50 protein-coding genes (2 of these 50 running past the window's edge) are annotated in these 56,892 nt (G+C 70.6%); 21 read left to right on the top strand and 29 right to left on the bottom strand.

What is annotated here, in order from left to right:
* The 6 genes in view from SRB17_RS06220 to SRB17_RS06195 are tightly spaced (at most 58 nt apart) and all read right to left on the bottom strand, a layout consistent with a single transcriptional unit that may run on beyond the window.
* On the bottom strand, positions 1 to 457 hold the start of the coding sequence (locus SRB17_RS06220) for a cysteine desulfurase (RefSeq protein WP_323375064.1). Its footprint begins 800 nt before the window's first position; only the first 457 of its 1,257 coding nucleotides appear in the window; its start codon is at positions 455 to 457; its stop codon lies off the left edge, out of view.
* Positions 454 to 1,218 (bottom strand): Fe-S cluster assembly ATPase SufC, encoded by a 765-nt coding sequence (sufC, locus tag SRB17_RS06215; protein WP_153535177.1) that lies wholly within the window; start codon positions 1,216 to 1,218, stop codon positions 454 to 456. The genes SRB17_RS06220 and sufC overlap by 4 nt, the downstream gene beginning before the upstream one ends.
* Positions 1,219 to 1,225: 7 nt before the next feature.
* Positions 1,226 to 1,543, bottom strand: coding sequence for a bifunctional 3-phenylpropionate/cinnamic acid dioxygenase ferredoxin subunit (locus SRB17_RS06210; RefSeq protein WP_153535175.1), 318 nt, complete (start codon positions 1,541 to 1,543; stop codon positions 1,226 to 1,228).
* Positions 1,540 to 2,724 carry a Fe-S cluster assembly protein SufD gene (sufD, locus tag SRB17_RS06205; protein WP_153535173.1) on the bottom strand — a complete coding sequence of 395 codons (1,185 nt, stop codon included), beginning with the start codon at positions 2,722 to 2,724 and terminating at the stop codon, positions 1,540 to 1,542. The genes SRB17_RS06210 and sufD overlap by 4 nt, the downstream gene beginning before the upstream one ends.
* A 58-nt stretch (positions 2,725 to 2,782) precedes the next feature.
* The gene (sufB, locus tag SRB17_RS06200; RefSeq protein WP_069781546.1) at positions 2,783 to 4,204 is read right to left on the bottom strand and encodes a Fe-S cluster assembly protein SufB; all 1,422 of its coding nucleotides are present in this window, start codon (positions 4,202 to 4,204) and stop codon (positions 2,783 to 2,785) included.
* Complete coding sequence (locus tag SRB17_RS06195; RefSeq protein ID WP_323375063.1) at positions 4,201 to 4,944, bottom strand: metalloregulator ArsR/SmtB family transcription factor; 744 nt, start codon at positions 4,942 to 4,944, stop codon at positions 4,201 to 4,203. The genes sufB and SRB17_RS06195 overlap by 4 nt, the downstream gene beginning before the upstream one ends.
* 183 nt (positions 4,945 to 5,127) lie before the next feature.
* Here SRB17_RS06195 and SRB17_RS06190 point away from each other — a divergent pair, with 183 nt between their 5' ends.
* The 4 genes from SRB17_RS06190 to SRB17_RS06175 are packed head-to-tail and all read left to right on the top strand — an operon-like array spanning position 5,128 to position 8,782.
* Positions 5,128 to 5,922, top strand: a complete 795-nt coding sequence (locus SRB17_RS06190) for an aminoglycoside N(3)-acetyltransferase (RefSeq protein ID WP_153535168.1) — start codon at positions 5,128 to 5,130, stop codon at positions 5,920 to 5,922.
* Positions 5,923 to 5,975: 53 nt separating this feature from the next.
* Positions 5,976 to 6,953 carry an ABC transporter ATP-binding protein gene (locus SRB17_RS06185; RefSeq protein ID WP_228395834.1) on the top strand — a complete coding sequence of 326 codons (978 nt, stop codon included), beginning with the start codon at positions 5,976 to 5,978 and terminating at the stop codon, positions 6,951 to 6,953.
* Positions 6,954 to 7,006: 53 nt separating this feature from the next.
* Entirely contained in the window at positions 7,007 to 7,723 is a 717-nt protein-coding gene (locus SRB17_RS06180) for an ABC transporter permease (RefSeq protein WP_153535921.1), read from the top strand.
* Between the two features lie 48 nt (positions 7,724 to 7,771).
* Positions 7,772 to 8,782 (top strand): COX15/CtaA family protein, encoded by a 1,011-nt coding sequence (locus tag SRB17_RS06175; RefSeq protein WP_153535919.1) that lies wholly within the window; start codon positions 7,772 to 7,774, stop codon positions 8,780 to 8,782.
* A 14-nt stretch (positions 8,783 to 8,796) separates the two neighbouring features.
* Here SRB17_RS06175 and SRB17_RS06170 read toward each other — a convergent pair whose 3' ends face one another.
* From SRB17_RS06170 to SRB17_RS06160, 3 genes are all read right to left on the bottom strand, one after another.
* Positions 8,797 to 9,924: an amidohydrolase family protein gene (locus SRB17_RS06170; RefSeq protein WP_153535166.1), complete on the bottom strand. Its 1,128-nt coding sequence runs from the start codon at positions 9,922 to 9,924 to the stop codon at positions 8,797 to 8,799.
* A gap of 214 nt (positions 9,925 to 10,138) precedes the next feature.
* Positions 10,139 to 10,459: a hypothetical protein gene (locus SRB17_RS06165; protein ID WP_153535164.1), complete on the bottom strand. Its 321-nt coding sequence runs from the start codon at positions 10,457 to 10,459 to the stop codon at positions 10,139 to 10,141.
* Between the two features lie 93 nt (positions 10,460 to 10,552).
* Positions 10,553 to 11,509, bottom strand: coding sequence for a heme o synthase (locus tag SRB17_RS06160; protein WP_323375062.1), 957 nt, complete (start codon positions 11,507 to 11,509; stop codon positions 10,553 to 10,555).
* 377 nt (positions 11,510 to 11,886) lie between these two features.
* On the opposite strand from SRB17_RS06160, the gene tkt reads away from it, so the two are divergent.
* The 7 genes from tkt (at position 11,887) to SRB17_RS06125 (ending at position 19,567) form a co-directional block, all read left to right on the top strand.
* The gene (gene tkt / locus SRB17_RS06155) at positions 11,887 to 13,989 is read left to right on the top strand and encodes a transketolase (RefSeq protein ID WP_323375061.1); all 2,103 of its coding nucleotides are present in this window, start codon (positions 11,887 to 11,889) and stop codon (positions 13,987 to 13,989) included.
* A gap of 33 nt (positions 13,990 to 14,022) precedes the next feature.
* Positions 14,023 to 15,141: a transaldolase gene (gene tal, locus SRB17_RS06150; protein WP_153535163.1), complete on the top strand. Its 1,119-nt coding sequence runs from the start codon at positions 14,023 to 14,025 to the stop codon at positions 15,139 to 15,141.
* A gap of 1 nt (position 15,142) precedes the next feature.
* The gene (gene zwf / locus SRB17_RS06145; protein ID WP_153535161.1) at positions 15,143 to 16,681 is read left to right on the top strand and encodes a glucose-6-phosphate dehydrogenase; all 1,539 of its coding nucleotides are present in this window, start codon (positions 15,143 to 15,145) and stop codon (positions 16,679 to 16,681) included.
* Positions 16,678 to 17,739, top strand: a complete 1,062-nt coding sequence (opcA, locus tag SRB17_RS06140; protein WP_153535159.1) for a glucose-6-phosphate dehydrogenase assembly protein OpcA — start codon at positions 16,678 to 16,680, stop codon at positions 17,737 to 17,739. Before zwf ends, opcA begins: the two co-directional genes overlap by 4 nt.
* A complete protein-coding gene (gene pgl / locus SRB17_RS06135; RefSeq protein ID WP_323375060.1) occupies positions 17,736 to 18,518 on the top strand; it encodes a 6-phosphogluconolactonase in 783 nt (260 codons plus the stop codon). Before opcA ends, pgl begins: the two co-directional genes overlap by 4 nt.
* Before the next feature lie 126 nt (positions 18,519 to 18,644).
* On the top strand, positions 18,645 to 19,139 hold the full coding sequence (locus tag SRB17_RS06130; RefSeq protein WP_153535157.1) for a lamin tail domain-containing protein: 495 nt from the start codon (positions 18,645 to 18,647) through the stop codon (positions 19,137 to 19,139).
* Positions 19,139 to 19,567, top strand: a complete 429-nt coding sequence (locus SRB17_RS06125) for a hypothetical protein (RefSeq protein ID WP_153535155.1) — start codon at positions 19,139 to 19,141, stop codon at positions 19,565 to 19,567. The genes SRB17_RS06130 and SRB17_RS06125 overlap by 1 nt, the downstream gene beginning before the upstream one ends.
* Before the next feature lie 15 nt (positions 19,568 to 19,582).
* Here the strand turns inward: SRB17_RS06125 and SRB17_RS06120 are convergent, their stop codons facing one another.
* The 5 genes from SRB17_RS06120 to SRB17_RS06100 all read right to left on the bottom strand — a co-directional run bounded on the left by SRB17_RS06120 (position 19,583) and on the right by SRB17_RS06100 (position 26,197).
* Positions 19,583 to 20,422: a carbohydrate ABC transporter permease gene (locus SRB17_RS06120; protein WP_055707831.1), complete on the bottom strand. Its 840-nt coding sequence runs from the start codon at positions 20,420 to 20,422 to the stop codon at positions 19,583 to 19,585.
* A gap of 10 nt (positions 20,423 to 20,432) precedes the next feature.
* Positions 20,433 to 21,785 (bottom strand): ABC transporter permease subunit, encoded by a 1,353-nt coding sequence (locus tag SRB17_RS06115; protein WP_153535153.1) that lies wholly within the window; start codon positions 21,783 to 21,785, stop codon positions 20,433 to 20,435.
* 11 nt (positions 21,786 to 21,796) lie between these two features.
* Complete coding sequence (locus SRB17_RS06110) at positions 21,797 to 23,128, bottom strand: ABC transporter substrate-binding protein (RefSeq protein WP_153535911.1); 1,332 nt, start codon at positions 23,126 to 23,128, stop codon at positions 21,797 to 21,799.
* 28 nt (positions 23,129 to 23,156) lie between these two features.
* Positions 23,157 to 24,767 (bottom strand): glycoside hydrolase family 13 protein, encoded by a 1,611-nt coding sequence (locus SRB17_RS06105; RefSeq protein WP_194293910.1) that lies wholly within the window; start codon positions 24,765 to 24,767, stop codon positions 23,157 to 23,159.
* A 158-nt stretch (positions 24,768 to 24,925) separates the two neighbouring features.
* A complete protein-coding gene (locus SRB17_RS06100) occupies positions 24,926 to 26,197 on the bottom strand; it encodes an ABC transporter substrate-binding protein (RefSeq protein ID WP_153535151.1) in 1,272 nt (423 codons plus the stop codon).
* A gap of 130 nt (positions 26,198 to 26,327) precedes the next feature.
* On the opposite strand from SRB17_RS06100, the gene SRB17_RS06095 reads away from it, so the two are divergent.
* The 3 genes from SRB17_RS06095 to SRB17_RS06085 are packed head-to-tail and all read left to right on the top strand — an operon-like array spanning position 26,328 to position 29,997.
* Positions 26,328 to 26,834: a PadR family transcriptional regulator gene (locus tag SRB17_RS06095; RefSeq protein WP_323375059.1), complete on the top strand. Its 507-nt coding sequence runs from the start codon at positions 26,328 to 26,330 to the stop codon at positions 26,832 to 26,834.
* Positions 26,831 to 27,583 (top strand): ABC transporter ATP-binding protein, encoded by a 753-nt coding sequence (locus tag SRB17_RS06090; RefSeq protein WP_153535147.1) that lies wholly within the window; start codon positions 26,831 to 26,833, stop codon positions 27,581 to 27,583. The genes SRB17_RS06095 and SRB17_RS06090 overlap by 4 nt, the downstream gene beginning before the upstream one ends.
* Positions 27,583 to 29,997: an FtsX-like permease family protein gene (locus SRB17_RS06085; protein WP_153535145.1), complete on the top strand. Its 2,415-nt coding sequence runs from the start codon at positions 27,583 to 27,585 to the stop codon at positions 29,995 to 29,997. The genes SRB17_RS06090 and SRB17_RS06085 overlap by 1 nt, the downstream gene beginning before the upstream one ends.
* Positions 29,998 to 30,059: 62 nt before the next feature.
* Here the strand turns inward: SRB17_RS06085 and pgi are convergent, their stop codons facing one another.
* The 13 genes from pgi to SRB17_RS06020 all read right to left on the bottom strand — a co-directional run bounded on the left by pgi (position 30,060) and on the right by SRB17_RS06020 (position 46,383).
* Positions 30,060 to 31,748, bottom strand: a complete 1,689-nt coding sequence (gene pgi, locus SRB17_RS06080; RefSeq protein WP_153535143.1) for a glucose-6-phosphate isomerase — start codon at positions 31,746 to 31,748, stop codon at positions 30,060 to 30,062.
* 52 nt (positions 31,749 to 31,800) lie between these two features.
* Complete coding sequence (locus SRB17_RS06075) at positions 31,801 to 33,069, bottom strand: MFS transporter (protein ID WP_416237026.1); 1,269 nt, start codon at positions 33,067 to 33,069, stop codon at positions 31,801 to 31,803.
* A 122-nt stretch (positions 33,070 to 33,191) separates the two neighbouring features.
* Positions 33,192 to 33,527: an RNA polymerase-binding protein RbpA gene (locus tag SRB17_RS06070; RefSeq protein ID WP_003957010.1), complete on the bottom strand. Its 336-nt coding sequence runs from the start codon at positions 33,525 to 33,527 to the stop codon at positions 33,192 to 33,194.
* Between the two features lie 231 nt (positions 33,528 to 33,758).
* Positions 33,759 to 33,995 (bottom strand): preprotein translocase subunit SecG, encoded by a 237-nt coding sequence (secG, locus tag SRB17_RS06065; RefSeq protein WP_323375058.1) that lies wholly within the window; start codon positions 33,993 to 33,995, stop codon positions 33,759 to 33,761.
* Positions 33,996 to 34,103: 108 nt separating this feature from the next.
* A complete protein-coding gene (gene tpiA / locus SRB17_RS06060; RefSeq protein ID WP_153535139.1) occupies positions 34,104 to 34,880 on the bottom strand; it encodes a triose-phosphate isomerase in 777 nt (258 codons plus the stop codon).
* Between the two features lie 5 nt (positions 34,881 to 34,885).
* Entirely contained in the window at positions 34,886 to 36,097 is a 1,212-nt protein-coding gene (locus SRB17_RS06055) for a phosphoglycerate kinase (RefSeq protein WP_153535137.1), read from the bottom strand.
* 144 nt (positions 36,098 to 36,241) lie between these two features.
* On the bottom strand, positions 36,242 to 37,249 hold the full coding sequence (gene gap, locus SRB17_RS06050; RefSeq protein ID WP_069781521.1) for a type I glyceraldehyde-3-phosphate dehydrogenase: 1,008 nt from the start codon (positions 37,247 to 37,249) through the stop codon (positions 36,242 to 36,244).
* A gap of 366 nt (positions 37,250 to 37,615) precedes the next feature.
* Positions 37,616 to 40,579 (bottom strand): M14 family metallopeptidase, encoded by a 2,964-nt coding sequence (locus SRB17_RS06045; protein ID WP_153535135.1) that lies wholly within the window; start codon positions 40,577 to 40,579, stop codon positions 37,616 to 37,618.
* A gap of 174 nt (positions 40,580 to 40,753) precedes the next feature.
* Positions 40,754 to 41,743, bottom strand: coding sequence for a DNA-binding protein WhiA (gene whiA / locus SRB17_RS06040; RefSeq protein ID WP_067125808.1), 990 nt, complete (start codon positions 41,741 to 41,743; stop codon positions 40,754 to 40,756).
* The gene (locus SRB17_RS06035) at positions 41,734 to 42,831 is read right to left on the bottom strand and encodes a gluconeogenesis factor YvcK family protein (RefSeq protein ID WP_153535133.1); all 1,098 of its coding nucleotides are present in this window, start codon (positions 42,829 to 42,831) and stop codon (positions 41,734 to 41,736) included. Before SRB17_RS06035 ends, whiA begins: the two co-directional genes overlap by 10 nt.
* Positions 42,828 to 43,847, bottom strand: a complete 1,020-nt coding sequence (gene rapZ, locus SRB17_RS06030; RefSeq protein ID WP_153535131.1) for an RNase adapter RapZ — start codon at positions 43,845 to 43,847, stop codon at positions 42,828 to 42,830. The genes SRB17_RS06035 and rapZ overlap by 4 nt, the downstream gene beginning before the upstream one ends.
* Entirely contained in the window at positions 43,844 to 45,940 is a 2,097-nt protein-coding gene (uvrC, locus tag SRB17_RS06025; RefSeq protein WP_153535129.1) for an excinuclease ABC subunit UvrC, read from the bottom strand. Before uvrC ends, rapZ begins: the two co-directional genes overlap by 4 nt.
* Positions 45,941 to 46,008: 68 nt before the next feature.
* Entirely contained in the window at positions 46,009 to 46,383 is a 375-nt protein-coding gene (locus SRB17_RS06020) for a hypothetical protein (protein WP_194293909.1), read from the bottom strand.
* A gap of 269 nt (positions 46,384 to 46,652) precedes the next feature.
* Between SRB17_RS06020 and SRB17_RS06015 the strand changes: the two genes are divergently transcribed.
* Complete coding sequence (locus SRB17_RS06015) at positions 46,653 to 47,600, top strand: hypothetical protein (RefSeq protein WP_153535127.1); 948 nt, start codon at positions 46,653 to 46,655, stop codon at positions 47,598 to 47,600.
* Positions 47,601 to 47,712: 112 nt separating this feature from the next.
* On the opposite strand, the gene SRB17_RS06010 is transcribed toward SRB17_RS06015, so the two are convergent.
* Positions 47,713 to 48,141 carry a Rieske (2Fe-2S) protein gene (locus SRB17_RS06010; protein ID WP_153535125.1) on the bottom strand — a complete coding sequence of 143 codons (429 nt, stop codon included), beginning with the start codon at positions 48,139 to 48,141 and terminating at the stop codon, positions 47,713 to 47,715.
* Positions 48,142 to 48,383: 242 nt separating this feature from the next.
* On the opposite strand from SRB17_RS06010, the gene SRB17_RS06005 reads away from it, so the two are divergent.
* Positions 48,384 to 49,514 (top strand): LacI family DNA-binding transcriptional regulator, encoded by a 1,131-nt coding sequence (locus SRB17_RS06005; RefSeq protein WP_153535123.1) that lies wholly within the window; start codon positions 48,384 to 48,386, stop codon positions 49,512 to 49,514.
* A complete protein-coding gene (locus tag SRB17_RS06000; protein ID WP_323375057.1) occupies positions 49,511 to 50,422 on the top strand; it encodes a carbohydrate kinase in 912 nt (303 codons plus the stop codon). Before SRB17_RS06005 ends, SRB17_RS06000 begins: the two co-directional genes overlap by 4 nt.
* A gap of 160 nt (positions 50,423 to 50,582) precedes the next feature.
* Here SRB17_RS06000 and uvrA read toward each other — a convergent pair whose 3' ends face one another.
* Entirely contained in the window at positions 50,583 to 53,609 is a 3,027-nt protein-coding gene (uvrA, locus tag SRB17_RS05995; protein ID WP_323375056.1) for an excinuclease ABC subunit UvrA, read from the bottom strand.
* A gap of 224 nt (positions 53,610 to 53,833) precedes the next feature.
* Between uvrA and SRB17_RS05990 the strand changes: the two genes are divergently transcribed.
* The 4 genes from SRB17_RS05990 to SRB17_RS05975 form a co-directional block, all read left to right on the top strand.
* Entirely contained in the window at positions 53,834 to 54,520 is a 687-nt protein-coding gene (locus tag SRB17_RS05990; protein WP_153535119.1) for a maleylpyruvate isomerase family mycothiol-dependent enzyme, read from the top strand.
* A gap of 45 nt (positions 54,521 to 54,565) precedes the next feature.
* Positions 54,566 to 55,222, top strand: a complete 657-nt coding sequence (locus SRB17_RS05985; protein WP_153535117.1) for an MBL fold metallo-hydrolase — start codon at positions 54,566 to 54,568, stop codon at positions 55,220 to 55,222.
* Positions 55,223 to 55,586: 364 nt separating this feature from the next.
* On the top strand, positions 55,587 to 56,471 hold the full coding sequence (locus SRB17_RS05980) for an ABC transporter substrate-binding protein (RefSeq protein ID WP_153535115.1): 885 nt from the start codon (positions 55,587 to 55,589) through the stop codon (positions 56,469 to 56,471).
* Positions 56,468 to 56,892: the 5' end (the start) of an amino acid ABC transporter permease gene (locus SRB17_RS05975; RefSeq protein ID WP_323375055.1), read on the top strand. 478 nt of this gene lie beyond the right edge of the window; the window shows 425 of its 903 coding nt (coding positions 1-425); it begins with the start codon at positions 56,468 to 56,470; its stop codon lies off the right edge, out of view. Before SRB17_RS05980 ends, SRB17_RS05975 begins: the two co-directional genes overlap by 4 nt.

Genomic DNA, 56,892 nt, shown 5'->3' with positions numbered 1-56,892 from the left:
ACTTCAGCTTCGCGCCCGTGCGCTGCGCGAGCAGCTGCCACGGCACGATGTTGGAGTGGTGCTCCATCTCCGTGATGACGATCTCGGTCTCGTGGTCCACGCGGTAGGGCTCCTCGGCCCAGCCCAGCATGTTCGCCACGAGGTTCAGCGACTCGGAGGCGTTCTTGGTGAAGATCACCTCGTCGCGGCTCGGCGCGTTGATGAACGCGGCGACCTTGTCGCGCGCGCCCTCGTACAGCGCCGTGGCCTCCTCGGCGAGCACATGCACACCGCGGTGGACGTTGGCGTTGTAGCGCTCGTAGTACTCGCTCAGGGCGTCCAGCACCTGGCGCGGCTTCTGCGAGGTCGCCGCGTTGTCCAGGTACACGAGCTTCTTGCCGTCGTGGACCACGCGGTCCAGTACGGGGAAGTCCTTGCGGATCGCCTCGGTGTCGAGGAGGCCCGGCAGCTGTGTCACGCGGATGCGCCACCCTTCGTGTATGCCTCGTAGCCCTCGTCCTCCAGCTTGTCGGCGAGTTCGGCACCGCCGGACTCGACGATCCGGCCGCCGGAGAAGACGTGGACGAAGTCGGGCTTGATGTAGCGCAGGATGCGCGTGTAGTGCGTGATCAGCAGGGTGCCGACCTCGCCGGTCTCGCGGACGCGGTTGACGCCCTCGGAGACGATGCGGAGCGCGTCGACGTCCAGGCCGGAGTCGGTCTCGTCCAGGATCGCGACCTTCGGCTTGAGCAGCTCCAGCTGGAGGATCTCGTGGCGCTTCTTCTCACCGCCGGAGAAGCCCTCGTTGACGTTGCGCTCGGCGAAGGACGGGTCCATGTTGAGGCGCTCCATGGTCTCCTTGACCTCCTTCACCCAGGTGCGCAGCTTGGGTGCCTCGCCACGGATCGCGGTGGCGGAGGTGCGCAGGAAGTTGGAGACCGAGACGCCGGGGACCTCGACCGGGTACTGCATCGCCAGGAACAGGCCGGCGCGGGCGCGCTCGTCGACGGACATCTCCAGGACGTCCTCGCCGTCGAGGGTGACGGTGCCGCTGGTGATCGTGTACTTCGGGTGACCCGCGAGGGAGTAGGCGAGGGTCGACTTGCCGGAGCCGTTGGGGCCCATGATGGCGTGCGTCTCGCCCTGCTTCACGGTGAGGTCGACGCCCTTGAGGATCTCCTTCGTGGCGTTGTCGGCCTCGACGGTGACGTGCAGGTCTCGGATTTCAAGCGTTGCCATGGGTGCCTCAGGACTCCTGGGTGAGGGAGACGAGAACGTCGTCCCCTTCGATCTTTACGGGGTATACGGGGACGGGGCGCGTGGCCGGGAGGCCGGACGGCTTGCCGGTGCGGAGGTCGAAGGAGGAGCCGTGCAGCCAGCACTCGATCTGGCAGTCCTCCACCTCGCCCTCGGAGAGCGAGACGTTCGCGTGGGAGCAGATGTCGTGGATCGCGAACACCTCGCCCTCGGTCTTGACGACCGAGACCGGCGTGCTGTCGATCTCCACCCGCTTCGGGGTGTCCTCCTCCAGCTCGCTCAGCCCGCAGACGCGTACGAAGGTCATGCGACCGAAGCCTCCAGCTCCTCCTCGATCTTGGCGAGCAGGCGCTCCTCGATGTCGGTGACACCGATCTGCTGGACCAGCTCGGCGAAGAAGCCGCGGACCACCAGGCGGCGGGCCTCGTGCTCCGGGATGCCGCGGGCCATCAGGTAGAAGAGCTGCTCGTCGTCGAAGCGGCCGGTGGCGGAGGCGTGGCCGGCGCCGACGATCTCGCCGGTCTCGATCTCCAGGTTCGGCACCGAGTCGACGCGGGCGCCGTCCGTGAGGACCAGGTTGCGGTTCATCTCGTACGTGTCCGTGCCCTCGGCCGTGGCCTCGATGAGCACGTCGCCGATCCAGACCGCGTGCGCGTCGTCGCCCTGCAGCGCGCCCTTGTACGCGACGTTCGACTTGCAGTGCGGGGTGTTGTGGGTGACCAGGAGGCGGTGCTCCTGGTGCTGCCCGGCGTCGGTGAAGTACAGGCCGTACAGCTCGGCCTCGCCGCCGGGGCCGGCGTAGGTCACGCGCGGGTGCAGGCGGACCACGTCACCGCCGAAGGTCACGACGATCGACTTGAAGGTGGCGTCCCGGCCGACCAGCGCGTTGTGCTGGGCCACGTGCACGGCCTTGTCGTCCCAGTCCTGGACGGAGACGACGGTCAGCTTGGCGCCGTCGCCGAGGACGTAGTCGACGTTGGCGGCGAGCACCGCGTCACCGGTGTGGTCGATGACCACGACGGCCTCGGCGAAGGCGCCCAGCTCGATCACCTGGTGGCCGAAGGCGGTGCCGCCCTGGCCGTGCACCGCGATGCGGATCGGCTCGGTGAGGACGGTCTCCTTGGGGACGGTCACCACGCCGGCCTTCTCGAAGGCGGAGTACGCCTGCGCGGCCACGCGGTCCACGGGGGTGCCCGCCTTGCCGAGCCGCGCGTCGTCGCGGCCGACGGTCTCGACGGTGACGCCCTCGGGGGCCTGCACGTCGACCTTCACACCGTCGCCGTTCGCCACCGCGGTGCCGTCGTGCAGCCCGCGCAGGCGCTCCAGCGGGGTGAACCGCCACTCCTCCTCACGGCCGTGCGGGACCGGGAAGTCCGCCACGTCGAAGGACGGGGGCGCGCTCATGCGCGAGACGACGGTCGACTCGGCGGCGACCGCGATCTGGCCGGCGGTGGTGGATCCCACCGGGATGTTCTGAGCCTCAGCCATGGCTGTCGTAGTGCTCGCTTTCTTGCGTGAGTGGCTTGATGGGGACTGCGGCCGGGGGCTAGCCCACCGCGCCTTCCATCTGCAGCTCGATCAGCCGGTTGAGCTCAAGGGCGTACTCCATCGGCAGCTCCTTGGCGATCGGCTCGACGAAGCCGCGCACGATCATCGCCATCGCCTCGAACTCGGTCAGACCGCGGCTCATCAGGTAGAAGAGCTGGTCCTCGGAGACCTTGGAGACGGTCGCCTCGTGGCCCATGGACACGTCGTCCTCGCGGACGTCCACATAGGGGTACGTGTCGGAGCGGGAGATCGTGTCGACCAGCAGCGCGTCGCAGAGCACGTTGGACTTGGAGCCCGCGGCGCCCTCGCCGATCTCGACCAGGCCGCGGTACGAGGTACGGCCGCCGCCGCGCGCCACCGACTTGGAGACGATGTTGGACGAGGTGTTCGGCGCCATGTGGACCATCTTGGAACCGGCGTCCTGGTGCTGGCCCTCGCCCGCGAAGGCGATGGACAGGGTCTCGCCCTTGGCGTGCTCGCCCATCAGGTAGACGGCCGGGTACTTCATCGTCACCTTGGAGCCGATGTTGCCGTCGATCCACTCCATGGTCGCGCCCTCGTAGGCCACGGCGCGCTTGGTGACCAGGTTGTAGACGTTGTTCGACCAGTTCTGGATGGTCGTGTAGCGGCAGCGTGCGTTCTTCTTGACGATGATCTCGACGACCGCGGAGTGCAGCGAGTCCGACTTGTAGATCGGGGCCGTACAACCCTCGACGTAGTGCACGTAGGCACCCTCGTCGACGATGATCAGGGTCCGCTCGAACTGGCCCATGTTCTCCGTGTTGATCCGGAAGTAGGCCTGCAGCGGGATCTCGACGTGCACGCCCTTCGGCACGTAGATGAAGGAGCCACCGGACCACACGGCCGTGTTCAGCGCGGCGAACTTGTTGTCACCGGCCGGGATGACCGTGCCGAAGTACTCCTTGAAGAGCTCCGGGTGCTCCTTCAGTGCGGTGTCGGTGTCGAGGAAGATGACGCCCTGCTCCTCCAGGTCCTCGCGGATCTGGTGGTAGACGACCTCGGACTCGTACTGGGCGGCGACACCGGCGACCAGGCGCTGCTTCTCGGCCTCCGGGATGCCCAGCTTGTCGTAGGTGTTCTTGATGTCCTCGGGCAGGTCCTCCCAGGACTCCGCCTGCTTCTCCGTGGAGCGCACGAAGTACTTGATGTTGTCGAAGTCGATGCCCGAGAGGTCGGAGCCCCAGTTCGGCATCGGCTTCTTCTCGAAGAGCTTCAGGCCCTTCAGGCGCAGCTTGGTCATCCACTCCGGCTCCGACTTCTTGCCGGAGATGTCGCGGACGACCTCCTCGTTCAGGCCGCGCCTGGCGGAGGCACCGGCCACGTCGGAGTCGGCCCAGCCGTATTCGTACTTGCCCAGGCCCTCGAGCTCAGGGTGGGCAGTCTCCGTGGGGAGAGTCATGCGGGGTTCCTCCCGGCCGTGCTTGCAGGTGCGTTGTCGCTGGTCTTGGAAATCTTGGGGATGAACGTCGTACAGACGCCGTCGCCGTGCGCGATGGTCGCCAGTCGCTGGACGTGGGTTCCCAGCAGCTCGGCGAAGATCTCCGTCTCCGCCTCGCACAGCTGCGGGAACTGCTCCGCGACATGGGCCACCGGGCAGTGGTGCTGGCACAGCTGCTCGCCGACCGGTGCGCTGCGCGCCGTAGCAGCGTACCCGTCGACGCTCAAGGCCTTGGCCAGTGCTTCGGCTCGCTCGTCCGGGCTCACGGCCTCGATCGCCTTGCGGTACGCGTTCGCCTGGGCGGCGATCCGGGCGCGGGCGAAGGCGGCGACCGCCTCGGGGCCGCCGCCCTGCTCGGCGATCCAGCGGAGCGCGTCCGCGGCGAGCTTGTCGTACGACTGGTCGAAGGCGTCCCGGCCGCAGTCGGTCAGCGAGAAGACCTTGGCGGGGCGGCCGCGCGTACGCGTGCCGTACACGCGCTGTTCGCGGGCCTCCACGACGTCGTCGGCGACCAGTGCGTCCAGGTGGCGCCGGACGGCCGCCTGGGTCAGTCCCAGCCGGCCGGCGAGTTCGGCGACGGTCGACGGGCCGTGGTCCAGGATGGAGCGCGCGACGCGGTTGCGCGTGGAGCGCTCACCGGTCGCGAGTTCCTCCTGCGGGGCCCCCAGGGGGGTCTCCCGAGCCTCGCCGACGTTTTTCACAACGCCATTGTTGCGTAATTCCGGAGAGCCTGACAAGCGCCGTCCGGATCATCGACCGGTGCCCTGCGTCACTTAGGCATACCTAATCCGACCTGCGGAAACGATCTTTGATCGATCATTCGAACGCCCCTGAGCAGGCAAATCGGTGGCGGCACACCGGGCCGTCCGGAAGACTCCCGGACCATGCCGACACCCCTTCCGACCGGCCCTCTTGTCACGCGCGACACGATCGCCGCACAGCTGCGCCTGCTCGGCGTCGAGACCGGGGAGACCCTCCTGGTCCACTCCTCGCTCAGCTCCCTCGGATGGGTGAACGGAGGGGCCGTGGCGGTCGTCCAGGGACTGCTCGACGCCCTGGGCCCGTCCGGCACCCTCGTCGTCCCCGCCCAGTCGGCCCAGCTGTCCGACCCGGCGCTGTGGGCGAGGCCGCCGGTGCCCGCGCAGTGGTGGGACCGGATCCGGGCCACCATGCCGCCGTACGACCCGCTGACCACTCCCACGCGCGGGGTCGGCGTGGTTCCGGAAACCGTACGGACCTGGCCGGGTGCCCTGCGCAGCGCGCACCCGCACACCTCGTTCGCGGCGCTCGGCCCGCGCGCGCGGGAGATCACCGACGGCCACGCCCCCGACTGCCGGCTCGGCGAGCACAGCCCGCTGGCCCGGCTGGAGAAGCTGGGCGCGCGGGTCCTGCTGCTCGGCGCGGGCTACGACTCCTGCACCAGCTTCCACCTGGCCGAGTACCGGATAACCGGGCCGCTCGTCGCGGTCGGGCGGCCCGCTCCCGGCGGGGGCTGGGAGACGGTGGTCGAGGTGTCGATCGACTCCGACCGGTTCGACGAGCTGGGGCACGACTTCGAGCGGGACCGGCCCGTCGTGCGCGGCAGGGTCGGCGCGGCGGACGCCCGGCTGTTCCCGGTGGCGGACGCGGTGGCCTACGCCGAGCGGTGGCTGCCGCTGCACCGGCCCCGGGAGGAGTGAGTTCACCTACCCGCCGGTCCGGACGGCAAGCGGTCTCCCTAGACTCTGGACCCATGCGAAGTGAGCCCGCCCGCCCGTCTCCCGACCACCACCCCTCAGGCAGACGCTTCGCGTCGCTCCCGCTCATCGAGGTCCGGGCCCTGGTGAAGCGGTACGGCACGAAGACCGCGGTGGACGGCCTCGACCTGGTGGCCGGGGCGGGTGTGACCGCCGTCCTCGGCCCCAACGGGGCGGGGAAGACGACCACGGTCGAGACCTGCGAGGGGTACCGGAAGCCGGATTCCGGCACGGTGCGCGTCCTGGGCCTCGACCCGGTACGGCAGTCCGCCGAGCTGCGTCCCCGTATCGGCGTGATGCTGCAGTCCGGCGGCGTGTACTCCGGCGCCCGTGCCGAGGAGATGCTCCGGCATGTCGCGAAGCTGCACGCGCATCCGCTGGACGTGGACGCCCTGATCGAGCGGCTGGGGCTGGACAGCTGCGGCCGGACCTCCTACCGGCGGCTGTCCGGCGGCCAGCAGCAGCGCCTCGCGCTCGCCATGGCCGTCGTCGGGCGCCCGGAGCTGGTGTTCCTGGACGAGCCGACGGCCGGCCTGGACCCGCAGGCCCGCCGGGCCACCTGGGACCTGGTGAAGGACCTGCGCGCGGACGGCGTCTCGGTGATCCTCACCACCCACCACATGGAAGAGGCCGAGCAGCTCGCCGACGACGTGGCGATCATCGACGGCGGCCGGGTCATCGCCCAGGGCTCACCTGAGGAGCTGTGCAAGGGCGGCGCAGAGAACACCCTGCGCTTCACCGGCCGCCCCGGCCTCGACGTGGGCTCCCTGCTGAAGGCCCTCCCGGCCGACTGCACGGCCGCCGAGCTCACCCCGGGCTCCTACCGGGTCGTCGGCAAGGTCGACCCGCAGCTGCTGGCCACCGTGACCTCCTGGTGCGCCCAGCACGGAGTGATGCCGGACCGGATCTCGGTGGAGCGGCACACGCTGGAGGACGTCTTCCTGGAGCTGACCGGCAAGGAGCTGCGCTCGTGACGACTGCAACCGGTACATACGCCCCCAGGCCGGGTGCGGCGCCGCTCCCCCGCATGATCGGGGCCCAGGCGGTCCTGGAGACGAAGATGCTGCTGCGCAACGGCGAGCAGCTGCTGCTGACCGTGGTCATCCCGACCCTGCTGCTGGCCCTCTTCAGCTCGGTGGACATCGTGGACACCGGCAAGGGCAAGGCGGTCGACTTCCTCGCCCCCGGCATCCTGGCGCTCGCCGTGATGTCGACGGCGTTCACCGGGCAGGCCATCGCGACCGGCTTCGAACGCCGCTACGGCGTGCTCAAGCGGCTCGCCTCCTCGCCGCTGCCCCGCTGGGGCCTGATGACCGCCAAGACCGCGTCCGTGCTGGTCACCGAGGTCCTCCAGGTGATCCTGCTGACGGCGATCGCCTTCGCGCTGGGCTGGTCCCCGCACGGCAACCCAGCCGCGGTGCTCGTGCTGCTCATCCTCGGCACGGCCGCGTTCTCCGGCCTCGGCCTGCTGATGGCGGGCACGCTGAAGGCGGAGGCGACCCTGGCCGCCGCCAACCTGGTCTTCCTGCTGCTGCTCGTCGGCGGCGGGGTCATCGTGCCGCTGGACAAGTTCGGCTCGGCCGGGCAGCACGTGCTCGGGCTGCTGCCCATCTCCGCGCTGTCGGACGGGCTGCGGGACGTGCTCCAGCACGGCTCCGGGATGCCATGGGGCGACCTGGGCGTCCTGGCGGTGTGGGCGGTCGTCGGGCTGGCCGCGGCCGGGAAGTTCTTCCGCTGGGAGTGAGGCGTCACGGTGGACCCTCGTGAAAGCGTGCACAAGCGGCGGCCTACGATGGTGGGCGTGCTCAAGCTGAACCCCGCCGACGCCGCAGCGGCCGTGCGCAACCCGCTCGCCTTCATCGCCGAACGCTGGACCCCGTCCCCCCGGACGGTCCAGCGGGCGGCCCTCGCCGCGCTCGTGATGTCGGTGGTCATCGTCGTCACCGGCGGCGCCGTGCGCCTGACCGGCTCCGGCCTCGGCTGTCCGACCTGGCCGGAGTGCACCGACGGCTCGCTGACGCCGACGACCGCGCTGAGCTACCACAGCGCGATCGAGTTCGGCAACCGGATGCTGACGTACGTGCTGTGCGCCGCGGTCGGCTGGGCGATCATCGCCGCACGCTCCGAGAAGCCGTACCGGCGCAGTCTGACCCGGCTGGGCTGGGCGCAGTTCTGGCTGGTGATGAGCAACGCGATCCTCGGCGGCATCGTCGTGCTCGTGGGCCTCAACCCGTACACCGTCGCGGCCCACTTCCTGCTCGCGACGGCCCTCGTCTGGGTCGCCACGGTGATGTGGCAGCGCACCCGCGAGGGCGACGGCGCGCCCCGGCCACTGGTCGGCAAGGCCGTGCAGCAGCTGGTGTGGTTCCTGGTGGCCGCGTCCCTGCTGCTCATCGCGGTCGGCACGGTGGTGACCGGAGCCGGGCCGCACGCGGGTGACTCCAGCGAGGTCAAGCGGATCCCGATCGACTGGGAGACGGTGGCCAAGCTGCACGCCGTGCTCGCCTGGATCGTGGTGACGCTGACGTTCGCGCTGTGGTTCGTGCTGAAGGCGGTGGACGCGCCCAAGGGCCCGCACGCGCGCACCCGCGATCTCTTCCTGATCCTGCTCGGCCAGGGCGTGATCGGGTACGTGCAGTACTTCACCCATCTGCCCGAGCTGCTGGTGGGCCTGCACATGCTCGGCTCCTGCCTGGTGTGGATCGGCGTGCTGCGCGTCCTGCTCGCGCTGCGGGAGCGTCCGGAGGCCGCCCTGGACCTGCCCGGCCCCTCGGCCGAGGTGACGGTGGGCACGCGCGCGTAGCGTTCTTCCGCCGCTCAGCCCGTCCCCCCGTCACGGCCGTTCAGCCCGTACACCCGGCGCGCGTTGTCCGCCGCGACCATGCGGGCCACCCGCTGGGCGTCCTCCAGGGACCAGGCTCCCTCGGCGACCCAGGTCCCCAGGACCCGGCCCAGGGCCTCGCGGAACAGCCGGGCACCCACGACGTGCAGCTCGGGCAGGCCGTGGGCGCCCGTGGAGAAGAGGATCTTGCCGAAGGGTGCCAGCTCCAGGATCTCGGCGAGGACGGTGGCCGCGCGGGCGCCGGTGCGGACGAGCGCGGCGCCGGAGTCGGTGTAGACGTGCGGGAAGACACCGGCCAGATGGGCGGCGTGGCGGTGGTACGGGTAGCCGTGCAGCAGGATCAGGTCCGTGCCGAGGCCCGCCGTGGCCCGCACGAAGTCGGTGAGCAGCACGGGGTCGGTGCGGTCGATGCGGGAGTTCGGCTCGCCGAGCCCGGCGTGCAGCTGGAGCGGCAGACCCGAGGCCACCGCGATCCACAGCAGGTGCCGCAGCAGCACCGGGTCGGTCAGCGCCCCGCCGACCCGCCGTCCGGCCAGCCAGCGGCCGGCCGCGCCCCGCACCTCCCCGGGCCCCGGCGGCTCCGGCGCCAGCGCCAGGCCGTGTCCCAGCCCCGCGACGGAGGTGAAGGCGACCGCGTTCGCGGCGGCGCCGTGCACCGACTCGGCGAGGTTGGCGAGGAAGGACTCGACGGTGCCGGAGGTGTCGGCGACCTGCTCCGCCAGCTGCTCGAGCCGGACGATCTCACGGGCGTCGGCATCGCCCGTGGAGGCCAGTTCGGCGGGGCCGGTGAGGTCGCCGGGCAGGCCGGTGTCGACGAGGTAGGTGGTGATCCCGCTGCCGCGCAGCAGCCTGCGGCCCACTTCCAGGACGCCCAGTTCACGGCGCCGGGCCAGATAGCGGGCGGGCGCACAGTGCGGTTCCAGGCCGAGCAGGGGTGGGCACCAGCGCCGTACGGCGAATCCCGTCTGGGTGTCGAAGAGGGTGGTGCCGGGGGCGGGCGGACCCTCGGTGCGGGCGAGTTGGGCCTCGAAGGTGCCGAGGCCCAGCTCTGTTCGCAGTACGCCGTGGCAGTACTGGTCCACGAGGGACGGCGTTTCGATCATCCGGGCCTCCCCGCGTGCGCTGGCTTCAACGGCCTAACGGGTGAACGGGGTTCGAGGTCGCGGATGAGCTCGGGGCTGCGGGTTATTTGGCGGCTTCAGACCGTATGTGGCTGGGCGCTCCCCCAAATTCTCGGCTTCGCTCGAACTCGGGGGACCCTCATCGCGGCGGAGCCGCGTGTCGATACAGCCCCGCGCCCCTTCGGGGGCGCCTTGCTCAGCCCCCGACCTGAATGCCGGCCATCCGCTTCCACTCGTACGACCCCGTCTTCACCTTCGCGGCGAACTCGCCGTCGAAGGACTCGTGGCGCGTGATGCCGGACTTCTCCACCGCCTGCTCGGCGATGGCGTACGTAGGTGCTACGAGGTCGCCCCAGCCGCCGTCCTCGCCGACGAGGACGATGCGGGCGCCGCGCTCGCCGATGTAGGCCACCTGGCCCTCGGCGCCGCCGTGGGCCTTGGCGAAGGCGCTGATCCGGTGCGCGAGCCGGGCCGCCGTGCGCTCGGCCTTGGGGTCAACCTGCTGCGTGTCTGCCATGGCCAGGATGCTACCCACGGGTAGATCAAACGGCGACGGGAGGGGTGCGTGGCCTTGGCCACGCACCCCTCCCGTCGAGGAAGCCAGAGGGCGTCAGCGCAGGAACGGGTCCACCGCGATCGCCACGAACAGCAGCGACACATAGGTGATGGACCAGTGGAAGAGGCGCATCTCCTTCAGCTTGGCGCCCATGACCTCGGCCCTGGCCCGGTTCTGCAGCGCGTGTGCCTCCCACAGCCACCAGCCGCCGGCGGCCAGCGCGACGGCCGTGTAGAACCAGCCGGTGTAGCCGAGCGGGGTCAGGAGCAGGGAGACGGCCACCATCACCCAGCTGTAGATGACGATCTGCCGGGCGACGACCTTGTTGGAGGCGATGACCGGGAGCATCGGCACGCCCACGCGCGCGTAGTCGTCCTTCACCTTCATGGACAGCGGCCAGTAGTGCGGCGGGGTCCAGAAGAAGATCACCAGGAACAGGACGACCGGCGCCCAGGACAGGGAGTCCGTCACGGCCGACCAGCCGATGAGCACGGGCATGCAGCCCGCGATGCCGCCCCACACGATGTTCTGCGACGTACGCCGCTTGAGGAGCATCGTGTAGACGACGACGTAGAAGAGGAGCGCTCCGAGCGAGAGCCAGGCACTCAGCCAGTTGACGGTGAGGCCGAAGAGGAGCGTCGAGACGACCGCGAGGGTGATGCCGAAGACAAGGCACTCGGACGGGCTGACCATGCCGGTCACCAGCGGCCGCTGCGAGGTGCGGTCCATCAGGGCGTCGATGTCCCGGTCGATGTACATGTTCAGCGCGTTGGCGCCGCCCGCCGAGAGGTAGCCGCCGACGCAGGTGAGCAGCACCAGCTTCAGGTCGGGCACGCCCTGCTGCGCCAGGAACATCACCGGAACGGTGGTGATGAGCAGCAGCTCGATGATCCGTGGCTTGGTCAGAGCCACGAACGCCTTGACACGGGCCCCGAACGGCCGGTGAACCGGGCCTTGGCTCGCACCACCCAGCACGCCCGCTGGACGTGATTCGACGGCCGTCACGCACACCCCTGACAGAGACTCCCAGCGAGCCTCCCCTGTGAAGTCGCGGTAATGGCTCGCGCGTACCACGCCACTTTAGACGCTGCCCATACCCCGGCCTTCGCGGGGGTGGGGTCGTGTTGGCGCACGCCCCATAAGAGGGGACACGGCACTCGATTGAGCGCTCAGATGACCGGCTCCGTATTCATGTGCCAAATGGCCCTGTCGGCCAGTCGGGAGGCGGATTCCACAGAGTCCCGGCAGTCTGGAAACACTCGAAAAAATGCGCGTCCTCGCGAGGGTAGGCTCGTCACCGGCCGGCGGGCGTCGAGCGCGCCGGCGGCCGGGTGGGCGCATGCCCCGAAGACCGGCGACCGACATGTGGAGAGGAGCCCTGACCCAGGGTGAGCACCAAGCCGACCACCACAGACCTTGAGTGGACCGAGCTGGACCAGCGGGCCGTGGACACCGCCCGGGTCCTGGCCGCCGACGCCGTACAGAAGGTCGGCAACGGCCATCCCGGTACGGCGATGAGCCTGGCCCCGGCCGCCTACACCCTCTTCCAGAAGGTGATGCGGCACGACCCCGCCGACCCGGAGTGGGTCGGGCGTGACCGCTTCGTGCTGTCCGCCGGCCACTCTTCCCTGACCCTCTACACGCAGCTCTACCTGGCCGGCTTCGGCCTGGAGCTGGAAGACCTGGAGTCCTTCCGCACCTGGGGCTCGAAGACCCCGGGCCACCCGGAGTACGGGCACACCAAGGGCGTCGAGACCACCACCGGTCCGCTCGGCCAGGGTGTCGCCAACGCGGTGGGCATGGCGATGGCCGCGCGCTACGAGCGCGGTCTGTTCGACCCCGAGGCGCCGCAGGGTGAGTCGCCCTTCGACCACTTCATCTACTGCATCGCCGGTGACGGCTGCCTCCAGGAGGGCATCTCCGCCGAGGCGTCCTCGCTGGCCGGCCACCAGAAGCTCGGCAATCTGATCCTGCTGTGGGACGACAACCACATCTCGATCGAGGGCGACACCGAGACGGCCGTCTCCGAGGACACCGTCAAGCGGTACGAGGCCTACGGCTGGCACGTGCAGCGCGTGGAGGCCCAGGACAACGGCGACCTGGACCCGCAGGCGATCTTCGCCGCGATCGAGAAGGCCAAGGCGGTCACCGACCGGCCGTCCTTCATCGCGATGCGCTCGATCATCGCCTGGCCGGCCCCGAGCGCCCAGAACACCGAGGCCGCGCACGGCTCGGCGCTGGGCGAGGAGGAGGTCGCGGCCACCAAGCGCGTCCTCGGCTTCGACCCGGAGAAGCACTTCCAGGTCGAGGACGAGGTGATCACCCACACCCGCAAGGCCCTGGAGCGCGGTGCGCAGGCGCGTGCCGAGTGGGAGAAGTCCCTGCAGGTGTGGCGGGACGACAACCCCGAGCGTGCCGCCGACTTCGACCGCATCGCCCGGGGCGAGCTGCCCACCGGCTGGGAGGAGAAGATCCCGGTCTTCGAGCCGGGCAAGGGTGTCGCGACGCGTGCCGCCTCCGGCAAGGTGCTGCAGGCCCTCGGCGCGGTGATCCCCGAGCTGTGGGGCGGTTCCGCCGACCTCGCCGGGTCGAACAACACGACCATCGACAAGGAGAGCTCGTTCCTGCCCGAGGGCAACCCGCTGCCCGAGGCCAAGCCGTACGGCCGCACCATCCACTTCGGCATCCGCGAGCACTCGATGGGCGCCGAGCTGAACGGCATCACGCTGCACGGCAACACCCGTGTCTACGGCGGCACGTTCCTCGTCTTCTCCGACTACATGCGCAACGCGGTGCGCCTGTCGGCCCTGATGCACCTGCCGGTGACGTACGTGTGGACGCACGACTCGATCGGCCTCGGCGAGGACGGCCCCACCCACCAGCCGGTCGAGCACCTGGCCTCGCTGCGCGCGATCCCCGGTCTGAACATCGTGCGTCCGGCGGACGCCAACGAGACCGCGATCGCCTGGCGCGAGATCCTCAAGCGGTACACCAAGGAGTTCGGCAAGGGGCAGCCGCACGGCCTGGCGCTCACCCGCCAGGGCGTGCCGGTGTACGAGCCCGACGAGGACGCGGCCAAGGGCGGCTACGTGCTGTTCGAGGCCGAAGGGCCCTCCGGGCAGAGCGCAGCACCGCAGGTGATCCTGATCGCCACCGGATCCGAGGTGCACGTGGCCGTGGAGGCGCGTGAGCGGCTCCAGGCCGAGGGCGTGCCGACGCGGGTCGTGTCGATGCCGTGCGTCGAGTGGTTCGAGGAGCAGGACCAGGGGTACCGGGACTCCGTGCTCCCGCCGTCCGTCCGGGCCCGTGTGGCCGTGGAGGCGGGCATCGGGCTGACCTGGTACCGGTACGTCGGAGACGCCGGCCGCATCGTTTCCCTGGAGCACTTCGGTGCTTCCGCCGACGGCAAGGTGCTCTTCCGCGAGTTCGGCTTCACTGCCGAGAACGTGGCCGCCAAGGCCCGGGAATCCATCGCCGCCGCCCAGCGCTGACGCTCATATACGACACGTAGGAGATGTAATTCCATGACAGACGCACTGAAGCGCCTCTCCGAAGAAGGCGTCGCGATCTGGCTGGACGACCTGTCGCGCAAGCGGATCACGTCCGGCAACCTCGCCGAGCTGATCGACCAGCAGCACGTCGTGGGCGTCACCACCAACCCGACGATCTTCCAGAAGGCGATCAGCGGCGGCGACGGCTACCAGCAGCAGGTCACCGACCTCGCCGCCCGCAAGGTCACCGTGGAAGAGGCCATCCGGATGATCACCACGGCGGACGTCCGTGACGCCGCCGACATCCTGCGCCCGGTCTTCGACGCCACCGGCGGTCAGGACGGCCGGGTCTCCATCGAGGTCGACCCGCGCCTCGCGCACAACACGGCGGCCACCGTCGCCGAGGCCAAGCAGCTGGCCTGGCTGGTCGACCGTCCCAACACGCTGATCAAGATCCCGGCGACCAAGGCGGGTCTGCCGGCGATCACCGAGGTCATCGGCCTCGGCATCAGCGTCAACGTCACGCTGATCTTCTCCCTGGACCGCTACCGCGAGGTCATGGCCGCCTACCTGGCCGGCCTGGAGAAGGCCCAGCAGCGTGGCCTGGACCTGTCGCTGATCCGCTCCGTGGCGTCCTTCTTCGTGTCCCGCGTGGACACCGAGATCGACAAGCGGCTGGACGGGATCGGCACCGACGAGGCCAAGGGGCTGCGCGGCAAGGCCGCCGTCGCCAACGCGCGCCTCGCCTACCAGGCGTACGAGGAGGTCTTCTCGTCGAGCCGCTGGAGCGCGCTGGAGAACGCGGGCGCCAACAAGCAGCGTCCGCTGTGGGCGTCGACCGGCGTGAAGGACCCGGCGTACCCGGACACCCTGTACGTCACCGAGCTGGTCGCGCCGAACACGGTCAACACCATGCCGGAGGCCACGCTGGAGGCCACCGAGGAGCACGGCGAGATCAGCGGCGACACCATCGCCGGCACCTACGAGCAGGCGCGTGCCGACCTCGACGCGCTGGAGAAGCTCGGCATCTCGTACGACGACGTCGTGCAGGTGCTGGAGGACGAGGGCGTCGAGAAGTTCGCGGCGTCCTGGAACGACCTGCTGAAGTCCACCCAGGCGGAGCTCGAGCGCCTCGCCCCTACGGAGGGCTGACTTGTCACCCCTTTCCGGTTCCGGAGCCAACCCGCTTCGTGACCCGGCCGACCGACGGCTCCCGCGTATCGCGGGGCCGTCGGGCCTGGTCATCTTCGGGGTCACGGGCGACCTGTCCCGCAAGAAGCTGATGCCCGCGGTGTACGACCTCGCCAACCGGGGTCTGCTGCCGCCGGGTTTCTCGCTGGTGGGCTTCGCCCGCCGTGAGTGGGCGAACGAGGACTTCGCACAGGAGGTCCACGACTCGGTCAAGGCGCACGCCCGTACGCCGTTCCGTGAGGAGGTCTGGCAGCAGCTCATCCAGGGGATGCGCTTCGTCCAGGGCACCTTCGACGACGACGACGCGTTCGAGCGGCTGCGCTCCACCATCGAGGAGCTGGACAAGGCACAGGGCACGGGCGGCAACTTCGCCTTCTACCTGTCGGTGCCGCCGCGTTCCTTCCCGGTGGTCATCCAGCAGCTGAAGAAGCACGGGCTGGCCGAGCAGTCGGGCGGTTCCTGGCGGCGCGCGGTCATCGAGAAGCCGTTCGGGCACGACCTGAAGTCGGCCGAGGAACTGAACAAGGTCGTGCACGAGGTGTTCGAGCCGGACCAGGTGTTCCGGATCGACCACTACCTCGGCAAGGAGACCGTCCAGAACATCCTGGCGCTGCGGTTCGCCAACACGATGTTCGAGCCGATCTGGAACCGGTCCTTCGTGGACCACGTGCAGATCACCATGGCCGAGGACATCGGCATCGGCGGCCGGGCCGGCTACTACGACGGCATCGGCGCCGCCCGTGACGTCATCCAGAACCATCTGCTCCAGCTCATGGCGCTGACCGCCATGGAGGAGCCCGCCTCCTTCGACGCCGACGCACTGGCCGCGGAGAAGGAGAAGGTGCTCGGTGCGGTACGGCTGCCCAGGGACCTGGGCCGCAACACCGTGCGCGGGCAGTACGCGGCCGGCTGGCAGGGCGGCGAGAAGGTCATCGGCTACCTCGAAGAGGAGGGCATCGACCCGAAGTCGAAGACCGACACGTACGCGGCGATCAAGCTGGAGATCGACAACCGCCGCTGGGCGGGCGTCCCCTTCTATCTGCGCACCGGCAAGCGCCTCGGCCGCCGGGTGACGGAGATCGCCGTCGTCTTCCAGCGGGCCCCGCACTCCCCCTTCGACACCACGGCGACGGAGGAGCTGGGCCAGAACGCGATCGTCATCCGCGTCCAGCCGGACGAGGGCGTCACGGTCCGCTTCGGTTCGAAGGTGCCGGGCACCTCGATGGAGATCCGGGACGTCTCCATGGACTTCGCCTACGGCGAGTCCTTCACGGAGTCCAGCCCGGAGGCGTACGAGCGACTGATCCTGGACGTGCTGCTCGGCGACGCCAACCTCTTCCCGCGCACGGAGGAGGTCGAGCAGTCCTGGAAGATCCTCGACCCGATCGAGCAGTACTGGGACAAGCACGGCAGGCCCGCGCAGTACCCGTCGGGCACCTGGGGCCCCGCGGAGGCGGACGAGATGCTCGCACGAGACGGACGGAGCTGGCGCCGGCCATGAAGATAGACCTGACCGACACCACCGCCGGCGACATCAACAAGGCGCTCGTCCAGGGCCGCCGCGCCATCGGCACCCCCGCCGTCGGCATGGTGCTGACCCTCGTCATCGTCACCGACGAGGAGAACGCCTACGACGCACTGAAGGCCGCCAACGACGCCTCGCGCGAGCACCCCTCGCGCACGCTGGTGGTCATCAAGCGGGTCTCGCGCAGCCCGCGCGACCGCACCTCCTCGCGTCTGGACGCCGAGGTGCGGGTGGGCGCGGACGCGGGCACCGGCGAGACGGTGGTGCTGCGGCTGTACGGCGAGGTCGTGGGCCACGCCGACTCGGTCGTGCTGCCGCTGCTGCTGCCGGACGCGCCGGTGGTCGTGTGGTGGCCGGCGAACGCCCCGCTGGACCCGGCGAAGGACCCGCTGGGCGCGCTGGCCCAGCGCCGGGTCACCGACACCTACGCCGCCGAGCAGCCGGTGCGGGAGCTGTCCGCCCGCGCCGAGGCGTACACGCCCGGCGACACCGACCTGTCCTGGACGCGGATCACGCCGTGGCGTTCGATGCTCGCGGCGGCGCTCGATCAGGTCACCTGCGAGGTGAGGGCCGTCGAGGTGGCGGGCGAGGAGCTCAACCCGAGCTGCGAGCTGCTGGCGATGTGGCTCGCGGACCGGCTGGACGTACCGGTGCGGCGGTCGCTGTCGGGCGGCCCGGGGCTCACCGCGGTCCGTATGGACACCACCTGCGGCCCGATCGTCCTGGACCGCGCGGACGGCACCCTGGCCACGCTGTCCATCGAGGGTCAGCCGCCGCGCGCGGTGGCGCTGAAGCGGCGGGAGACCGCCGAGCTGATCGCGGAGGAGCTGCGCCGGCTCGACCCGGACGACACCTACGCGTCGGCGCTGCGCTACGGCGTGGAGCGGCTGAACACGGGTCCGGAACTGCAGCCTGCGGCAAGTGGGCCGGTGGCCGAGCCGGAGCCCGTGGCGGAAGCGGCCAAGGCACCGGCCAAGAAGGCGGCCGCGAAGACCGCGAAGAAGACTCCGGCGAGGAAGGCGGCGGCGAAGTGAGCACTCCGCAGCTGGTCGTCCACCGCGACAAGGAACTGATGGCACAGGCCGCCGCGGCCCGCCTGATCACGAAGATCGTGGACGCGCAGGCCTCCCGGGGCACCGCGTCCGTGGTCCTCACGGGCGGCCGCAACGGCAACGGCCTGCTGGCCGCGCTGGCGGCGGCGCCCGCCCGGGACGCCATCGACTGGGGCCGGCTCGACCTGTGGTGGGGCGACGAGCGCTACCTCCCCGAGGGCGACCCCGAGCGCAATGTCACGCAGGCCCGCGAGGCCCTGCTCGACTCCGTCCCGCTGGACCCGGAGCGCGTGCACGCCATGCCCGCCTCCGACGGCCCGTACGGTACGGACGTCGAGGCGGCGGCGGAGGCGTACGCGGCGGAGCTGGCGAAGGCGGCCGGACCGGAGAACCACGGTTCGGTGCCCACCTTCGACGTGCTGATGCTGGGCGTCGGCCCGGACACCCATGTGGCGTCCCTCTTCCCGGAGCATCCGGGGGTACGGGAGACGGAACGCGCGGTGATCGGCGTCCACGGCGCCCCCAAGCCGCCGCCGACCCGGATCTCCCTCACCCTGCCGGCGATCCGCGCGGCCCGCGAGGTGTGGCTCCTCGCGGCCGGCGCGGACAAGGCTGAGGCCGCGGCCATCGCCCTGTCCGGCGCGGGCGAGATCCAGGCCCCGGCGGCGGGCGCGCACGGCCGCTCGCGCACGCTGTGGCTGCTGGACTCGGCCGCGGCTTCGCAGTTGCCGAGGTCGCTGTATCCGCCGGCTTCGCCGTGAACCGCTGAGGAACCACTGAGGTCCCCCCTCGACGGAGCTTCACAGTTTCTGCACGAAAAATCCGTGCAACGCTCAACTTCTGTGTAAGCTCCTGGCGCTGCATCCGCACCACTGAGGGGGGACCTCATGCGTATACGTTTCGCGCTCGCCACCGCTGTCACGGCCGCAACGCTCGCCGTCGTCATCGCTGCCCCGGCCCAGGCCACCGAGTACTCCTCCGCCCTGAAGATCAAGGGCGTCCAGTACGACGCGCCCGGGCGTGACTCCAACAACTGCCGTACGGGCAACACCCGCGACGAGTACCTGACGATCAAGAACTACTCGCGCACGGCGACCGTCAACCTGAAGGGCTACGTCGTCAAGGACGCCGCCGGGAACCGGTTCGTCTTTCCCTCGAACCACTACCTCGAGCCCGGCGACTACGTGAAGCTGCGCGGCGGCCACGGCACCGACTCGGACGCCAACAACGTCGTCTACCGCCAGAACTGCAACTTCATGTGGAACAACGACAAGGACACCATCTACCTCTACAAGCCGTCCGGGGCCCACGCGGACACCCACGCCTACACCAAGTCCCGCGACGACCGGGACGGCAACGGCTACATCACCTTCCACGGCTGATGCCACGCCGAACCAGGAGGGTGCGGCTGTGGGCCGCTTGCGTCGCGCTGCTGGCCGCAGGCGCGGCCGGCTGCGGCCAGTCCACGCACGACAGCGCGACCAGGGCGTCGGCACCCGCGCCCCGGCCCACCGTGACCGTCACGGCGACGACCACCGTCACCGCCCGGCCTGAGCCCGGCCCGACGGTCACCAGGACGAAGACGGTCCGCACGCCCGGACCGACCGTCACCGTCACCAAGGCCGCCTCCGGCACCGTACGCAGTACCGGCAGCGGCGGCACCTGCTCCATCGTCTCCAACGCGGGCAACTGCTACTCGGCGGGCCAGTTCTGCCGGAACAGCGACCACGGGGCGACGACCACCACCGCGGGTGGCACGCCCATCACGTGCTCCTACAGCGGCAGCTCCTGGCGCTGGACGTACGCGTGAGCCGAGCGGGCTCGGTCACTTGACCGAGCCCGCCATCACGCCCTGGACGAAGTGCCGCTGGAAGGCGAAGAACACCACCACCGGCACGATCAGGGACAGGAACGCGCCCGGCGCCAGGACGTCGATGTTGCTGCCGAACTGGCGGATCTGGGACTGGAGTTCAACGGTCAGCGGCTGCGACGAGCTGTCGGCGAACAGCAACGCCACCAGCATGTCGTTCCAGACCCAGAGGAACTGGAAGATCGCGAGGGAGGCGATCGCGGGACGCCCCACCGGCAGCACCAGGCGGGTGAAGATGCGCCACTCGCTGCCGCCGTCCATCCGAGCCGCCTCCAGCATCTCCTTCGGCATCTCCGCGAAGTAGTTGCGCAGCAGGAACACGGCGAAGGGCAGGCCGTACGCCACGTGGAAGAGGACGACTCCGGGGATCGTGCCGAACAGGCCCAGCGCGCCGAAGAGTTTGGCCACCGGCAGCAGTCCGATCTGGACCGGCACCACCAACAGGGCCACCACCAGCAGGAAAAGGGGTTCCCGGAGGGGGAAGTCCAGCCAGGCGAAGGCGTATCCGGCGAGGGCGGCGATGACCACGACGAGCGTCGTGGCCGGCACCGAGATCAGCACCGTGTTCCAGAAGGCCTGCGTCATGCCGGAGTTCTTCAGCAGGGCCGAGTAGTTGTCGAAGGACAACTGGCCGGGGCTGGTGAGCGCCGTCCACCAGCCACCCTTCGCGGTGTCCTGCGCCGAGCGCAGGGAGGACACGAACAGGCCTGCGAGCGGGGTCAGCCAGACCAGGCCGATCACCACCAGGAAGGCCTGCACCAGGCCGTTGCCCAGGCCCCGCCTGATCGCGTTCATCGCTGACTCCTCATCGTTGGCTGTTGCGGAAGCGGCGGACGTTGAAGACCATCGCGGGGATCACCAGCAGCAGGAGCAGCACGCCCAGCGCGCTGCCGAGGCCCTGGTTGTTGCCGCCGCCGAAGGACACGAGCCACATCTGGGTGGCGAGCACCGTGGCGTCCTCCTGCACCGGCCCGGGCGCGATGATGTAGACGAGGTCGAAGACCTTCATCACGTTGATCACGAGGGTGACGAAGACGACCGTCAGGACGGGCGCCAGCAGGGGGACCGTGATCCTGCGGAAGATCTGCCACTCGTTCGCGCCGTCCATCCGCGCCGCCTCCAGCGTGTCCCGGGGAAGCGTCGACAGGCCCGCGCCGATCAGCACCATCGCGAAGCCCGTCCAGATCCACAGGTACGCGCCGATGATCGCCGGCGTGACGAGGGTCGGCCCGAGCCAGGAGACGCCCTGGTAGGGCGGGGCGAAGTTGGACTCCGGAAGTTTCACCGTGTACGAGCCCGCCCGCAGCCCGGAGAAGCGGAAGGAACCGTCGGCTGCGGTGGTCGTGCTCGCGACGGTCCGCCCGTCGCGCACGGCCTGGACCTTCATGCCGGGCAGACCGCTCTCCATCGGGTCGACCTTGCCCTGTCTGCCGCCCCCGCCGGGGGTGAAGTCCAGGTAGACGACACCGCGCAGCTCGCCGGGCGCGGCCTTGCGGGCGGCCGCCGCGTCGGCGGGCTCGGCCCCCCTGGGCAGATCCTTGGGCAGCACACCGACCATCGGGAGCGTCACCGAGTGACCGGCGGAGGCGGTCGTACGGTAGGAGCCGTCGGGGTCCTGGGTCAGCAGGCCCTGGCGGCCGCGTGCCGTCGGGTACGACGACGTGCCCTCGAAGGCGTCGTGGACGGAGACCACGGCCGCGTTCAGCACACCCTTGTTCGGGTCCTCGTCGTAGGCGAGCCGGAAGATGATGCCGGCGGCCAGGAAGGACACCGCCATCGGCATGAAGAGCAGCAGCTTGAAGGCGGTGGCCCAGCGGACCTTCTCGACCAGGACGGCCAGGATCAGGCCGAGGCCGGTCAGCAGGGCCGGGGCCACCACCACCCAGATGGTGGTGTTGCGGATGGCCTTCAGCGTGGCCGGGTCGCGGAACATCTCGGCGTAGTTGCCGCCGCCGACGAACCGGGTGCCGGAGGCGTCGAAGAAGCTGCGGCCGACGGAGAACAGCACCGGGTAGACGACGAGCGCGCCGAGCAGGAGCAGCGCGGGGAAGACGAAGAGCAGGGCGATCAGCCGGGCGCGCCGCCGGCCGCGGCGCCCGCGCGCCACGCCGGCGGCCCGGGGGCCCGCCTGCTGTTCCAGGAGAGTGGTGGCGGTCATGACGCTGCCGTTCAGCCCTGGTCCTGGTAGGCCTTGGCAGCGGCGGACTCCAGCTTCGCCGCGGTGCCCTTCGGGTCCGACGGGTCGCGCAGGAAGTCCTGGAGCAGCTTCCACTCGCCGGCGCCCTTGGTGCCGCCGAAGGCCGCCGGGGCCTGGTCTGACATGTCGAAGCGGACCGAGTCGCCGGCGTCGATCAGGGACTTGGCGGTGGCGCGGGTGACGTCGTCGCCGTAGGAGGTGAGGGCGAGCTTCTTGTTCGGGGACAGGAAGCCGCCCGCCTTCGCCCACACGGCCGCGGCCTCCGGGCTCGCCAGGTACTCCAGGAGCTTCATTCCGGCCTTGGCGTTCTTGCCGTCCTTGAGGACGACCGCCGCGTCGCCGCCGCTGACGACGGGTGCCGTGCCGCCGTCGACCGCCGGGAACGGGAAGAAGTTCGCGTCCTTGCCGATGGTCCTGCCGAACTGGTCGTGCGCGACACCGGCCACGAAGTCGCCCTCGTAGACCATGCCGGCCTCGGGCTTGGGTCCGAACACCTTCTCCACCGAGGTGGGGAAGTCGGTGTTCAGGGCCTCCTTCTGGCCGCCCGCGATCAGCTGCTTGTCCTTGAACAGCTTGCCGAGCGTCCCCAGCGCCTTGACCACGCTCGCGTCGGTCCACTTCAGCTTGTGCGCGGCGAGGGCGTCGTACTTCTCGGGTCCGGCCTGGGAGAGGTAGATGTTCTCGAACCAGTCGGTGAGGGTCCAGCCGTCCTCACCGGCGACGGCGAAGGCGGCGAGCCCGGAGTCGGAGACGGTGTGGCCGGCCTTCAGCAGCTCGTCGTACGTCGTGGGCGGCTTGACCCCGGCCTGGGTGAGGGCGTCGGGGCTGTACCAGACGGTGGACTTGTGGGCGGCCTTGAAGTAGAGGCCGTACAGGGTGCCGTCGACGCTGCCGTACTTCTTCCACACGGGCGCATAGTCGGCGGTGATCGTCTGCTGGGCGGTCGGCGAGAGCGGCTTGAGCCAGCCCTTCTTGGCGAACTGGTCGAGTACACCGACCTGCGGGACCATCACGACGTCGGGCGCGTTGCCGCCCTCGATCTTGCTGCCGACGACCGTGGAGACGTTGTCGCCGGTGGAGACGAACTGGGTCTTGGCGCCGGTCTTCGCGGTGAACGCGTCCAGCACCTTCTGGAAGTTCTTCTGTTCGCTGCCGGACCAGACGCCGGCCACGGTGACGGTCTGGCCGCTGAGCGCCTTGTCGCCGCCGCCGGCCGAGACCGGCCCGCCGCCGCAGGCGGTCGCGCCGAGCGCCAGAGCGAGGGCGGTGCAGCTGGTGAGCAGGGTCGTACGTCGTCGCATCATCATCGATGTCCCTTCAAGAGGCGGTTGATCAGAGGTCGCCCAGCCACCAGGCGGCCGTGGCGCCGGGCAGGACGCCGGCCGGGCAGGGGCCGCTGGAGAGCAGGGGGGTACCGGAGGCCGGGGCGGGCATGGGAGCCGTACCGAAGTTGACGGCGCAGACCAGGCCGTCGCCGCGGGTGAAGGCGAGGACGCCGGGCGGGGTGTCCAGAAACTGGAGCGTGCCCTCGCCCAACTGGGGCAGCGAAGCACGAAGTTGGAGGCCGTCGCGGTACAGGTGCCAGAACGAGCGGGTGTCGGCGAGGGCGCGGTCGGTGGCGTACTCGGCGAAGTAGTCGGGCTGCGGCAGCCAGGGCTTGGCGCCCTCCACGCCCGACGTGAAGCCGAACGGGGAGGCCTGACCGGACCAGGGCAGCGGCACCCGGCAGCCGTCGCGCACGCGGGCACGGCTGCCGGTGCGGCGGAATATCGGGTCGGTGAGGACGTCGTCGGGCAGGTCGACGACCTCGGGCAGGCCCAGCTCCTCGCCCTGGTAGATGTACGCGGCTCCGGGCAGCGCCAGCATCAGCAGAGCGGCGGCACGGGCGCGGGCGGCGCCGAGTCGGCTGCCCTCGGGGGCGGGTTCGCAGTAGCGGGTGACGGTGCGGACCTGGTCGTGGTTGTTGAGGACCCAGGTGACCGTCGAGCCGGTGCCGGCGATGTCCTGCATGGCCTCGGAGATGACCTTGCGGAAGGCGTCGGCGTCCCAGGGGGCGCCGAGCAGGTCGAAGAAGAAGGCCTGGTGGAGCTCGTCCGGGCGGACGTACAGGGCGTGTTCGCGCGCGGTGGGCACGGAGACCTCGCCGACGAGGAGGCGTTCGCGGCCGTCGCGGGCCGTGTACTCCTCGCACGTCGCGCGCCACTGCCGCCACACCTCGTGCACCTCGGGCTGGTTCCAGGCCAGCGGGTTGACCGAGTCGCGGGTGCGGGCGTCGGCCTCCGGGTCGTCGGAGTCGGGCAGTCCGGGGTGCTTGTAGAGGCCGGCGGCGACGTCGATGCGGAAGCCGTCGACCCCCCGGTCCAGCCAGAAGCGCAGGACGCGGTCGAACTCGGCGGCGACCTCGGGAGTGCGCCAGTTCCAGTCGGGCTGCTCGGGCGTGAACATGTGCAGGTACCACTGGCCGTCGCCGACCCGGGTCCAGGCGGGGCCGCCGAACATGGCGTGCCAGTTGTTGGGCGGCTCGCCGCCGTCCGGGCCGCGGCCGTCGGCGAAGTGGAAGCGGGCGCGGGCCGGGCTGCCGGGCGCGCCGTCCAGGGCCTCGCGGAACCACGGGTGCTCGCTGGAGCAGTGGTTGGGGACGATGTCGAGGAGCACCTTGATGCCGAGCCGGTGCGCGGCGCCCATCAGCAGGTCGAACTCGGCGAGGTCGCCGAAGAGCGGGTCGACGTCGCAGTAGTCGGCCACGTCGTAGCCGTGGTCGTGCTGCGGCGACGGGTAGAACGGGCTCAGCCAGATCCCGTCGACACCCAGCTTCTTCAGATACGGCAGCCCGGCCCGGACGCCGGCCAGATCGCCGATGCCGTCGCCGGTGCTGTCGAGAAAGCTGCGGACGTAGACCTGGTAGATCACCGCGTCACGCCACCAGTGGTACTTACTCAGCATGCATGCATGTTAGGTAGGCGTGTCGCGAGGGTGTCAACGAAAAGAACGCAAGCTACCGGGGAGTTGAGGGTGCGAATGCGGACTTAATCGGGCATCGCGCGTCGAGATGAGATCCGCGCGTTACCTAACAAGTAACTACCGACAGGGGCGGCGAGAACCTAGCGACGGGCGATCGCGTCGAGCTCGCGCGCGAGCCGGCGCACGGCCTGCTCGGGCGTCTCCCGCCCACTGAGCGCGTCCTGCATCACGGCCTGCACCACCAGGCTGACCTGGTCGTAGTGCGGGCTCTTGGGGCGCGGCCGGGCCGTGAGCACGGCGGTGCGCAGGGTCGGCAGATAGGGGAACCGCCGTACGAGTTCGGGATCCTCGTAGAGCGCGGCACGTACGGGAGGCAGCGCGCCCCGGGTGAGCACCTGGCGCTGGACGGGCGCACTGGTGAGGTAGGCGATCAGGCGGGCGGCCGAATCGGGGTGCCGGGTGTGGGAGTTGACCGCGAGGTTGGAGCCGCCGAGCACGCTGGTCCCCGGTCCGTCGGGGCCGGGCAGCGGTACGGCGCCGATCTTTCCGGCGACCTTGGAGCCCCTGGCGGAGGCGACGGCGTAGGCGTAGGGCCAGTTGCGCAGGAAGAGCAGCCTGCCGTCCTGGAAGGCCTGCTTGGACTCCTCCTCCTTGTACGTCAGCGCGGCCTTCGGTATCCAGCCCTCGCGGACGCCGCGGGCGAGGAAGCCGATGCCCTCGCGGGCGGCGGAGGAGTCGACGGTGACCCGGGTGCCCTCGTCGCCGAGGATCGTGCCGCCCGCCGAGTACACGGCCTCGGCCGCGTTCACGGTGAGGCCCTCGTAGGGCAGGAACTGGCCCGCGTAGCCGCCGAGTCCGTACTTCGGCGCGATGGTCCTCGCGTCGTGCTCCAGCTCGGCCCAGGTGCGCGGCGGCGGCACGCCCTCCTTGGCGAGAACGTCCTTGCGATACAGGAGAAGTCCGGCATTCGTCACGTACGGGACGGCGTACAGCCGGCCGTCGAAGGTGGCCGTGTCCACGACCGGCGGCAGGAAGCTCTTCAGCGGGAAGCGATCGCGGGGCAGCGGGCGGATCCAGCCGGCCGCCGCGAACTCCGAGGTCCAGTTGACGTCGATGTTGAGGACGTCGAACCGGCCCCGGTCGCCGCCGCGCAGGTCGGTGGTCATCTGCGCATGGGTCTCGTCGGCGGAGTCCGGCAGCTCGACGAGGGTGACCTTCTCGCCGGGGTGGGTGCGGTTCCAGCCCTGGAGCAGCGGGGCGAGATAGCCGGTGAGGTCGCCGGCGGTGGCCAGGGTGAGCGGGCCGCGGCCCTGGCCCGTGCCCTCGTCGGCGTGGGCGCCGGAGGCGACGTACCCGGTCAGGATCACGGCGAGTGCGAGGAGGCCCCTACCGGCGGTGCGTATCCACCGCATAGGTTCCTCCCTGAACACGTACACACGGCTCCGGGCACCCTCGCCCGGGAGTCAGAGGCCATGTATACCTGTTAGGTATGGGCGATACTAGGGCCTGGAGCACATTACGCGGACTAGGAGGAGAGCACGAGTGCGCCTGCCCCTCCTGGCACTGCTCGCCCGCGGCCCGGCCCACGGCTACGAGCTGAAGCAGGACCTTGAGCTACTGCTGGGCTCCGCGTACCCTCAGCCGAACGTCGGCCAGATCTACGTCACCCTCGGCCGCCTCGAGAAGTCGGGACTGATCGAGGGCGAGGACGTCGAGCAGGCCGGCCGGCCCAACAAGAAGGTCTACCACCTCACCGACGCCGGGCGGGAGGCGCTGCACGCCTGGTTCGAGGAGACCGAGGACGAGCCGCGGGTGCGGGACGAGTTCTTCATGAAGCTCGCCCTCGCCCCGCAGACCGGTCTCGCCGACCAGATCGCCCTCATCAACAGGCAGCGGCGCCAGTACCTCACCACCATGCGCAACCTGTCGAAGCTGGCCGCGGCCGAGAACCGGGACAACCGCATCGCCCATCTGCTCATCGAGGGCGCGATGCTGCATCTGCAGGCCGATCTCGACTGGCTGGAGCGGTGCCAGGAGGAACTGGAATGAGCGAGAACCGTGTTCCGGTGCTTCGGGCCGAGGGGCTGGTGAAGACCCATCACGGCGAGGGTGCGCCCGCGCGTGCCGTGCGCGGGGTCGATCTGTCCGTGGCGCGGGGCGAGTTCGTGGCGATCACCGGACCCTCCGGCGCCGGCAAGTCGACGCTGCTGCATCTGCTCGGCGGGCTGCAGCGGCCCGACGAGGGCAGCATCTGGCTGGACGGCCGGTGCACGGACGCCTTCAGCGAGGCGCGCTGGGCGGTGGAGCGCCGCAAGGCCATCGGGATCGTGTTCCAGTTCTTCAACCTGGTGTCGAACCTGTCGGTCGCCGACAACGTCGAGCTGCCCGCCCTGCTCGCCGGCGTCCCGCCGAAGAAGGCGCGCACCGAGCGTGAGGAGCTGCTGGCCGAGCTGGGGCTCGCCGGCAAGGAGCGCAGTATGCCGGGCGAGTTGTCCGGCGGTGAACAGCAGCGGGTCGCGCTCGCCCGGGCCCTGGTCAACCATCCGCCGCTGCTGCTGGCCGACGAGCCTGCCGGGAGCCTGGACAGCAAGGGCACGCGCGAGGTCATGCGGCTGCTGTCCCGCTTCCACGGCCGTGGGCAGAGCATCGTCCTGGTCACCCACGACGCCCGGCTGGCGAGCGCCGCCGACCGCGTGATCAGCTTCTTCGACGGGCGCATAGCCGACGACGCCGCCCTGGACGACACGCCGCCGCCCAGGAAGCCGGGGATCTCGGGCGTGCTGGAGCTGAGGGACTGATGGCCGCACGCCGGCCGGGCGGCGCCCCGAAGGAGCGCGGGGCGGTGTCCGATCTGCGGCTACCGCCGGGCGGGCGCGACCAGCCACAACGGCGCCGTACACAACCGACTGCGCGGCGTGGCTTCCTCGGCGGCGCCGCCGGCCGCCGCTGGGCGTACAAAGACCTCCGCACCCACCGTGGCGAGGCGCTGTTCCTCGTGCTGGCCACCGCCGGGATCGTCGTCTCGCTGCTGCTGGCCACCGCGCTGTTCGGGTATGCGACCAACCCCTGGCAGCGGGTCTTCACGCAGGCCCGCGGGGCGCATGTGTGGATCCACACCGTGCCGTCGGCCGACGCCCGCGGGCTGGCCCGGCTGGACGGCGTCGAGTCCGTGGCCGGCCCCTACCGCACCGAGTCCGCCACCGTCGCCGTACGCGGCACCCGCGCCTCCGTGGAGCTGCGCGGCACGCCGGAGCTGCCGTCCGTGGGGCGGCCACTGCTCACCGCCGGCCACTGGCTGGACGCGGCCGAACCGGACGGCGTGGTACTGGAGAGCAGCCTGGCCCGGGCGCTGCTGGCCGAGCCCGGGGACACCCTCACACTGCCCGGTACGGCCCGGACCCTGACCGTCGAGGGCATCGCGGACAGTGCCGAGCCCCGCTACAGCCCGGGCGAGCAGCCGGGGCTGGTGTGGGCCCCGCCCTCCGCCGTGCGCGCTCCCGGCGGCCAGGTGATCGGGCTGCGGCTCGCCGACCCGGCCGATACGGACTACGCGGTGCAGCGGGCCGTCACGGTGCTCGGCGCGGGCGCGGTCGGCGAGGTCTCCACCTGGCAGCAGGCGCGCTCGGCGGCCCAGGGCGACAACCGGCTGCTCGGGCAGGTGCTCGGCCTGTTCGGTCTCGGCGCCCTGATCGCCGCGGGGCTCGCGGTGCACGGGGCGATCGCCACCCGCATCCGCGGCCATCTGCGCGACATCTCGGTGCTGAAGGCGATCGGCTTCACCCCCGGCCAGGTCGTCCGGATCTTCCTGCTCCAGCACCTGGCGTATGCGCTGCTCGGCGCGGTGGCCGCCGCGGCGCTCACCGAGGCCGTGGGCCGCCGGATCCCCGGCAGGCTCGGTGACGCCGTGGGCATGTGGCAGGGGCTGCCCGGGCACACCGTGGCGCTGTGCGTGGTGCCCGTGGGCGCGGTGCTGTTCATCGGGCTGACCACCGGGCTCGCGGCATGGCGGGCCGGGCGGGTGCCGCCCGTACCGGTGCCGCGCCCGGCCGCACCGGGCCGCGGCCGGCTGACCGGACCGGCCCGGCGGGCGCTCGGCCTGCGGCTGCCGGCCCCGCTGGTCCTCGGCTGCCACAAGGCGTTCGCGGGGCGCGGCCGCTCGCTGGCCACCGTGGCCCGGCTGACGCTGCCGCTGCTGCTGATCGTGGTGGCACTCAGCGCCTGGACCACGATCGACCGCTTCCACAACAGCCCGGACCGCATGGGGCTGCCGACCTCGCTGACAGTCCGTTCGGACGGGGCCATGACCTCGTCCGACGTACGGTCCGTGCTGTCCGGCGACTCCCGGGTGGCCGCCGCCTATCCCGGAGTCGAGGTCGCCGCGCTGGTCCCGGGCCAGACCGGCACCATCGCGCTGCGTGGCGTCGGCACCCGCGCCGAGCCCTACCCCTACCCCCTCGCCGAGGGCCGGGCCGCGCGCGGACCGGACGAGGCGGTGGCCGGCCAGGGCCTGCTGGACCTGCTGCACGCCCGGGTCGGCGACTGGGTGCGCATGACGGTGGGCGACCGGCCGCAGATCCTGCACATCGTGGGCCGCAGCATCGAACCGCAGAACGCCGGCCGGGTGGTGACCACCTCCCTGGACACCCTGCGCGAGAACGACCCCGCGCTGGCCCCCGCCTTCTACGAACTGCGGCTGCGCCCCGGCACCGACCCGCGGCCCGTGACCGCCGCGCTGGCCCGGGCCGGCCGGGGCCACCTCGACGTGCACATGGTGACGAACCCGGCCGACGGACTGTCCCCGCTGCGCGGAGTCGTCGCCGGGCTGATCGCCGTACTGGCCCTGATCGGGCTGGTCGAGCTGCTCACCGCCATCGGGGGCAGCGTCCGCGAGGGCGAGCGGGACGTACTGGCGCTGAAGGCGATCGGCATGTCCCCACGGCAGATCACCGCGATCACCGTCACGGCGACGAGCTGTACGGCCCTGGCCGCGGTGCTCGCCGGCACGGCGCTGGGGCTGCCGCTGGGCCGCCGGCTGATCGACGCCCAGGGCAGCTCCAGCGGCATCGGCGCCGGGATCGCCCAGTCCCCGTCGCCCGCGCTGCTGCTCGCACTGGGCGCGGCCGCCGTGCTCGGGGCGGCGGCGCTGGCGGCACTGCCCGCGGCCCGCGCGGCCCGCAGCCGGCTCGCGGACACGCTGAGCGCGGTGGCCTGACCCACGGGAGTACCGGGCGGCCGGCATCGCCCGGTGGTCCGCGTCCCCGGCCGGGCCTGTGGTCAGCCGCGGCCGCGCAGTTGCCGGTACGTGGCGACCAGCGTCCTGGTCGAGGCGTCCAGTCCAGGCACCTCCGCGCCCTCGGTCAGGGCGGGTTCGACCCGCTTGGCCAGGACCTTGCCGAGCTCGACGCCCCACTGGTCGAAGGAGTCGATGTGCCACACCGCGCCCTGCACGAACACCTTGTGTTCGTAGAGGGCGATCAGCTGGCCGAGGACGGACGGGGTCAGTTCCTTCGCCAGGATGGTGGTCGTCGGCCGGTTGCCCCGGAAGGTCTTGTGCGGGACCAGCTCCTCCGGCACGCCCTCCGCGCGGACCTCCTCCGCAGTCTTGCCGAAGGCGAGCGCCTGGGTCTGGGCGAAGAAGTTGGCCATCAACAGGTCGTGCTGCGCCTTGAGTTCACCGCTCAGCTCGGCCACCGGCTCGGCGAAGCCGATGAAGTCCGCCGGGATCAGCTTGGTGCCCTGGTGGATCAACTGGTAGTACGCGTGCTGCCCGTTGGTGCCCGGCGTGCCCCACACCACCGGCCCGGTCTGCCACTCCACCGGGCGGCCGTCCCGTGCCACGTGCTTGCCGTTGGACTCCATGTCCAGCTGCTGGAGGTAGGCGGTGAACCTCGACAGGTAGTGGCTGTACGGCAGCACGGCGTGCGACTGGGCGTCGTGGAAGTTGCCGTACCAGATGCCCAACAGGCCCAGCAGCAAAGGCGCGTTGGCCTCGGCGGGGGCGGTGCGGAAGTGGTCGTCGACCAGCCGGAAGCCGTCGAGCATCTCCCGGAACCGCTCGGGGCCGATGGCGATCATCAGGGACAGGCCGATCGCGGAGTCGTACGAGTACCGGCCGCCGACCCAGTCCCAGAACTCGAACATGTTGTCCGGGTCGATGCCGAACTCCGTGACCTTCTCGGCGTTCGTGGACAGCGCCACGAAGTGCCGGGCGACCGCCGACTCTCCCCCACTCTCGGCTTCGCTCGAGCGGGAGGTGCCCCCACCGAGTGCGTCCACCAGCCACGTCCGCGCGGAGGTGGCGTTGGTGATGGTCTCGATGGTGGTGAAGGTCTTGGAGGCGATGATGAACAGCGTCTCGGCCGGGTCCAGGTCCCGCGTGGCCTCGTGCAGGTCGGCGCCGTCGACGTTGGAGACGAAGCGGACCGTCAGCGTGCGGTCGGTGAAGCTGCGCAGCACCTCGTAGGCCATCGCGGGGCCCAGGTCGGAGCCGCCGATGCCGACATTGATCACGTTCTTGATGCGCTTGCCGGTGTGGCCGGTCCAGGCACCGGAGCGGACGCGGCCGGCGAAGCCGGCCATCTTGTCGAGGACGGCGTGCACCTTCGGGACGACGTTCTCCCCGTCGACCTCGATCACCGCGTCGCGCGGGGCGCGCAGCGCGGTGTGCAGGACCGCGCGGTTCTCGGTGACGTTGATCTTCTCGCCGCGGAACATGGCGTCCCTGAGCCCGAACACGTCCGTGGCGGCGGCCAGCTCACGCAGCAGCCGCAGCGTCTCGTCGGTGACCAGGTGCTTCGAGTAGTCGAGGTACAGATCGCCGACGCGGAGCGTGTACCCCTCACCGCGCCCGGGATCTGCGGCGAACAGCTCCCTGAGACGGGTGTCGGCCAGCTCCTCCCGGTGCTTGGCGAGAGCGGTCCATTCGGGCGTCTGGTTGAGCCTGGTACGGCCGTCTGCGTTCATTTCCGACTTCCGCCTTCTTTCGTGCCTGTCCCAGCTGTTCCAACCTAATTGATCACTGCGCGGTACGAGCCGTCATGGCGTCGTCGTGCGGCGCAACAACAGGTACGTCCGCCTTGCGGGCCGGTATCAGCGAGGTGACGGCCAGGGCGAAGAGGACGGCGGCGAGCAGGGCCGGTCCGTTCAGTCCGTACGTCCGGGCCGCCGCTCCGCCGAGGAGCGCGCCGAGCGGGGCGCCGGACGTCGAGGACGTGCGGAAGGCGGAGGCGATACGGCCCACCATCGCCTCGGGGCTGCGCTGCTGCATCAGGGTGACCTGGTTGACGTTCCAGATCATGTTCATGGCACCGAGCAGGAACATGCCGATGACGAGCGCGGCCAGGTGCCGAACGGATCCGATGAGCAGCAGCGACGACGTCTGGACGCTGCCGGCGACCAGCAGCGCCCGCACCCGGCCGGTGCGGCGCGCGAGGCGCTGGGCGCCGAAACCGCCCGTGATGCTGCCCAGCGAGAACGCCGTCATCGCGGCCGCGAATCCGGCGTTGCCCGCGTCCAGCCAGCGCGTCACGTGCAGCGCCAGGGTGGCGATCAGGGCGCCCATGCCGATGTTGCACAGCAGCGTGGCCACGCAGGTCGCGCGCAGTGCCCGGTCGCCCCACAGGGCGCGCAGGCCCTCCCCTATCTCCGTCCGCAGGGTGCTGCCCGCCGGGCGTGGCGCGCGCTCCGGCGGCCGTACCCGCAGGGAGGCCACCAGGGCGGCGGCCGCCAGGAAGGTGCTCGCGTCGGCCGCGAACGGCATGAACGCGCCCGCCGTCAACAGCAGCGGCACCAGCGGGGCGGCCAGGAGACCGCCGGCGATCTGCTGGCCGGTCATCAGCCGGGCGTTGGCGCCGCCCAGGGCCGCGCGGTCCACGAGCGCGGGCAGCAGGGCCGTGGAAGCGTTGTCGAAGAGCGTCTGGAGCGTGGTCAGCGCGAAGGCGAGGGCGAGCAGCAGAGGGATCGAAGCGTGGCCCAGTCCCACGGCGACGGCGAACGCGGCCACCAGCAGGCCCCGCACCGTGTCGACGGCCCACATCGCCCGCCGCCCGTCGACCCGGTCGGCCACGGCCCCGCCGAACAGCCCGAACAGCAGCCACGGCACATACCCACAGGCCGTCACCGAGGCGATGACCAGAGGGTCGTCGCTGAGCCGTACCGCGAGCAGGGGCAGCGCGGAGGTCCGTAGCGCGTCCCCGAACCGGGAGATCACGGCGGCCGTCCACAGCCGCCCGAATCCCCCGCGCCACACGGGCGCCGCCGCGCGCCCTTCCCCGACCGTCGCCACAGCTCCCCCTCACGATGCGCCTATGGACACAAGGTAGAGGGAGCCACTGACAGTCGACCGGCCGCGCGCGGGCGGATACGGTTCCGGCCAGGCACATCGAGGCGCCCGGCCGGTGTCAAGTGCTAGATCTCGCCCCGCAGTTTGGCGAGCGCCTCGGCGAGGATCGCCTCCCCGTCCGCGTCGCTGCGCCGCTCCCGTACGTACGCGAGGTGCGTCTTGTACGGCTCGGTGCGCGGCGGGTCCGGCGGGTTGTCCCGGTCCTGTCCGGCCGGGAAGCCGCAGCGCGGGCAGTCCCAGGTGTCGGGAACCTGCGCGTCGCTGGCGAAGCTCGGCTGCGTCTCGTGCCCGTTGGAGCACCAGAAGGAGATGCGCAGCCGCGGCGCGGACTCGCCGCGCTCGGCCTCGCCCATCGGCCCCGCCCCGACCCGGCTTCCTCGGATCGCGTTGCCACTTGCCACGGTCGTAACTCCCTGCGTAATGGTGCCGCGAAGCGAGTCGGCGTTCCGCTTCGCTGCGAGCGCCTCAGTCTACGTAAGGCCCAACGCGCGTCCAGTGATTGGAGTTACACGGGCCCCGCTCCCAGACGCAAGCCCCATGATAGGCCGCGCCCAGGAGCGCGTACCGAACATGGGGCCTTACGTACCGAATATGCGTGATGTGCGAGCTGCGCGGAGTGTCAGCTGTTCGCGTCAGCTGTTCGTCTTCATCAACATGCCGAGGACGATGATGCACGCGAACCACCCCAGGCCGACCACGATGGTGATCCGGTCCAGGTTGCGCTCGGCGACCGAGGAGCCGCCGACGGAGGACTGCATGCCGCCACCGAACATGTCGGAGAGGCCGCCGCCCTTTCCCTTGTGCATCAGCACCAGCAGCATCAGCAGCAGGCTGAAGACGATCAGGGCGATCGAGAACCCCAAAACCACGGCTGGACCAACTTCCTCGGATTCGGATGGACGACGGGGGCACAGCATGTCGGCTGTGCCCCCGCAAGGGTACGACGTATCGCCGCTACCGCCTACTCACAGCGTGCGTCACTGATCGCGGAAGCGCACGATCTTGACGAACTCGTCGGCGTCCAGCGAGGCGCCGCCGACCAGGGCGCCGTCGATGTCGGCCTGCGCCATGATCTCGGCGACGTTGCCGGCCTTCACGGAGCCGCCGTACTGGATGCGGATCTTGTCGGCCACGTCCTGGGAGTACAGCTCGGCGACCTTGGCGCGGATGGCGGCGCAGACCTCCTGGGCGTCCTCGGCGCCGCAGACCTTGCCGGTGCCGATGGCCCACACGGGCTCGTAGGCGATCACGACGGTCTCGGCCTGCTCGGCCGGAAGGTCCTTCAGACCGCCCTCGACCTGGGCGAGGGTGTGGGCGACGTGGTTGCCCGCCTCGCGGACGTCGAGCTCCTCGCCGACGCACAGGATCGGGGTCAGGCCGTGCTTGTAGGCGGCCTTGACCTTGGCGTTCACGAGTTCGTCGCTCTCGTCGTGGTACTGGCGGCGCTCGGAGTGGCCGATGACCACGTAGGTGCACTTCAGCTTGGCCAGCATCGGGCCGGAGATCTCGCCGGTGTAGGCCCCGGAGTCGTGCTGCGAGATGTCCTGGGCACCGTACTTGATCTTGAGTTTGTCACCGTCGACCAGGGTCTGCACCGAGCGCAGGTCGGTGAAGGGGGGCAGGACGGCGACCTCGACGGCCTCGTAGTCCTTGTCGGCCAGGGCGAAGGCGAGCTTCTGGACGTGCGCGATGGCCTCGAGGTGGTTGAGGTTCATCTTCCAGTTGCCCGCCATCAGCGGCGTGCGCGTGCTCATCGAGGTCAGTCCTCCAGTGCGGCGAGGCCGGGGAGCGTCTTGCCCTCGAGGTATTCGAGGGAGGCGCCGCCACCGGTCGAGATGTGGCCGAATGCGTTCTCGTCGAAGCCGAGCGTACGCACGGCGGCGGCGGAGTCACCGCCGCCGACGACGGTGAAGCCGTCCGAGTCGACGAGGGCCTGGGCGACGGCCCGGGTGCCTCCGGCGTAGTCGGGGTGCTCGAAGACGCCCATGGGACCGTTCCAGAAGACGGTCGCGGCGTCGGCGAGCTTCGAGGCGTACAGCTCTCGGGTCTTCGGGCCGATGTCCAGGCCCTCCTGGTCGGCGGGGATCTTGTCCGCATCGACCACGTCGTAGTCGGCCGGCGCCTTGGTCTTCAGGTCCGGGAACTCCCGGGAGACCAGGACGTCGACGGGAAGCACGAGCTCGACGCCCAGCTTCTCGGCGCGCTCCATGTACTCGGTGACGGCCGGGATCTGGTCCTCCTGCAGGAGGGAGATGCCGACCTCGTAGCCCTTGGCCTTGAGGAAGGTGTAGGCCATGCCGCCGCCGATCAGCAGCCGGTCGGCCTTGCCGAGCAGCTGGTCGATGACGGCGAGCTTGTCGGAGACCTTGGCGCCGCCGAGCGCGACGACGTAGGGGCGCTTGACGTCCTCGGTGAGCTGCTTCAGGACGCCGACCTCGGTGGCGATGAGGTGGCCGGCGTAGTGCGGCAGCCTGGCCGGGAGGTCGTACACGGAGGCGTGCTTGCGGTGGACCGCGCCGAAGCCGTCGCCGACGTAGACGTCGGCCAGGGCGGCGAGCCGGTCGGCGAACGCGCCGCGCTCGGCGTCGTCCTTGCTGGTCTCGCCGGGGTTGAAGCGCAGGTTCTCCAGGACGGCGACATGCCCGTCGCTGAGGCCCGCGACCGTGTCCTGGGCGGAGGGGCCCACGGTGTCGGCCGCGAAGGCCACGGCGGAGCCGAGGAGTTCACCCAGGCGGGAGGCGGCCGGCGCGAGGGAGAACGCGGGGTCCGGGGCGCCCTTGGGGCGGCCCAGGTGCGAGGCGACGACCACCTTGGCGCCCGCGTCCGCGAGGGCCTTGACGGTGGGCAGTACGGCGCGGATCCGGCCGTCGTCGGTGATGGTGCCGCTGTCCAGCGGCACGTTGAGGTCGGCGCGGACGAAGACCCGCTTGCCGCTCACGCCGGCGGCGAGAAGTTCGTCGATCGTCTTCATTGAGTGGACTCCAAAGGAGGGCTCGTGGTGCACCTGATCGTAAAAGGACGTGGTCCGTACGCGAGACAGGGCCCGGACAGCGCGGCGGTGCGCTGCCCGAGCCCTGCTCTCACATCAAGGTCCTGCTGCCGCTCTTCGCGGCGATCAGAGCTGGTTGCCGACGAAGACCGTGAGGTCGACGAGGCGGTTGGAGTAGCCCCACTCGTTGTCGTACCAACCGATGACCTTCACGTTCTTGCCCTCCTGGACCATGGTCAGGGAGGAGTCGAAGGTGCAGGACGCCGGGGCGTTGACGATGTCGGAGGAGACGATCGGGTCCTCGGTGTAGTCGAGGAGGCCCTTCAGCTCGCCCTCGGCGGCCTTCTGGAAGGCGGCGTTGACCTCTTCCTTGGTGACCTCGCGGCCGAGCTCCACGACCAGGTCGGTGACCGAGCCGGTCGGGACCGGGACGCGCATGGCGATGCCGTCCAGCTTGCCCTTGAGCTGCGGCAGCACCAGGGCGGTGGCCTTCGCGGCACCGGTGGTGGTCGGGATGATGTTCTCCGCGGCGGCACGGGCGCGGCGCAGGTCCTTGTGCGGGAAGTCCAGGATGCGCTGGTCGTTCGTGTATGCGTGCACCGTCGTCATCAGGCCCTTGACGATGCCGAAGTTCTCGTCGAGGACCTTCGCCATCGGGGCCACACAGTTGGTGGTGCAGGAGGCGTTGGAGATGACGTGGTGGTTCGCCGGGTCGTACTTGTCCTGGTTGACGCCCATCACGATGGTGATGTCCTCGTCCTTGGCCGGAGCCGAGATGAGGACCTTCTTGGCGCCACCGGCGATGTGCTTGGCGGCGTCTTCCTTCTTCGTGAAGATGCCGGTCGACTCGATGACGATGTCGACGCCCAGCTCGCCCCACGGGATGTCGGCCGGGTTGCGCTCGGAGAGCACCTTGATGGTGTGGCCGTCGACGGTGATGGTGTCGGCGGTGTGGGAGACCTCCTGCTTGAGGCGACCCAGGATCGTGTCGTACTTGAGCAGGTGAGCGGTGGTCGCGGTGTCACCCAGGTCGTTGACTGCCACGACCTCGATGTCCGCCCCCTGCTCCAGCAGCGCGCGGAAGTAGTTACGCCCGATGCGGCCGAAGCCGTTGATGCCTACGCGGATCGTCACGAACCGATCTCCTCGTTGGTACGCCGGCCATGCGGTGCCGGCGAGCTCTGTTTGGGATGTCCCCGACCACCACCGACCCTACCTCTCTGAGGGCCCCGGGGTGACATCGAGATGGCCCATACACGGGCAGGCGGTCCGTACCCGTCAGTAGGGGTACGGACCGTGCCGGAACGGCAGTGGATTCACTCGTATTTAGTACGGAATGCCGGGCGATTTTTGCGTCGTCTTCACTCGTTCGTGAGCGGGTCGGCTCACTTGATCAGGACCCCTTGCGCGCACCGTTGAGACGACTCCCGCTCACCTGTTGGAACAAGGGGAGCGGGATCTGTCAACGTGGCGGCCCTCACCCGTCGGGTGTGGTGACCCTCACCCGCCGAGCGCCGCGAACGCCTTCCTCACCAGGGCTGCCCGGTCGGCCGCCGACGACACCTGTTCCAGGCCGAAACCGAGCAGCACGGTGTCGTCCGTGGTGACCGCTCCGTACGTCTGGAACAACGCCCCGGAACGCGCCCAGTCCTTCAGCACCGGCGGGCTGCCCGCGGGCGGTCCGGCCACGTGCCAGGCGCCCAGGGACGACTCGAATCCCTCGGTCTCCTTCGCCGTCCCGCCGACGACGAGCGAGGCGTCGTCCGCGAGCACGCCGTGTCCGCCGGTGCCCGGGTCGGTGATGTAGCCGATCGAGACCTCGACGGACTTCCCGGCGTACGCGCTCAGGTCGAAGGTGACCTGCTGCCAGCCGCCGGAGCTGCCGGTGAGGCTGTTCCAGGAGCCGGTCGTGCCGGTCGCGGTGCAGGCGCCCGCCGCGAGCGTCAGATAGTGCTTCAGCCACGGATGCTCGGCGATCAGGAACCCTTGCCCGCAGTCCGCCGGTACGGCCGCCTTCGTGGCGCCCCCGGCCTCCGGCAGCGTGGTCCAGTCGTCGGCGCCCACGGTGTGCGCCTCGACCACCGCATGGTCGTAGCCCGGCTCGGTGTCCCACAACAGCCGGGTGGTGAGGGCCGGCTTGTCGGCGGCGTCGACACCGCTGAGGTCGATGGTGCGGGTGAGGCGCTTATAGGCGTCGTCAGTGTGCACCGCGGCGGCCATGTACGAGCCGGAGTACGGCCCGTAGGGGCTGACCGTCCCGGTGAACCGGCCCGCGCCCGCGCTCTTGAACTGCGGATACGCGGACACCGGAAGCTCCTCGGAGGTGACGCCGTAGGTGCCGGCCTTGTCGAGGGGGTTGCCGGGCGCGTCGCCGAGGGCGCCGGAGTAGCCGTCCAGGGCACCGGTGCCGGTGAGGCCGGTGGCTCCCTTGGTCGACGTACGGCTGTAGGCGCCCAGGTAGTACTGGCTGAAGTCGTCCGAGAGGGTGCCGTCGCCGAGGTCGACGCTGCCGCCGGCCAGCTCACCGGCCTCGATCAGCTTGCCGCCCTCGTTGAGGTAGGCGCGCAGCTGGAGCTGGGTGGCGTTGCCGGGGCCGACGGCGCCCGAGTAGTGCACGACCGTCTTGAAGTGCTTCAGTACGCCGAGCGCGTCCGGGGCGCCCTGGGTGGCGACGTCCCACACGAGCGCCCGGTGCCCGGCCGCCCTCAGCGCGTCCACGTACTTCTGCGCCTGCGTGGCGGCCGCGCCCTCCTCGGCGACGACGAGCGTGTCGGCCTTCGGCCGCTCGGCGACGGTGTACGTGAAGTGCGAGCTGGAGACCTTCCTGCCGCCCTTCGTCTCGCCGGTGAACCACACCTCGACCTTGTCGCCCGGCTCGGCGCCGTGCACCGTGGCCCGGTACTCGTCGAAGTACAGGTCGTCCTGGCCGCCGTAGGTCGTGCCGCCCTTCCAGTGCCGGAGCGCCCGTGCGTGCGTACGGCCGCCGTCGACGCGGTACTTCAGCTCCTTGTCGTGGATCGCCTTGCGGACGACGACGGAGACCTGCTGGTCCGCGCCCCGGGCGTACGACGTGGGGAACGCGGCCGGGGTGAAGTCGGCGGCGCTCAGCCCGACCGAGGAGACCGGCCGGTCCGGGTGCACGGCGGTCTCGGCGACGGAGAGCGCGAACGGGATGTTCTTGGCGAACTCCTGCTGGATCAGCTTCTCGTCGTCGGGGAAGTTGAAGACCGACTGGCAGTCCTCGGGCCTCCAGGCGTCGTTCGGGTCGATCTGCGACGCGGTCTGACAGGTCGACATCTCGGGGGTGAACATCGCGATGCCGTTGACGTTCGACGCGTGCCCGTCCGCCTCGCCGTTGGTGGTGTACAGCTCCGAGGAGACCTGCGAACGGTAGCCCGGGATGGCCGGGTCGTCCGGGGTGCCGGCGAGCGCCTTGTAGAGGACGTCGTCCGGGGTGGGCGTGGCGACCTGCCAGCCGACGCCGTAGAGGAGGAGTTCGGCGGCGGAGTGGTAGTTGACGGCATACCTGAACCCGACGCGTTTCTCGAAGCCGTCCAGCGCCTTGGTCTCGGGCTCGGACTCGGGGCTCGCGCCGCGGTAGGTCTCGCTGGTGGGCTCGGGGGACGAACCCTCGTCGTCGTAGCCCCACTTGTAGGGGAAGTTGCGGTTGAGGTCGACGCCGTCGCCCGTGCCGATGACCCCGTCGCCGTTGACGTCCCGCAGGTTCTTGCGCCACAGGCGGGTCGTGGGGTTCTTGAACGTGTAGTCGTAGCCGTCGGGGTTGGCCGAGATGACGAACCACAGCTCGGTGGAGTCGACGATCTTCCGGATGCGCTTGTCCGTCTTGTAGCGGTCCAGGTAGTAGTGCATCAGACGCCGGGTCATCTCCGGTGTGATCCACTCGCGCGCGTGCTGGTTGGACAGATACAGCACCGACGGCTTGGAGCCGTCCTTCGTCTTCCTGGCCTCCCTGGTCAGTTTGAGGGCGAGGATGTCCTGGCCGTCGACGGTCTTGCCGATGGACTCGACCTTGGTCAGGCCGGGGTTGGCCTGGGCGGTGCGGAGGATCTCCTCCTTGAGCCCGCCGTTGCCGCTGTACGGGCGGAACACGCCCTGGGACGCCTTCTCGGTGCGCGCCTCCGCCGTGGCCGGGACGGTGTGCTCGGTCAGGTCGACGCCCTGTGCGCGGAGTTTCGCGGCCTGCTGGTCGGTGAGGTAGACCTCGACCGGGGACTTCCCGGTCTTGCCGCCTCCGGTGACCTGCTCGGCGAGTTCCTCGCCGTCCTGGCCGGCCTTGAGGAGCAGCGGGATCTGCTGCTTGGTGACGTCGGCTCGGAACACCTTGACCGCGTCCGGGTCGGACGTCGCCGGACTTCCGCTCTGCGCCTGGGCCACGGGTGCGAGGCTCGCTCCGCCGATCAGGAGCGCGCCGACAGCGAGGATCGATCTCGCTCTGTGTCTCATGAACCCCCCTAGCGGTGGTCCGCCACAGCGGCGAACGGTTGCCAGGTTCATGCCACCTCTTGATCGAGTCAAGAGCGCCTCATAGCCATGCAAATGAGGGGCTGTCAGGTACACGAAGGCCGGCACCCAGGCCCCAACTGGGCCTGGGCACCGGCCTGTTGGCGTGCGGACGGGTCAGCCGGCCAGGTTGTCCGCCAGCTCCTCGGAGAGGTTGGCCTCCGTACCCGGGATGCCCAGGTCGGCGGCGCGTTTGTCGGCCATGGCCAGCAGTCGGCGGATACGGCCCGCGACCGCGTCCTTCGTCAGCGGCGGGTCGGCGAGCGCGCCCAGCTCCTCCAGCGAGGCCTGCTTGTGCTCCATGCGCAGGCGTCCGGCGGCGGCCAGGTGCTCGGGGACCTCCTCGCCGAGGATCTCCAGGGCGCGCTGCACCCGGGCGCCGGCGGCCACGGCGGCCCGGGCCGAGCGACGCAGGTTGGCGTCGTCGAAGTTGGCGAGCCGGTTGGCCGTGGCCCGCACCTCGCGGCGCATCCGGCGCTCCTCCCAGGCGAGCACCGACTCGTGCGCGCCGAGCCGGGTCAGCAGCGCGCCGATCGCGTCGCCGTCGCGGACGACCACCCGGTCCACGCCCCGCACCTCGCGGGCCTTCGCGGCGATCGACAGCCGGCGGGCGGCACCGACCAGCGCGAGCGCGGCCTCCGGCCCCGGGCAGGTCACCTCCAGGGAGGACGAGCGGCCGGGCTCGGTCAGCGAGCCGTGCGCCAGGAAGGCCCCACGCCAGGCCGCCTCCGCGTCACAGGTGGCCCCGGAGACCACCTGCGGGGGCAGGCCCCGGATCGGGCGGCCCCTGCCATCCACGAGCCCCGTCTGACGGGCCAGCTGGTCACCGCCCGCGACGACCCGCACGACATAGCGCGAGCCGCGGCGCAGCCCGCCCGGCGCCATCACGATCAGCTCGGAGCTGTGGCCGAAGATCTCCAGGATGTCCCGCTTGAGACGGCGGGCCGCCATCGCGGTGTCCAGCTCCGCCTCGATCACGATGCGCCCGCTCACCAGGTGAAGGCCGCCGGCGAACCGCAGAATGGCGGAGACCTCCGCCTTCCTGCAGCAGGTCCGGGTGACGGGAAGCCGGGAGATCTCGTCCTTCACCGCTGCCGTCATCGCCATGGGCCGATCCTTCCATGCATCCGAAAAATACGGTCGTACGCGGCGGCCAACAGCTCCGGGTCGTGCCGGGGTGTTCCGTCGGTCCGGGCCACCGGGGCCAGCTCGATCGCGGCTCCCAGCCGTTTGGCGGCCTCGGTGAGCGAGTCGCGGTCGGGCACAGCGGCCTCGTCGGCCAGCACCACGTCCAGGGCGAGTTTAGGGGCGTGTCGGCCCAAAACCTCCAAATGACGCTGCGGGGAGAAGCCCTCGGTTTCTCCCGGTTGCGGGGCGAGGTTCAGCGACAGCACCTTGCGAGCCTTGGTCTCGGTGAGGGCGTCCAGCAGCTCGGGGACGAGCAGATGCGGGATCACCGAGGAGAACCAGGAGCCGGGACCGAGCACCACCCAGTCCGCGTCGCGGACCGCCGCCACGGCCTCGGGCACGGCCGGCGGGTCGTTCGGCACCAGGTGCACCGACTGGACCTCGCCGGGCGTCAGGGCGACGTTCGCCTGCCCGCGCACGGTGTCCACGTCGTCCGGGCGCTCCGGGTCGTGCCCCTTGACCAGGGCCTGCAGCTCCAGCGGCACGGCGGACATGGGCAGCACCCGGCCGTGCGCACCGAGCAGCTTGCCGACCAGGTCCAGGGCCTGGACGTGGTCGCCGAGCTGCTCCCACAGGGCGACGATCAGCAGATTGCCGACCGCGTGCTCGTGCAGATCGCCCTTGGACTGGAAGCGGTGCTGGATGACCCGGGCCCAGGTCTGGCCCCACTCGTCGTCGCCGCACAGCGCGGCCAGTGCCTTGCGCAGATCGCCGGGCGGCAGCACGCCCAGCTCGTCGCGCAGCCGACCGCTGGACCCGCCGTCGTCGGCCACGGTGACGACGGCGGTGAGGTCCCCGGTGATCCGGCGCAGCGCGGCGAGGGAGGCGGACAGGCCCATGCCGCCGCCGAGCGCGACCACCTTGGGCTGTGCGCCCCGGCGGCGGGGCCGGCCGCCGCGGGCCTCGGCGGGGCGGGCCACCCCGGCCGCCTCGGCCGTGGCACGGCTCGAACGCCCCTCGGGCACCATCCGGCGCAGCCTGCCGAGCCGCCGTGTACGTTCCGTCATTCCCGTCCCATGTCCCGGTGCACGACCACCGTCTCCACACCCTCGGCCGCGAGGCGCGCGGCGAGCTTCTCCGACATCGCGACCGAGCGGTGCTTGCCGCCCGTACAGCCGATGGCGATGGTCACATACCGCTTGCCCTCACGCCGGTAGCCGGCCGCGATCAGCCGCAGCAGTTCGGCGTACCGGTCGAGGAAATCCTTCGCGCCGGGCTGGTTGAAGACATACGCCGACACCTCCTCGTTCAGGCCGGTGAACGGGCGCAGCTCCGGGACCCAGTGCGGGTTGGGCAGGAACCGCATGTCCGCGACCAGGTCGGCGTCGACCGGGAGGCCGTACTTGAAGCCGAAGGACATCACCGTGGCCCGCAGCTCGGGCTCCTCCTCGCCGGCGAACTGGGCATCCATCTTGGCGCGCAGCTCGTGCACGTTCAGGCTGGAGGTGTCGATCACCAGGTCGGCGTCGCCGCGCAGCTCGCGCAGCAGGTGCCGCTCGGCCGCGATGCCGTCGACGATGCGGCCGTCACCCTGCAGCGGGTGCGGGCGGCGCACCGACTCGAAGCGGCGGACCAGGGCCTCGTCGGAGGACTCGAGGAAGACGATCCGCCGGGTGACGCCCCGGGTGTCCAGGTCGGCGAGGGACTCGCGCAGATTGTCGAAGAAGCGCCGGCCGCGCACGTCCACGACGACCGCGATCCGCGCCACGTTGCCCTGCGAGCGGGCGCCCAGCTCCACCATGGTGGGGATGAGGGCGGGCGGGAGGTTGTCCACGACGAACCAGCCGAGGTCCTCCAGACACTTCGCCGCCGTCGACCGTCCCGCTCCGGACATGCCGGAGATGATCACCAGTTCGGGGATGGCCGCTTCCGGGCCCGCGGCCGGCGTACCGTCCGTGCTCACCTGTGCTCCGTTTTCCTGGGCCGCGGGCTGCTCTCCCGCCGCGGGGTGCGGCTGATTCCGCCCCGCTTCCTTGTGGGCCCGATCTCGCTCCGCTGTGGGCTGTGCGTCGTGCTCCGTCATCTCTCCTGCCCCCGTCGTTCGTCCGGGGGGCCCGCGGTCACGGGCTCCCCCGAGGAGCCCGCCGTCGAATCGGGCTCCTCGTCCTCAATGATCTCTCCGGTCGCCGTGTTCACGGCGGGTGCGGCCGGGGCCGCCTGGGCGAGGGCCACGGCGATGGTCTCGGCCGTCTTCCGGCCTATCCCGGGCACCTCCTGGATCTGTTCGATTGTGGCGGACCGCAGCTTCTTCACCGAGCCGAAATGCTTGATGAGCGCCTGTTTGCGGGTATCGCCGAGGCCGGGGACCTCGTCCAGGGGGCCGGCCCGGAAGCGCTTGGCGCGTCTGGTGCGCTGGTAGGTGATCGCGAACCGGTGGGCCTCGTCACGCACGCGCTGGAGCAGATAGAGACCCTCGCTGGTGCGGGGCAGGACCACCGGATCGTCGTCGCCGGGCAGCCAGACCTCCTCCAGGCGCTTGGCGAGGCCGCACACGGCGATGTCGTCGATGCCCAGCTCGTCCAAGGCGCGCCGGGCCGCCGCGACCTGCGGCTGCCCGCCGTCGACCACGACGAGCTGCGGCGGATAGGCGAACTTCTTGGGACGGCCGTCGTCGTCCTTGAGGGAGTTGGCGATCTCGTCCGTGCCGGTGAGCGTGCCCTCGCCGTCGGTGAGGGCGTCCTCGGTGCCGGAGCCGTCGGCCCACTCCCCCGTCCTCTCCTTCTCCGCGAGGTAGCGCCTGAAGCGGCGGGTGATCACCTCGTGCATGGAGCGGACGTCGTCCTGACCGGCGAAGCCCTTGATCTGGAAGCGGCGGTACTCGCTCTTGCGCTGCAGGCCGTCCTCGAAGACGACCATGGAGGCGACCACGTCGTCCCCCTGAAGATGCGAGATGTCGTAGCACTCGATGCGCAGCGGGGCGCTGTCCAGGTCGAGTGCCTCGGCGATCTCCTCCAGGGCGCGCGAGCGCGTGGTCAGGTCGGAGGCGCGCTTGGTCTTGTGCAGTACGAGCGCCTGCTGGGCGTTGCGCTGCACGGTCTCCATGAGCGCCTTCTTGTCGCCGCGCTGCGGGATGCGCAGTGAGACGTTCGCCCCGCGGCGGCCGGTCAGCCACTCCTGGACCGGCTCCACGGGCTCGGGCAGCGCCGGGACCAGGACCTCCTTGGGGACGGCGTCCCCGGTCTCCTCGCCGTAGAGCTGCTGCAGGGCGTGCTCGACCAGGGCGCCGGTGGTGATCTCCTCGACCTTGTCGGTGACCCAGCCGCGCTGGCCGCGCACCCGGCCGCCGCGCACATGAAAGATCTGCACGGCCGCCTCCAGCTCGTCCTCGGCGACGGCGATGAGGTCGGCGTCCGTCGCGTCGGCGAGCACGACGGCGTTCTTCTCCATGGCCTTCTTCAGGGCCTCTATGTCGTCGCGCAGCCGCGCCGCCCGTTCGTACTCCATCTCCTCGGCCGCCTCCCTCATCCGGCTCTCCAGACGGCGGAGGTAGGTGCCGGTGCGGCCGGCCATGAAGTCGCAGAACTCCTCGGCCAGCTCCCGGTGGTCCTCGGGACTGATCCGGGCGACGCAGGGGGCGGAGCACTTGCCGATGTAGCCGAGCAGGCAGGGGCGGCCGGTGCGGGCGGCGTTCTTGAACACGCCGGCCGAGCAGGTGCGCACCGGGAACACCCGCAGCAGCAGGTCGACGGTGTCCCGGATGGCCCACGCGTGCCCGTACGGCCCGAAGTACCGGACGCCCTTCTTCTTGTGACCGCGCATCACCTGCACGCGCGGGAACTCCTCGTTCATGGTCACCGCGAGGTACGGGTAGCTCTTGTCGTCGCGGTACTTGACGTTGAACCGCGGGTCGTACTCCTTGATCCAGGAGTACTCCAGCTGAAGGGCCTCGACCTCCGTGGACACCACGGTCCACTCCACAGACGCGGCGGTGGTCACCATCGTCCGGGTGCGCGGGTGCAGGTTCGCCAGGTCCTGGAAGTAGTTCGCCAGGCGCTGGCGCAGGCTTTTCGCCTTTCCGACGTAGATCACCCGGCGGTGCTCGTCACGGAACCTGTACACCCCGGGGGAGTCCGGGATCTCACCCGGCCTGGGGCGGTAGCTGGAGGGATCGGCCATGTCTCACACCCTACTGGCGAGCACCGACACCGCGTCGGGCCTGTGGACAACGCCCGCGCTCGCGCCGCTCAGCTGTCCACAGCCCATCGGGTGTCCGTGGGCGGCAGGCCCGTGCCGATCACCTGCCGGATGATCCGGAACGCCTCGTCGAGCGGCACGGTGTCCTCGTCCGGGTACGTGTCGCACTGCCCGTTCGCGAGCCGGAATCCTCCGCTCGCCCCTCCGGAGTCCGCGGAGACGGCGTGGGCTCCCGGATCGTCCTCTCCGTCGAGAAGCATCACCAGCGCGCGTTCGGTGTTGCTCAGCACCGACAGCAGGCGCCCGGTGGACCCGGTCAGCCAGGATTCGAGACGGCCCCCGGCGATCCGCCGCCGGAGCACGGCCACCGCCTCCTCCGCCGTCACGGCCGTGCGCTCACCGTCGAAGGCCCAGGTCTCCGTCACACGTCGATCTTCCCACCGGCAGGCCGGGCGGGCGTGACCCTCGCCGCCGCGGAGCCGCCGCCCGGCCAGGGATCGTCGTGGCGGGTTCGAGGTGTTGTCGGGGTCTGGTCAACACGCTTCAATGCGGGGGAACTCGGGGCCGTGCACGCACGCGTACAGGCGTGGCGTGCGCAGCCAGGGGCGTCCACGACGCCCACGGGGGTGGCCCCGCACACCAGCGCAGGCGGTCTGACCAGCCGTAGCGACACCTCATAGAAAGGCGCCCCGGCATGCGGCATGCCACAGAGCACGCGCACGTCCCCACCGCGGAACTGGACACGGCCCTGCGGGGCGGCCCCTTCCATGTGGCGCTGCGCGCCGCGATCGCCGCACGCGGGCTGCCGCTCCAGCGCGTCCAGCACCATCTGTCCCGGCACGGGGTCAGGGTCGGCGTGACCAGCCTGAGTTACTGGCAGCAGGGTGCCCGCCGCCCCCAGCGCCCGGAGTCGCTGCGGGCCGTCCGGGCGCTGGAGGAGATCCTCCAGCTGCCGGACGAGTCACTGATCCGGCTGCTCGCCGAGGCCGACGGGCGCGCGGCGGCCGGCCGCCCCGCGGGACGCTCCTACCGCTCCCTGATCGCGGCCTCGGACGTCCTGGACCGGCTCCGCGCCGAGCTGGGGTGGTCCCTCGACGGCGGGCTGCACACCCTGGGCCACCACGAATGCGTCCGCATCGGCGCCCGGCGCGAGCTGACGGCCCGCGAGGCCCACCACATCGTGCGGGCCCACCGCAACGGCGTCGACCGCTTCGTCGCCGTGCACCACGGCGACCCGGGCTGCCGACCGCACGACATCAGGGTGCGGGCGCTGGAGAACTGCCGCACCGGACGCGTCCGCTGGGACCAGGACACCGGCGTGCTGGCCGCGGAGCTGCTGTTCGACACCCGGCTGCGCGCCGGCGACACCTTCCTCTTCCGGTACGGCATCGAGGACGGCACCGCCGGGCCCTGCCGCGAGTACTTCCACCGCTTCGGCTTCCCCGGTGGCCAGTACGCCCTCCAGGTGCGGTTCGACGCGGCCGCGCTGCCGGCCCGCTGCCATCGCTTCACCCAGCACTCGACTGCGGCCCCCCGCAGCAGCCACCACGAGCTCCCGGTCATGGGCCCCCACCACTACGTCCACGTGGTCGAGCCGCGGATCCGCCCGGGGATCGTCGGCATCGGGTGGGAGTGGGAATGACATCGCGTCCGATGCAAGCCTGTCAGCGCGCTTCGGACCCGTCGCGAGGGTGACGGCCGGGGCTCACGGGGCGGGGGGTACGTCGGGCGGGTGGGTGCCAAGTGCTGTCCGTTCAGGCGCCCGGACCGGCGATGATCCTGCCGTTCGTGGTCTTCACGGGCAGCTCGGCCAGAGGCTCGGTGGCGGGCGACTGGACCACCTTGCCCGTGACGGCGTCGAACTGGCTGCCGTGGCAGGGACAGATCAGGGTCGTCCCCTGGAGCTTGTTGATGGGGCACCCCGCGTGCGTGCAGATCGTGCTGTAGGCCTTCAGCGCGCCGTTCCGGTCGCGGCTGACGACGACGTTGTGGTCCCGGTAGAGCTTGGCGCCGCCCTTCGAGACCTCGCTCTCGGCGCCGAGGTCCACCGGCGCGGTCGGGGTGGCCGCGGCCGAGCCACCCTGGCCCGGACCCGCGCACGCGGCCAGGCCGAGCCCGGCGGCCGGGGCCACGGCGGCCCCTCGAAGGACGGTACGACGGCGTGCGGACGGTCGGGCGGGCATCTGGAACTCCACTGCTCAAGGGGTGTGCAGGGCGACGATACCCGGGCACAAGGGCCGGCTCAGAGGCGGGGCGGTGACTGTGGGAAAAGGCGCCCGGAGCGTCAGTGAGGAACGTGGGGGCGATGGCGGGAGGACTCGGAACGAAGTCGCGTAAACGCTTGCGCAAGCGTTTACGCGAAGGCAGTCGATGGGATACCGTCCCGGCCTGAAGGACCGCGCTCGATCATTCGGAGGGAGACGAGATGCCCACCATGGCGGACGTCGCGAGGAGCGCCGGAGTCTCCGTGGCGACCGTCTCCCACGTCCTGAACGGCACGCGCCCGGTGCTGCCCCACACCCGCCAGGCCGTGCTCGACGCCATCGACGCCCTCGGCTACACCCCCAACACCCTGGCGCGGTCCCTGGTGACCTCCCGCACCCGCTCCATCGGGCTCGCGGTGTCGGCGATCAGCAACCCGTACTTCACGGAGATCCTCCAGGGTGTCGAGGCCGCCGCGCTGGAGGCGGGCTACAGCCTGCTCATCGCGGACCCGCACGACGACCCCGGGCACGAACGCAAGGTCGTGCAGCTCCTCCATGAGCGCCGGGTGGACGGCATGATCGTCGCTCCCTCCGCGCGCCCGCACGAGCTGGTCGGCTATCTCCGCCGCCACTCCGTGCCGACCGTGTTCCTGGACCGGATGATCGACGTGGGCGCGACAAACGGCTCCGCGGTGGACGGTGGCGCGGACGCCGCCCCCGACCGGGACGCGCCCTGGTACGACCAGGTCTGCGCCGACAGCGCCGAGCCGACCGCCCGTCTGGTCACCCATCTCGCCGGGCTGGGCCACCGCAGGATCGGCCTGGTCGCGGGTCTGCCCGGGCTCAGCACCACCAATGAGCGACTCTCCGGCTACCGGGACGGCCTCAGCGCCGCCGGCCTGGACCTCGATGAACGGCTCCTGGTGTCCGGCAACTCCGAGTCCACCGGTGCCGAGCAGGCCACGGCCGACCTGCTCGCCCTCGCCCAACCGCCCACGGCACTCGTCACCGCCAACAACACCATGACCATCGGCGCCCTGCGCGCCCTGCGCCGGCACGGCCTGTCCGTGCCGGACGACATCGCCCTGTGCTGCTTCGACGACTTCGCCTGGGCCGATCTGTTCTCACCCCGCCTCACCGCCATCGCCCAGCCCAGCAGGGAGTTGGGCGCGCAGGCCGTCCAGGTGCTCCTGGGCCGTCTCGACGAGCCGCGCCGGCCGGCCCGGACGGTACGGCTGCCGTGCGCGTTCGTCCATCGCACGTCCTGCGGGTGCCCGGAGGAGCCGGGCGGGTCCGATGAGCCCGGGCCCACCGCATCGTCCACCCCGTCGGAGAAGGGAACCGCCTCGTGATCGTCGTCGCAGGTGAGGCATTGATCGACCTGGTACCGCAGGGCCCGGGCGCCCTCGCGGCCCTGAAGCCGGCGCTCGGCGGCGGCCCGTACAACACCGCCGTGGCCCTGGGCCGGCTCGGTTCCCGCACCGCATTCTGCTCCCGGACGTCGCACGACGCCTTCGGCGAGGCCCTGCTCGACGGGCTGCGGCGCGCGGGGGTGAACGTGTCGGGCGTGCAGCGCGGGGCGGAGCCGACGACGCTGGCGGTGGCCACGATCGACGACGGTGGCTCGGCCGCCTACTCCTTCTATGTCGACGGCACCGCCGACCGTCTGTTCACCGCCCCTGGCGCGCTGCCCGCCGGCACGCGCGCGGTGTCCTTCGGCACCTGCTCGCTCGTCCTGGAACCCGGGGCGAGCGCCTATGAGGAGCTGATGCGCGCGGCGTCCGGGCAGGGGCTGTTCACCGCGCTCGACCCCAACATCCGGGCGGGGCTGATCCCGGACGCGGACGCCTACCGGGCGCGATTCAAGAACTGGCTGCCCTCGGTGACGCTGCTGAAGCTGTCCGCGGAGGACGCCGAGTGGCTGGGCGGCAGCCCGCGGGAGTGGCTGGCCGCGGGACCAGCGGCCGTGGTGGTGACCCGGGGCGGGGACGGTCTGACCGCGTTCACCCGAGACGGTGCGGAGTACTCCGTACCGGGTGAGAAGGTCGCCGTGGTGGACACCATCGGCGCCGGTGACACGGTGAACGCGGCCCTGCTGCACGGGCTTTCCGCCCTGGGCGCGCTGTCGGAGGAAGCGCTCGGCGCCCTCACGACGGAGGGCTGGACGCGGCTGCTGCGCTTCGCGGCACGCGCGGCTGCGATCACCTGTTCGCGGGCGGGGGCCGAGCCGCCGTTCGCGGCCGAGCTCGGTGGGCTGTGAGCGGCCCCTTCTCTCTCCTGTTTTCCTCTCTGCTGTTGTCAAGGTGCGGCCGGATCCGTAGTACGGGACCTGCCGGACCTCGGAGCCGGGGTGGCTGATCGTGGAACGAGCGGCGCCCCGCGGGGAGTTCCCGCGGGGCGCCAACCTCTCTGGTGATATGTCAGGCCTTGCGTGCCCGCGTCGTCTTCTTCGCGGGCGTCGCCTTCTTCGTGGCCGCGTCGGCCTTCTTGGTCGCCGTGTTGTTGGCCTTCACCGTCACCGACTTCTTCGCCGCCGTCTTCGCGGCGACCGTCTTCCTGGCCGAGGCGGCACGCTGCGCCGGCACGGGTTCGGCGTCGCTGATGCGGTCGGCGCCGAGGATCTCGCGCAGGAACTTGCCAGTGTGGCTGGCGGGAACCCCGGCGACCTCCTCGGGCGTACCCTCGGCGACCACGAGGCCACCGCCGGCGCCGCCCTCCGGACCCATGTCCACGACCCAGTCGGCGGTCTTGATCACGTCGAGGTTGTGCTCGATGACGATGACCGTGTTGCCCTTGTCGACCAGGCCACCGAGGACCGTCAGCAGCTTGCTGATGTCCTCGAAGTGCAGACCGGTGGTCGGCTCGTCCAGGACGTAGACCGTGCGTCCGGTGGATCGCTTCTGCAGCTCGCTGGCCAGCTTCACGCGCTGGGCCTCACCGCCCGAGAGCGTGGTGGCGGACTGGCCGAGTCGGACGTAGCCGAGGCCGACGTCCTTCAGCGTCCTCAGGTGCCGGGAGATGGCCGGGACGGCCTCGAAGAAGTCGGTGGCCTCCTCGATCGGCATGTTCAGCACGTCGGCGATGGACTTGCCCTTGTAGTGGACCTCCAGGGTCTCCCGGTTGTACCGGGCGCCGTGGCAGACCTCGCACGGGACGTAGACGTCCGGGAGGAAGTTCATCTCGATCTTGATGGTGCCGTCGCCCGCGCAGTTCTCGCAGCGGCCGCCCTTGACGTTGAAGGAGAAGCGGCCGGGGAGGTAGCCGCGGACCTTCGCCTCGGTGGTCTCGGCGAACAGCTTGCGGATGTGGTCGAAGACGCCTGTGTACGTCGCCGGGTTGGACCGCGGGGTGCGGCCGATCGGCGACTGGTCGACGTGCACGACCTTGTCGACCAGGTCGTCGCCGTCCACGCGCGTGTGCCGTCCGGGGACGTTCCTCGCGCCGTTCAGCTCGCGGGCGAGGTGCGTGTACAGGATGTCGTTGACCAGCGTCGACTTGCCGGATCCGGAGACGCCCGTGACGGCCGTGAAGACGCCCAGGGGGAAGGAGACGTCGATGTCCTGCAGGTTGTTCTCGCGGGCGCCGTGCACCGTGAGCTTGCGGGACGGGTCGCGGGGACGGCGGATGTCCGGAAGCGGGATCGCCTTGCGGCCCGAGAGATACGCGCCGGTCTGCGACTCGGTGTTGGTGAGCAGTTCCTTCAGCGAGCCGCTGTGCACGACCTTGCCGCCGTGCTCACCGGCGCCGGGACCGATGTCCACGACCCAGTCGGCGACCTTGATGGTGTCCTCGTCGTGCTCCACGACGATGAGCGTGTTGCCCATGTCGCGCAGCCGGACCAGGGTCTCGATCAGCCGGTGGTTGTCCCGCTGGTGCAGGCCGATGGACGGCTCGTCCAGGACGTACAGGACGCCGACGAGGCCGGAGCCGATCTGGGTGGCCAGGCGGATGCGCTGGGCCTCGCCGCCGGAGAGAGTGCCGGCCGCACGGTTCAGCGACAGGTAGTCCAGGCCGACGTCGACCAGGAAGCGCAGCCGTTCGTTGACCTCCTTCAGCACCCGCTCGGCGATCTTCTTGTCGCGGGCGCTCAGCGTCAGCCGGCCCAGGAAGTCCGCGCAGTCGCTGATCGACATCGCGGAGACCTCGGCGATCGACTTCTCCATGATCGTGACCGCGAGGACGATCGGCTTCAGGCGCGTTCCCTCACAGGAGGGGCAGGGCACCTCGCGCATGTAGCCCTCGAAGCGCTCGCGGCTGGCGTCGCTCTCGGCCTCGCTGTGCCGGCGCTTGACGAAGGGCACCGCGCCCTCGAAGGGCGTGGTGTACACGCGCTCACGGCCGTACCGATTGCGGTAGCGGACCTCGATCTGGGTCTTGTGGCCGTGGAGCAGGGCCTTCTTGGCGCGCTGCGGCAGGCCCGCGAACGGGATGTCCGTGCGGAAGCCGAGCGCGTCCGCGAGGGCGCCGATCAGGCGGCCGAAGTAGTCCTTGGTGTGCCCGTGCGACCAGGGGTGGATGGCGCCCTCGTCGAGGGACTTGTCCTCGTCCGGGACGATGAGCTCGGGGTCGACCTCCATGCGCGTGCCGATACCGGTGCAGTCGGGGCAGGCGCCGAAGGGCGAGTTGAAGGAGAAGGAGCGGGGCTCCAGCTCCTCGAAGGACAGGTCGTCGTACGGGCAGTACAGGTGCTCGGAGTACATGCGCTCGCGCTCGGGGTCGTCCTCGGGGAGGTCGACGAAGTCGAGCACGACCATGCCGCCGGACAGGCCGAGCGCGGTCTCCACGGAGTCGGTGAGGCGGCGCTTGGCGGACTCCTTCACCGTGAGGCGGTCCACGACCACCTCGATGGTGTGCTTCTCCTGCTTCTTCAGTGCCGGCGGGTCGGAGAGCTGGACGGTCTGCCCGTCCACGCGCGCGCGGGAGTAGCCCTTGGTCTGCAGGTCGGCGAAGAGGTCGACGAACTCGCCCTTGCGCTCGCGGACCAGCGGCGACAGCACCTGGAAGCGGCTCCCCTCCGGCAGCTCCAGGACCTTGTCGACGATGGCCTGCGGCGACTGGCGGGAGATCGGACGGCCGCACTCGGGGCAGTGCGGCTTGCCGATGCGCGCGAAGAGCAGACGCAGGTAGTCGTAGACCTCGGTGATGGTGCCGACTGTCGAGCGCGGGTTGCGCGAGGTCGACTTCTGGTCGATGGAAACCGCTGGGGACAGGCCCTCGATGAAGTCGACGTCCGGCTTGTCCATCTGGCCGAGGAACTGCCGGGCGTACGAGGAGAGCGACTCCACGTACCGGCGCTGGCCCTCCGCGAAGATCGTGTCGAAGGCCAGGGAGGACTTGCCCGACCCGGACAGGCCCGTGAAGACGATGAGCGAGTCACGCGGCAGGTCGAGCGAGACATTCTTCAGGTTGTGCTCGCGCGCGCCACGGACGATGAGACGGTCGGCCACGCCGGTCCGCACCTTTCTTGAGAGAAGTGACAGGGGCGGGGCCCCCGTGCTTCTTCAGACTAGGGGGAGCCGCTGACAACGCCGGTCGGATTCTCCGGTTGCATAACAACCCCCGGCCATCCAGCATGCCCGACGCCGCACTCGACGATATAGCACGTGCTTTCGATTTGCGGCCGAGGTTCACCACCTTCACCCGAAGGTGTGGCCGGGCTAATGTCAGGCTCATGATTGATCACGCTCATGACCTGGCATGTGTACGTGACGCGACCGAACGGCTCCTCACCGCGGTCGCCAAACTGGACAACGCGTCGCTCGCCGAGCCGTCACGGCTGCCCGGCTGGACCCGTGGGCACATCCTCGCCCACCTCGCCCGCAACGCGGACGCGCTCGTGAACGTTCTCGAGGGCCGCCCCATGTACGCGAGCGCCGAGGCGCGGGACGCCGACATCGAGCGGGACGCCCCGCGCCCGCTCGACACCCAGCTCACCGACCTGCGCGAGACCGCTGCCCGCTTCCAGGCGGCGGGGGACGCGCCGGCGGACTGGTCGCGCACGGTGGAGCTGCGCAACGGGGTCACGGACTCGGCGTCGCGGATGCCGTTCCGGCGGTGGGCCGAGGTCGAGCTGCACCATGTGGATCTCGGCATCGGATACGAGCTGGAGGATCTTCCAGACGAGTTCACGGACCGGGAGATCGATTTCCTGGCGGAGCGCTTCGCCGGGCACAAGGACGTACCCTCGACCGGCCTGAGCGCGGGCAATGGCCGCACCTGGACCACCGGCGGCGGCGCGGAAGGCGCACCGGTCGCGGTCCGGGGCACGGCCGCCGATCTGCTGGGCTGGCTCGCAGGGCGGCGCGACGGCTCCGGCCTGACCACGAACGGCGCGCTGCCGAAGCTGCCTCCGTTGTAGGTCCGCTCCGGTCCGCGGGCCCTGCCCCGCTATAGGCTGATGACCATGACGTACACCGGAGAGGTCAGGGTCGGCGGACCGGCGGATGTGCACGAGCTGAAGGACCTGATGATCACGAAGATCGCGGTCGGCCCGATGGACAACAACGCCTATCTGCTGCGCTGCCGGGCCACCGACGAGCAGCTTCTGATCGACGCCGCCAACGAGGCGGACGCGCTTCTCGGCATGATCGGTGACGACGGCATCGCGTCCGTCGTCACCACGCATCAGCACGGCGACCACTGGCAGGCGCTCGCCGATGTCGTCGCGGCCACGGGCGCGCGTACGCACGCCGGCCGCGAGGACGCACCCGGCATTCCCGTGCCCACCGATGTCCTCGTGGACGACGGCGACGTCATCAGGGTGGGACAGGTGGAGCTCACCGCACGGCACCTCGTCGGGCACACTCCGGGCTCCATCGCGCTGGTCTACGACGACCCGCACGGCCACCCGCACGTCTTCACCGGCGACTGTCTCTTCCCGGGAGGCGTGGGCAACACGCGCAAGGATCCGAAGGCCTTCGCCAGCCTGATCCACGACGTGGAGACGAAGATCTTCGACGTGCTGCCCGACGAGACCTGGGTGTATCCCGGGCACGGCAACGACACGACGCTGGGCGCGGAGCGGCCGCATCTGCCGGAGTGGCACGCGCGCGGGTGGTGAGCGCCGGGCGCTGCCCCCCTCCAGAGTGCAGAGCGCGTTGCCGTCCTGCGCGCCGGGCGCGTTCCTTCTGAGCACCGGGCACGTTTCCCTCCGCGCGCCCCGTGTGAACGATTCACACACGCCGGGGGCGCGTACCCGCTCCCCGCGCGCCCCGTCACGCGGTCAACTGGTGGCAACCCCGCAGAGGATGACGGCTCCTCTGCGGCAGGGCCGCCGGTCTCCAACCCCGCCCTCGGCCGGCGGCCCAGGCCAACGACCCGCGCCATGAGGGTGGTGTTCACACGACCGCAACACCCGTTCCCAGTATGCGGACAGTTACCGTCGTGACCTGGACAAACGCAGGGTTCGCTGCCAATCTCCCGCCATGTACACAGCCCCTCGCGTCCTGCGCCGTGCGGCAGCTGCCGCCACCGTAGCCCTGCTCGCCACCGCCGTCGGCTGTGCTCCGCAGCCGGAGGAGAAGGCGGCGGCCTCCCCCTCCGGCTCGGCCGCGAAGAGCTGCGCCAAGGGCAAGTTGGCCACCAGGACGTCCGGAAAGCTGACGATCGCGACGGACGAACCGGCGTACGAGCCCTGGTTCAAGGACGACAAGCCCGCCAACGGCGAGGGCTTCGAGTCGGCGGTCGCCTACGCCGTGGCCCGGCAACTGGGTTACGGCAAGAGCGCGGTCGTCTGGCAGAGCGTGCCGTTCAACAAGGCGTTCGCGCCCGGTGAGAAGACCTTCGACTTCGACATCAACCAGGTCTCGATCAGCGCCGAGCGCAAGAAGGCCGTCGACTTCTCCCCCGGCTACTACGACGTGCGCCAGGCCGTCATCGCGCTGAAGGGCAGCAAGGCCGCCAAGGCGACGAGCATCGCGGACCTGAAGGGCCTCAAGCTGGGCGCCCAGGTGGGCACCACGAGCCTCGACTACATCAGCGACGTGGTGAAGCCGTCGCAGGAGGCGGCCGCGTACTCCAAGAACGACCAGGCCATCTCCGCGCTCAGGAACGGACAGGTGGACGCGATCGTCGCCGATCTGCCGACCGCCTTCTACGTCACCTCGGCCCAGGTCACCAACGCCAGGATCGTCGGCCAGTTCGAGAACCAGGGCGGCACGCCCGAGCAGTTCGGGCTCGTCCTCGACAAGGGCAGCGGCCTCACGTCGTGCGTGTCGTCGGCGGTGGACGCCCTGCGCAAGGACGGCACGCTGGCGAAGCTGGAGCAGCAGTGGCTGTCCGACGCCGTCGACGCTCCGGTGCTCAAGTGACGGTCACGAAGGAGGAGTCCGGGGAGGACTCCGGCAAGGACGACATGCGCGACGGGTACGTCCCGTCCGAGCGGCGCCTGGAGCGCGAGCGGTACAAGCGCGCGCGTGCCCGTCGCGCGACGGCGATCGCCGCCCTCTCGACCCTGGTCACCGGCGTCGTCCTCTACCTGGTCGTCGTCAACGCGCCCGGCTGGCCGCGCACCAAGGAGACCTTCTTCGACGGGCAGTACGCGCGCGAGGCGTTCCCCAAGGTCCTCGAAGGGCTGTGGCTCAACGTCCGGCTGCTGCTGATCTGCGGCGTGCTGGTGCTCGTCCTGGGCATGCTGATCGCCATCGCGCGCACCCTGCCCGGGCCTGTGTTCTTCCCTCTGCGGGTGCTGGCGGCCGCGTACACGGACTTCTTCCGTGGTCTGCCGCTGAT

The organism is Streptomyces sp. RB17, assembly GCF_009604455.1.
GTDB lineage: Bacteria > Actinomycetota > Actinomycetes > Streptomycetales > Streptomycetaceae > Streptomyces.
This window is presented reverse-complemented; position numbering and strand designations above follow the sequence as displayed.

Coding starts and splice junctions, on each gene's coding strand:
- sufB (WP_069781546.1), bottom strand. CDS start 4,204: ATGACTCTCCCCACGGAGACTGCCCACCCTGAGCTCGAGGGCCTGGGC.
- SRB17_RS06090 (WP_153535147.1), top strand. CDS start 26,831: ATGAGCGAGAACCGTGTTCCGGTGCTTCGGGCCGAGGGGCTGGTGAAG.
- SRB17_RS05990 (WP_153535119.1), top strand. CDS start 53,834: ATGATTGATCACGCTCATGACCTGGCATGTGTACGTGACGCGACCGAA.
- SRB17_RS06210 (WP_153535175.1), bottom strand. CDS start 1,543: ATGACCTTCGTACGCGTCTGCGGGCTGAGCGAGCTGGAGGAGGACACC.
- SRB17_RS06035 (WP_153535133.1), bottom strand. CDS start 42,831: ATGACGGAACGTACACGGCGGCTCGGCAGGCTGCGCCGGATGGTGCCC.
- opcA (WP_153535159.1), top strand. CDS start 16,678: ATGAAGATAGACCTGACCGACACCACCGCCGGCGACATCAACAAGGCG.
- SRB17_RS06170 (WP_153535166.1), bottom strand. CDS start 9,924: ATGATCGAAACGCCGTCCCTCGTGGACCAGTACTGCCACGGCGTACTG.
- SRB17_RS06015 (WP_153535127.1), top strand. CDS start 46,653: ATGCGGCATGCCACAGAGCACGCGCACGTCCCCACCGCGGAACTGGAC.
- pgi (WP_153535143.1), bottom strand. CDS start 31,748: ATGAACGCAGACGGCCGTACCAGGCTCAACCAGACGCCCGAATGGACC.
- SRB17_RS06010 (WP_153535125.1), bottom strand. CDS start 48,141: ATGCCCGCCCGACCGTCCGCACGCCGTCGTACCGTCCTTCGAGGGGCC.
- SRB17_RS06175 (WP_153535919.1), top strand. CDS start 7,772: ATGGTGGGCGTGCTCAAGCTGAACCCCGCCGACGCCGCAGCGGCCGTG.
- SRB17_RS06185 (WP_228395834.1), top strand. CDS start 5,976: ATGCGAAGTGAGCCCGCCCGCCCGTCTCCCGACCACCACCCCTCAGGC.
- SRB17_RS05985 (WP_153535117.1), top strand. CDS start 54,566: ATGACGTACACCGGAGAGGTCAGGGTCGGCGGACCGGCGGATGTGCAC.
- SRB17_RS06180 (WP_153535921.1), top strand. CDS start 7,007: ATGATCGGGGCCCAGGCGGTCCTGGAGACGAAGATGCTGCTGCGCAAC.
- SRB17_RS06110 (WP_153535911.1), bottom strand. CDS start 23,128: ATGATGCGACGACGTACGACCCTGCTCACCAGCTGCACCGCCCTCGCT.
- SRB17_RS06005 (WP_153535123.1), top strand. CDS start 48,384: ATGCCCACCATGGCGGACGTCGCGAGGAGCGCCGGAGTCTCCGTGGCG.
- tal (WP_153535163.1), top strand. CDS start 14,023: ATGACAGACGCACTGAAGCGCCTCTCCGAAGAAGGCGTCGCGATCTGG.
- SRB17_RS06190 (WP_153535168.1), top strand. CDS start 5,128: ATGCCGACACCCCTTCCGACCGGCCCTCTTGTCACGCGCGACACGATC.
- sufD (WP_153535173.1), bottom strand. CDS start 2,724: ATGGCTGAGGCTCAGAACATCCCGGTGGGATCCACCACCGCCGGCCAG.
- SRB17_RS06165 (WP_153535164.1), bottom strand. CDS start 10,459: ATGGCAGACACGCAGCAGGTTGACCCCAAGGCCGAGCGCACGGCGGCC.
- SRB17_RS06045 (WP_153535135.1), bottom strand. CDS start 40,579: ATGAGACACAGAGCGAGATCGATCCTCGCTGTCGGCGCGCTCCTGATC.
- SRB17_RS06085 (WP_153535145.1), top strand. CDS start 27,583: ATGGCCGCACGCCGGCCGGGCGGCGCCCCGAAGGAGCGCGGGGCGGTG.
- SRB17_RS05980 (WP_153535115.1), top strand. CDS start 55,587: ATGTACACAGCCCCTCGCGTCCTGCGCCGTGCGGCAGCTGCCGCCACC.
- tpiA (WP_153535139.1), bottom strand. CDS start 34,880: ATGAGCACGCGCACGCCGCTGATGGCGGGCAACTGGAAGATGAACCTC.
- SRB17_RS06120 (WP_055707831.1), bottom strand. CDS start 20,422: ATGAACGCGATCAGGCGGGGCCTGGGCAACGGCCTGGTGCAGGCCTTC.
- uvrC (WP_153535129.1), bottom strand. CDS start 45,940: ATGGCCGATCCCTCCAGCTACCGCCCCAGGCCGGGTGAGATCCCGGAC.
- SRB17_RS06130 (WP_153535157.1), top strand. CDS start 18,645: ATGCGTATACGTTTCGCGCTCGCCACCGCTGTCACGGCCGCAACGCTC.
- rapZ (WP_153535131.1), bottom strand. CDS start 43,847: ATGACGGAGCACGACGCACAGCCCACAGCGGAGCGAGATCGGGCCCAC.
- SRB17_RS06115 (WP_153535153.1), bottom strand. CDS start 21,785: ATGACCGCCACCACTCTCCTGGAACAGCAGGCGGGCCCCCGGGCCGCC.
- SRB17_RS06125 (WP_153535155.1), top strand. CDS start 19,139: ATGCCACGCCGAACCAGGAGGGTGCGGCTGTGGGCCGCTTGCGTCGCG.
- sufC (WP_153535177.1), bottom strand. CDS start 1,218: ATGGCAACGCTTGAAATCCGAGACCTGCACGTCACCGTCGAGGCCGAC.
- SRB17_RS06100 (WP_153535151.1), bottom strand. CDS start 26,197: ATGCGGTGGATACGCACCGCCGGTAGGGGCCTCCTCGCACTCGCCGTG.
- whiA (WP_067125808.1), bottom strand. CDS start 41,743: ATGGCGATGACGGCAGCGGTGAAGGACGAGATCTCCCGGCTTCCCGTC.
- SRB17_RS06105 (WP_194293910.1), bottom strand. CDS start 24,767: ATGCTGAGTAAGTACCACTGGTGGCGTGACGCGGTGATCTACCAGGTC.
- SRB17_RS06055 (WP_153535137.1), bottom strand. CDS start 36,097: ATGAAGACGATCGACGAACTTCTCGCCGCCGGCGTGAGCGGCAAGCGG.